The 57,083-nt window shown below is 70.4% G+C and carries 51 protein-coding genes, 2 tRNA genes and 1 pseudogene (1 of these 54 running past the window's edge); 7 read left to right on the top strand and 47 right to left on the bottom strand.

All coding sequences use genetic code 11. From position 1 onward, the window contains the following. Positions 1–39: 39 nt before the first annotated feature. Positions 40–600, bottom strand: coding sequence for a bifunctional pyr operon transcriptional regulator/uracil phosphoribosyltransferase PyrR (pyrR, locus tag KWI83_RS07600; RefSeq protein ID WP_218513504.1), 561 nt, complete (start codon positions 598–600; stop codon positions 40–42). 276 nt (positions 601–876) lie between these two features. On the opposite strand from pyrR, the gene bldD reads away from it, so the two are divergent. Beyond that, positions 877–1,380: a transcriptional regulator BldD gene (gene bldD, locus KWI83_RS07595; RefSeq protein WP_004990661.1), complete on the top strand. Its 504-nt coding sequence runs from the start codon at positions 877–879 to the stop codon at positions 1,378–1,380. 179 nt (positions 1,381–1,559) lie between these two features. On the opposite strand, the gene nusB is transcribed toward bldD, so the two are convergent. From nusB to KWI83_RS07505, 18 genes are all read right to left on the bottom strand, one after another. Further along, positions 1,560–1,997, bottom strand: a complete 438-nt coding sequence (nusB, locus tag KWI83_RS07590; RefSeq protein WP_218513503.1) for a transcription antitermination factor NusB — start codon at positions 1,995–1,997, stop codon at positions 1,560–1,562. A 2-nt stretch (positions 1,998–1,999) separates the two neighbouring features. Further along, entirely contained in the window at positions 2,000–2,566 is a 567-nt protein-coding gene (efp, locus tag KWI83_RS07585; protein WP_218513502.1) for an elongation factor P, read from the bottom strand. Positions 2,567–2,627: 61 nt separating this feature from the next. Beyond that, positions 2,628–3,734: an aminopeptidase P family protein gene (locus KWI83_RS07580; RefSeq protein WP_218513501.1), complete on the bottom strand. Its 1,107-nt coding sequence runs from the start codon at positions 3,732–3,734 to the stop codon at positions 2,628–2,630. A gap of 660 nt (positions 3,735–4,394) precedes the next feature. After that, positions 4,395–5,255 carry a Pro-rich N-terminal domain-containing protein gene (locus KWI83_RS07575; RefSeq protein ID WP_218513500.1) on the bottom strand — a complete coding sequence of 287 codons (861 nt, stop codon included), beginning with the start codon at positions 5,253–5,255 and terminating at the stop codon, positions 4,395–4,397. Positions 5,256–5,440: 185 nt separating this feature from the next. Further along, positions 5,441–6,532, bottom strand: coding sequence for a 3-dehydroquinate synthase (gene aroB / locus KWI83_RS07570; RefSeq protein WP_218513499.1), 1,092 nt, complete (start codon positions 6,530–6,532; stop codon positions 5,441–5,443). Continuing rightward, complete coding sequence (locus KWI83_RS07565) at positions 6,529–7,044, bottom strand: shikimate kinase (RefSeq protein WP_218513498.1); 516 nt, start codon at positions 7,042–7,044, stop codon at positions 6,529–6,531. The genes aroB and KWI83_RS07565 overlap by 4 nt, the downstream gene beginning before the upstream one ends. After that, positions 7,041–8,225 carry a chorismate synthase gene (gene aroC, locus KWI83_RS07560; protein WP_218513497.1) on the bottom strand — a complete coding sequence of 395 codons (1,185 nt, stop codon included), beginning with the start codon at positions 8,223–8,225 and terminating at the stop codon, positions 7,041–7,043. Before aroC ends, KWI83_RS07565 begins: the two co-directional genes overlap by 4 nt. Before the next feature lie 357 nt (positions 8,226–8,582). Beyond that, positions 8,583–9,422, bottom strand: coding sequence for a shikimate dehydrogenase (locus tag KWI83_RS07555; protein ID WP_218513496.1), 840 nt, complete (start codon positions 9,420–9,422; stop codon positions 8,583–8,585). Next, the gene (mltG, locus tag KWI83_RS07550) at positions 9,403–11,085 is read right to left on the bottom strand and encodes an endolytic transglycosylase MltG (RefSeq protein WP_218513495.1); all 1,683 of its coding nucleotides are present in this window, start codon (positions 11,083–11,085) and stop codon (positions 9,403–9,405) included. The genes KWI83_RS07555 and mltG overlap by 20 nt, the downstream gene beginning before the upstream one ends. Positions 11,086–11,206: 121 nt before the next feature. Beyond that, positions 11,207–11,671: a Holliday junction resolvase RuvX gene (ruvX, locus tag KWI83_RS07545; RefSeq protein ID WP_218513494.1), complete on the bottom strand. Its 465-nt coding sequence runs from the start codon at positions 11,669–11,671 to the stop codon at positions 11,207–11,209. Beyond that, on the bottom strand, positions 11,671–14,343 hold the full coding sequence (gene alaS / locus KWI83_RS07540; RefSeq protein ID WP_218513493.1) for an alanine--tRNA ligase: 2,673 nt from the start codon (positions 14,341–14,343) through the stop codon (positions 11,671–11,673). The genes ruvX and alaS overlap by 1 nt, the downstream gene beginning before the upstream one ends. Continuing rightward, positions 14,343–14,693 carry a hypothetical protein gene (locus KWI83_RS07535; RefSeq protein ID WP_218513492.1) on the bottom strand — a complete coding sequence of 117 codons (351 nt, stop codon included), beginning with the start codon at positions 14,691–14,693 and terminating at the stop codon, positions 14,343–14,345. The genes alaS and KWI83_RS07535 overlap by 1 nt, the downstream gene beginning before the upstream one ends. Positions 14,694–14,701: 8 nt before the next feature. Continuing rightward, on the bottom strand, positions 14,702–15,136 hold the full coding sequence (locus tag KWI83_RS07530) for a DUF948 domain-containing protein (protein WP_218513491.1): 435 nt from the start codon (positions 15,134–15,136) through the stop codon (positions 14,702–14,704). A 272-nt stretch (positions 15,137–15,408) separates the two neighbouring features. Next, positions 15,409–16,023 (bottom strand): 30S ribosomal protein S4, encoded by a 615-nt coding sequence (rpsD, locus tag KWI83_RS07525; protein ID WP_218513490.1) that lies wholly within the window; start codon positions 16,021–16,023, stop codon positions 15,409–15,411. Between the two features lie 345 nt (positions 16,024–16,368). Next, positions 16,369–17,724 (bottom strand): replication-associated recombination protein A, encoded by a 1,356-nt coding sequence (locus KWI83_RS07520; protein WP_218513489.1) that lies wholly within the window; start codon positions 17,722–17,724, stop codon positions 16,369–16,371. A 47-nt stretch (positions 17,725–17,771) separates the two neighbouring features. Beyond that, the gene (locus tag KWI83_RS07515) at positions 17,772–18,428 is read right to left on the bottom strand and encodes a vitamin K epoxide reductase family protein (RefSeq protein WP_218513488.1); all 657 of its coding nucleotides are present in this window, start codon (positions 18,426–18,428) and stop codon (positions 17,772–17,774) included. A 173-nt stretch (positions 18,429–18,601) separates the two neighbouring features. Continuing rightward, entirely contained in the window at positions 18,602–19,864 is a 1,263-nt protein-coding gene (gene hisS / locus KWI83_RS07510) for a histidine--tRNA ligase (protein ID WP_218513487.1), read from the bottom strand. 11 nt (positions 19,865–19,875) lie between these two features. After that, positions 19,876–20,595, bottom strand: a complete 720-nt coding sequence (locus KWI83_RS07505; RefSeq protein ID WP_218513486.1) for an MBL fold metallo-hydrolase — start codon at positions 20,593–20,595, stop codon at positions 19,876–19,878. A 181-nt stretch (positions 20,596–20,776) separates the two neighbouring features. Here KWI83_RS07505 and KWI83_RS07500 point away from each other — a divergent pair, with 181 nt between their 5' ends. Together KWI83_RS07500 and KWI83_RS07495 are read left to right on the top strand one after the other, a co-directional pair. Beyond that, positions 20,777–21,592, top strand: coding sequence for a peptidylprolyl isomerase (locus KWI83_RS07500; RefSeq protein WP_218513485.1), 816 nt, complete (start codon positions 20,777–20,779; stop codon positions 21,590–21,592). Positions 21,593–21,730: 138 nt separating this feature from the next. Next, entirely contained in the window at positions 21,731–22,960 is a 1,230-nt protein-coding gene (locus KWI83_RS07495; RefSeq protein WP_218513484.1) for a DUF349 domain-containing protein, read from the top strand. A 63-nt stretch (positions 22,961–23,023) separates the two neighbouring features. Here KWI83_RS07495 and KWI83_RS07490 read toward each other — a convergent pair whose 3' ends face one another. The 15 genes from KWI83_RS07490 to pgsA all read right to left on the bottom strand — a co-directional run bounded on the left by KWI83_RS07490 (position 23,024) and on the right by pgsA (position 38,531). Then, entirely contained in the window at positions 23,024–25,609 is a 2,586-nt protein-coding gene (locus KWI83_RS07490; RefSeq protein WP_218513483.1) for a bifunctional (p)ppGpp synthetase/guanosine-3',5'-bis(diphosphate) 3'-pyrophosphohydrolase, read from the bottom strand. A 217-nt stretch (positions 25,610–25,826) separates the two neighbouring features. Then, positions 25,827–26,366, bottom strand: a complete 540-nt coding sequence (locus KWI83_RS07485) for an adenine phosphoribosyltransferase (protein ID WP_218513482.1) — start codon at positions 26,364–26,366, stop codon at positions 25,827–25,829. Then, a complete protein-coding gene (secF, locus tag KWI83_RS07480; protein ID WP_218513481.1) occupies positions 26,363–27,478 on the bottom strand; it encodes a protein translocase subunit SecF in 1,116 nt (371 codons plus the stop codon). Before secF ends, KWI83_RS07485 begins: the two co-directional genes overlap by 4 nt. 1 nt (position 27,479) lies before the next feature. Then, positions 27,480–29,249, bottom strand: a complete 1,770-nt coding sequence (secD, locus tag KWI83_RS07475) for a protein translocase subunit SecD (RefSeq protein ID WP_218513480.1) — start codon at positions 29,247–29,249, stop codon at positions 27,480–27,482. Positions 29,250–29,380: 131 nt separating this feature from the next. Continuing rightward, the gene (gene yajC / locus KWI83_RS07470; RefSeq protein WP_308121996.1) at positions 29,381–29,869 is read right to left on the bottom strand and encodes a preprotein translocase subunit YajC; all 489 of its coding nucleotides are present in this window, start codon (positions 29,867–29,869) and stop codon (positions 29,381–29,383) included. 174 nt (positions 29,870–30,043) lie between these two features. Next, the gene (gene ruvB / locus KWI83_RS07465) at positions 30,044–31,114 is read right to left on the bottom strand and encodes a Holliday junction branch migration DNA helicase RuvB (RefSeq protein WP_218513478.1); all 1,071 of its coding nucleotides are present in this window, start codon (positions 31,112–31,114) and stop codon (positions 30,044–30,046) included. 280 nt (positions 31,115–31,394) lie between these two features. Then, entirely contained in the window at positions 31,395–32,000 is a 606-nt protein-coding gene (ruvA, locus tag KWI83_RS07460; protein ID WP_218513477.1) for a Holliday junction branch migration protein RuvA, read from the bottom strand. After that, positions 31,997–32,542 carry a crossover junction endodeoxyribonuclease RuvC gene (gene ruvC / locus KWI83_RS07455; RefSeq protein WP_218513476.1) on the bottom strand — a complete coding sequence of 182 codons (546 nt, stop codon included), beginning with the start codon at positions 32,540–32,542 and terminating at the stop codon, positions 31,997–31,999. Before ruvC ends, ruvA begins: the two co-directional genes overlap by 4 nt. A gap of 127 nt (positions 32,543–32,669) precedes the next feature. Then, complete coding sequence (locus KWI83_RS07450; protein ID WP_218513475.1) at positions 32,670–33,422, bottom strand: YebC/PmpR family DNA-binding transcriptional regulator; 753 nt, start codon at positions 33,420–33,422, stop codon at positions 32,670–32,672. A 49-nt stretch (positions 33,423–33,471) separates the two neighbouring features. Beyond that, entirely contained in the window at positions 33,472–34,083 is a 612-nt protein-coding gene (gene pdxT, locus KWI83_RS07445) for a pyridoxal 5'-phosphate synthase glutaminase subunit PdxT (RefSeq protein ID WP_218513474.1), read from the bottom strand. Between the two features lie 7 nt (positions 34,084–34,090). Next, a complete protein-coding gene (pdxS, locus tag KWI83_RS07440) occupies positions 34,091–35,002 on the bottom strand; it encodes a pyridoxal 5'-phosphate synthase lyase subunit PdxS (protein ID WP_218513473.1) in 912 nt (303 codons plus the stop codon). Between the two features lie 140 nt (positions 35,003–35,142). Further along, positions 35,143–35,685: a hypothetical protein gene (locus KWI83_RS07435; protein ID WP_218513472.1), complete on the bottom strand. Its 543-nt coding sequence runs from the start codon at positions 35,683–35,685 to the stop codon at positions 35,143–35,145. Between the two features lie 40 nt (positions 35,686–35,725). After that, entirely contained in the window at positions 35,726–36,889 is a 1,164-nt protein-coding gene (locus KWI83_RS07430; protein ID WP_218513471.1) for a glycosyltransferase family 4 protein, read from the bottom strand. Further along, the gene (locus tag KWI83_RS07425) at positions 36,886–37,794 is read right to left on the bottom strand and encodes a phosphatidylinositol mannoside acyltransferase (protein ID WP_218513470.1); all 909 of its coding nucleotides are present in this window, start codon (positions 37,792–37,794) and stop codon (positions 36,886–36,888) included. The genes KWI83_RS07430 and KWI83_RS07425 overlap by 4 nt, the downstream gene beginning before the upstream one ends. Next, on the bottom strand, positions 37,791–38,531 hold the full coding sequence (gene pgsA, locus KWI83_RS07420; RefSeq protein ID WP_218513469.1) for a phosphatidylinositol phosphate synthase: 741 nt from the start codon (positions 38,529–38,531) through the stop codon (positions 37,791–37,793). The genes KWI83_RS07425 and pgsA overlap by 4 nt, the downstream gene beginning before the upstream one ends. Before the next feature lie 215 nt (positions 38,532–38,746). Between pgsA and KWI83_RS07415 the strand changes: the two genes are divergently transcribed. Further along, on the top strand, positions 38,747–40,945 hold the full coding sequence (locus tag KWI83_RS07415; protein ID WP_218513468.1) for an elongation factor G-like protein EF-G2: 2,199 nt from the start codon (positions 38,747–38,749) through the stop codon (positions 40,943–40,945). A 216-nt stretch (positions 40,946–41,161) separates the two neighbouring features. Further along, a complete protein-coding gene (locus KWI83_RS07410; protein WP_218513467.1) occupies positions 41,162–42,823 on the top strand; it encodes a hypothetical protein in 1,662 nt (553 codons plus the stop codon). A gap of 39 nt (positions 42,824–42,862) precedes the next feature. On the opposite strand, the gene KWI83_RS07405 is transcribed toward KWI83_RS07410, so the two are convergent. Beyond that, entirely contained in the window at positions 42,863–43,411 is a 549-nt protein-coding gene (locus KWI83_RS07405; RefSeq protein ID WP_218513466.1) for an HIT domain-containing protein, read from the bottom strand. Positions 43,412–43,489: 78 nt separating this feature from the next. Here KWI83_RS07405 and KWI83_RS07400 point away from each other — a divergent pair. Next, a pseudogene (locus KWI83_RS07400) lies at positions 43,490–44,147 on the top strand (potassium channel family protein). Between the two features lie 32 nt (positions 44,148–44,179). Here KWI83_RS07400 and thrS read toward each other — a convergent pair. The 3 genes from thrS to KWI83_RS07385 form a co-directional block, all read right to left on the bottom strand. Next, positions 44,180–46,156 (bottom strand): threonine--tRNA ligase, encoded by a 1,977-nt coding sequence (gene thrS / locus KWI83_RS07395; protein WP_218513465.1) that lies wholly within the window; start codon positions 46,154–46,156, stop codon positions 44,180–44,182. Between the two features lie 99 nt (positions 46,157–46,255). Next, positions 46,256–47,473 carry a hypothetical protein gene (locus KWI83_RS07390; protein ID WP_218513464.1) on the bottom strand — a complete coding sequence of 406 codons (1,218 nt, stop codon included), beginning with the start codon at positions 47,471–47,473 and terminating at the stop codon, positions 46,256–46,258. Next, complete coding sequence (locus tag KWI83_RS07385) at positions 47,470–48,036, bottom strand: DUF4365 domain-containing protein (RefSeq protein ID WP_218513463.1); 567 nt, start codon at positions 48,034–48,036, stop codon at positions 47,470–47,472. The genes KWI83_RS07390 and KWI83_RS07385 overlap by 4 nt, the downstream gene beginning before the upstream one ends. 190 nt (positions 48,037–48,226) lie before the next feature. Between KWI83_RS07385 and KWI83_RS07380 the strand changes: the two genes are divergently transcribed. Further along, positions 48,227–48,952, top strand: coding sequence for a 3'-5' exonuclease (locus KWI83_RS07380; RefSeq protein WP_218513462.1), 726 nt, complete (start codon positions 48,227–48,229; stop codon positions 48,950–48,952). Between the two features lie 46 nt (positions 48,953–48,998). On the opposite strand, the gene KWI83_RS07375 is transcribed toward KWI83_RS07380, so the two are convergent. The 9 genes from KWI83_RS07375 to KWI83_RS07335 all read right to left on the bottom strand — a co-directional run. Beyond that, positions 48,999–49,070 (bottom strand) — tRNA-Val (locus KWI83_RS07375). A 39-nt stretch (positions 49,071–49,109) separates the two neighbouring features. Beyond that, the gene (locus KWI83_RS07370) at positions 49,110–49,568 is read right to left on the bottom strand and encodes an SRPBCC family protein (RefSeq protein ID WP_218513461.1); all 459 of its coding nucleotides are present in this window, start codon (positions 49,566–49,568) and stop codon (positions 49,110–49,112) included. A gap of 143 nt (positions 49,569–49,711) precedes the next feature. Further along, the gene (locus KWI83_RS07365; protein ID WP_218513460.1) at positions 49,712–52,456 is read right to left on the bottom strand and encodes a Tat pathway signal sequence domain protein; all 2,745 of its coding nucleotides are present in this window, start codon (positions 52,454–52,456) and stop codon (positions 49,712–49,714) included. Positions 52,457–52,551: 95 nt separating this feature from the next. Next, positions 52,552–53,142 (bottom strand): hypothetical protein, encoded by a 591-nt coding sequence (locus KWI83_RS07360; RefSeq protein ID WP_218513459.1) that lies wholly within the window; start codon positions 53,140–53,142, stop codon positions 52,552–52,554. Positions 53,143–53,149: 7 nt separating this feature from the next. Continuing rightward, complete coding sequence (locus tag KWI83_RS07355; RefSeq protein WP_218513458.1) at positions 53,150–54,025, bottom strand: carbohydrate ABC transporter permease; 876 nt, start codon at positions 54,023–54,025, stop codon at positions 53,150–53,152. Beyond that, on the bottom strand, positions 54,022–54,993 hold the full coding sequence (locus KWI83_RS07350) for a carbohydrate ABC transporter permease (protein WP_218513457.1): 972 nt from the start codon (positions 54,991–54,993) through the stop codon (positions 54,022–54,024). Before KWI83_RS07350 ends, KWI83_RS07355 begins: the two co-directional genes overlap by 4 nt. Beyond that, the gene (locus KWI83_RS07345) at positions 54,993–56,279 is read right to left on the bottom strand and encodes an ABC transporter substrate-binding protein (protein ID WP_218513456.1); all 1,287 of its coding nucleotides are present in this window, start codon (positions 56,277–56,279) and stop codon (positions 54,993–54,995) included. The genes KWI83_RS07350 and KWI83_RS07345 overlap by 1 nt, the downstream gene beginning before the upstream one ends. 390 nt (positions 56,280–56,669) lie before the next feature. Then, a tRNA-Val gene (locus KWI83_RS07340) sits at positions 56,670–56,741 on the bottom strand. A 76-nt stretch (positions 56,742–56,817) separates the two neighbouring features. Beyond that, a protein-coding gene (locus KWI83_RS07335; protein ID WP_218513455.1) for a TIGR02611 family protein crosses the window boundary here: on the bottom strand, positions 56,818–57,083 show its 3' portion. The gene runs 187 nt beyond the window's last position; the window shows 266 of its 453 coding nt (coding positions 188–453); its start codon lies beyond the right edge, outside the window; the stop codon is at positions 56,818–56,820.

Here is a 57,083-nt window from a genome sequence, read left to right as displayed (position 1 = left end):
CTGAGCGGGTGCACGGCAGCAGCCGTACGCCTCGGGTTGCTACTGGGCGGTCTGCTTCACACCGAGCAACACGGTGTCGCGACCGTCCTCCTCGGCGAGCTGGACCTTGACCGTCTCCCGCAGCGACGTGGGGAGGTTCTTGCCGACGTAGTCGGCGCGGATGGGCAGTTCGCGGTGGCCGCGGTCGACGAGGACCGCGAGCTGGACCGCGCGCGGGCGCCCGATGTCGTTCAGGGCGTCGAGGGCGGCGCGGATGGTGCGGCCGGAGAAGAGGACGTCGTCGACGAGGACGACGAGCCTGCCGTCGATGCCGTCACCGGGGATGTCGGTGCGGGCCAGCGCACGTGGCGGGTGCATGCGCAGGTCGTCGCGGTACATCGTGATGTCCAGCGAACCGCACGGGACTTTGCGCTCGGTGATCTGTTCGAGCTTGGCGGCGAGCCGCTGGGCGAGGAAGACGCCTCGGGTCGGAATGCCGAGGAGCACCACGTCGTCGGCGCCCTTGGCGCGCTCGACGATCTCGTGGGCGATGCGGGTCAGCACCCGCGCGATGTCGGGCCCTTCGAGCACGGGCCTGGCATCGGACGCTTGCGTGTCCATACGAAACGGACCTCCTTCTCCGCCTCACGGGACGGACCTTAAAGGACGTCGGGATTGCGCCATCCACCGTAGCAGGCCGCGGCGACACACCAGATCACCCCCCTCGGGGCCACTGGATCACCCGCTCGGCGTAGTCGGCCGCCGATACCACGGAAGAGTCGGTGCGGACCATTCGGCTTGACGCAGGAGAGTAACGCTGCGTAACCTCACAGTGAGTTACCAGCCGCGCGGCATGGAACCACTCCAGTCGCGTCGACACAGTGTCCGGGGAGCCATATGTCCAGCGAATACGCCAAACAGCTCGGGGCCAAGCTCCGGGCCATCCGCACCCAGCAGGGCCTTTCCCTCCACGGTGTCGAGGAGAAGTCCCAGGGACGCTGGAAGGCGGTCGTGGTCGGGTCGTACGAGCGCGGCGACCGCGCGGTGACCGTGCAGCGCCTTGCCGAGCTGGCGGATTTCTACGGCGTTCCCGTGCAGGAGCTCCTTCCGGGCACCACTCCGGGCGGCGCCGCCGAGCCGCCGCCGAAGCTGGTCCTGGACCTGGAGCGGCTGGCCACGGTGCCGGCCGAGAAGGCGGGCCCCCTGCAGCGGTATGCGGCGACGATCCAGTCCCAGCGCGGTGACTACAACGGCAAGGTGCTCTCGATCCGCCAGGACGACCTGCGCACCCTCGCCGTCATCTACGACCAGTCGCCCTCGGTCCTCACCGAGCAGCTGATCAGCTGGGGTGTGCTGGACGCGGACGCGCGCCGCGCGGTGGCCTCGCACGAGGAGAGCTGAGCACTCCGCCGCTTCAGCAGAAACGTGCCGCCGGGGTGGCCGGAACTTCACGGTTCCGGCCACCCCGGCGGCTTTCTGAGCGCCTCGGGCGCCGCGGACGTATCCATGGAAGCCCTGGCGAAGCCAGAACGCCGGAGGGCCGCAGCGTGCGTTGCGGCCCTCCGGCGTTCTCGGGTGTCTCAGTCCTCGGTGGTGCGGCGCAGCGAGGGCTTGAGGTCCTTCAGCCGGCCGAGCAGACCGTTGACGAACGACGGCGACTCGTCCGTGGAGAACTCCTTCGCCAGCTGCACCATCTCGTCCAGCACGACGGCGTCCGGTGTCTCGTCGACCCAGATCAGCTCGTACGCGCCGAGACGCAGGATGTTGCGGTCCACGACCGGCATCCGGTCGAGCGTCCAACCGACCGAGTACTGGGAGATCAGCTCGTCGATCCGGGTCGCGTGCTCCGCGTAGCCCTCGACCAGCTGCATCGTGTACTCGCTCACCGGCGGCTGCCGGGTGTCGGTCCGCGAGAGCCGGATCCAGTCCGCGAGGACGGTCAGGACGTCGGCGCCGCGCTGGTCGCCCTCGAAGAGGATCTGGAAGGCGCGCTTGCGGGCCGTGTTACGGGCAGCCACGGTTAGCTGCTCACCCGGCCGAGGTAGTCGCTGGTGCGCGTGTCGACCTTGATCTTCTCACCGGTGGTGATGAAGAGCGGGACCTGGATCTGGTGACCGGTCTCCAGGACGGCGGGCTTGGTGCCACCGGTGGAGCGGTCGCCCTGGACGCCGGGCTCGGTCTCGGCGATGGTCAGCTCGACGGCGGCGGGCAGCTCGACGAAGAGCACCTCGCCCTCGTGCTGGGCGACGGTGGCCTCGAAGCCCTCGACAAGGAAGTTGGCGGCGTCGCCGACGACCTTGCGGTCGATGTGCAGCTGGTCGTAGGTCTCCATGTCCATGAAGACGAAGTAGTCGCCGTCCATGTAGGAGAACTGCATGTCGCGCTTGTCTACGGTGGCCGTCTCGACCTTGACGCCGGCGTTGAAGGTCTTGTCGACGACCTTGCCGGAGAGCACGTTCTTGAGCTTGGTGCGCACGAAGGCCGGGCCCTTGCCGGGCTTGACGTGCTGGAACTCGACGACGGACCAGAGCTGGCCGCCTTCGAGCTTGAGCACCATGCCGTTCTTGAGGTCGTTCGTGGAAGCCACGGTTGCTTCAATCTCCTGGACTTACGTGGACGACCCCGGGGCAGGCGCGACAGCTGCGAGGCTACAGCGCGAGCAGCTCCTTGGTCGTGATGGTGAGTAGCTCGGGTCCGCCGTCCGCCTCGGGGCGTACGACGAGCGTGTCATCGATCCGGACGCCGCCCCGGCCCGGGAGGTGGACCCCCGGTTCGACGGTGACCGGCACGCAAGCGTCCAGTTTACCCATGGCCGTGGGGCCCAGCTGAGGGTCCTCGTCGATTTCCAGTCCCACACCGTGGCCGATGAGCGCCGGCAGGCCCTCTCCGTATCCGGCGGAGTCCAGCACCTGGCGTGCGGCGCGGTCCACGTCACGGTAGGCGGCGCCGGGGGCGAGCATCTCACGGCCGGCCCGCTGGGCGGCGAAGACCAGGTCGTACAGCTCGATCTGCCAGTCCGCGGGGGAGGTGCCGATCACGAAGGTACGGCCGATCTCGCAGCGGTAGCCGCGGTAAGTGGCGCCCAGGCAGACAGAGAGGAAGTCGCCCTCCTCGACGCGGCGGTCGGTGGGGCGGTGGCCTCGTCTGCCGGCGTTCGCGCCGGTGGCGACGGAGGTGGGGAAGGCGGGGCCGTCGGCGCCGTGGTCCACGAGGCGGCGTTCGAGTTCGAGGGCGAGGTGGCGTTCGGTGCGGCCCACGAGGATGGACTCCAGGAGTTCACCGAGGGCCTGGTCGGCGATTTCGGCGCCGATGCGGAGGCAGGAGATCTCCTCCTCGTCCTTGACGACTCTGAGCTGCTCGACCGCGTTGCCGAGGTCGGCGAGGCGGAGGATGGGGGCGACCGAGCCGATGGCTCGGTGGCGGGCGACGGTGAGGTGGTGTTCCTCGACGGCGAGGGAGTCGGCGCCCTGGGCCGTGGCGAGGTCGGCGGCGGCGACCGCGGGGTCGCCGCCGGGGGTGGGGAGGCTGTGCAGACGCAGGGTCTCGTCGGGGCGGCCCTCGGTGGGGCGGTCGTCCGGTGGACCGGCGCAGACCAGCAGGTCCTCGCGCTTGCCCAGCAGCAGTACGGCACCGGAGGGGGCCGCGCCCGCGAGGTAGCGCACGTTGGCGGGCCGGGAGACCAGCGCCGCCGCACTGCCGCCCGCGTTGCAGCGCTCCCGTAGCCGGGTTCGGCGGGTCGCGTACACCTCTGACATGTGCCGAGCGTACGAGGGGTGGGCGAATTGTGCCGGTTGGGAGGGCCGAGTGGGCGTTGCCTCCGGCGGTGGGGCGGAACATGTGAGGCTGAGTTGGCCTCTGGGGGCTTCTGAGGCCGAGTGGGGTGGTGCGTCTTCGTTTTGTCGTGGGTCGGGGTCGCGGTGGGTACGGCCAGCCCGCGCGGGCCTCCGGCGGTGGGGTCGCGCCCTTGCCAACGCGCGAGGACTGGGGTCGCGGTGGTACGGCGAGCCCAAATGGGCCTCCGGCAGTCGAGCCGCGCACCCCAGGTTCGTGGCGGCGTCGGCGTCGCGGTGCTACGGCCAGCCCGCGCGGGCCTCCGGCGGTCGAGCCGTGCGCCTGCCGTTGCGCGGTGGGGCGGGGTCGTACGGGGAGCCCGCCGCGGGTCGTGCCCCTCTGGCTGTTGCCACAAGTGGACGTGCGTTGGGACCAGCTGAGCGGCGGGCTGCGCCGCACCCCCAGGCCCGCTCCTGTGCGTGGGCGGCTGCGGGTGCGTTGTGGCGTAGCGGCTCAGCGGGGCGGCCCCGGTACCGTCAGCGCGCGGCACGACCGGCCCGTCCGCCCAGCCGCGGGCAGCCGTGCCACTGGTCGGCACGGCGCGGGCCGTCGCAGCGGGCCCCGTCAGCTGCAGTGCCCGGCGTCTACCACTTCGGTGGGCTTGCTATCGAGCGGGCCAGGACCTCGTCGAGGACGCGTGCCGTGCCGGGGACGTCGAGTTGGGAGTTGTCGATGATGGGGAGACCCGAGCCGTACCAGCCGGCCATGCGGCCGTGGATGCGGGCCACCTCCTCGTCGGTGAGGCGGCGGTTGCCCGTGCGTTCGGCGTTGCGTTCCAGGACGATGTCGAGGCCGGGGAGGAGGACGACGGGCAGCAGGCCCGGGCCCACGTGGCGTTTCCAGCCGCCCAGGCCCACGACGGGGCGGTCGGGGAAGACCGCGTCGTCGAGGATGCACGAGATGCCGTTGGCCAGGAAGTTGCGCGCGGCGAAGCCGCAGGTGCGGCGGGCCAGGCGGTACTGGGCCTCGGAGTTGTCGTTCCAGCCCGACTGCGGGTCGGCGAACCCCGAGCGGACCCATTCGCGTACGTCGTCGAGGCTGATGTGGGCCGTGGGCACCCTGCGGTGGTCCGCCCAGTACTTCGCCACGCTGGTCTTGCCCGCGCCCGCCGGGCCGATGAGCAGCACCGCGAGGGTGGTGGTCGCCGGGTCGGGGGCGGTGGTGGTGGCGGGTGCGGGAGGCATCGTCACCGGGCCGCCGGGAGGCAGTTGCACGTGCCCTGTCGTGTCCGGGGGCGGCGGGGGTGCCATCGGGGGGTGCTGCGGGGCTCCGGTGAAGCCGGGGGGTGGTGGGGGCACGGGGGCGGAGCCCTGCGGCACGGGCGGGGGTCCCTGGTGGTGGTGGGGACCGGGACCCGGGTGGTGTGCGGCCGGCGACCAACCGGCGGCCGGTCCGTGCCCCGGCTGGTGGGGCGGCGGCAGCGGAGACCCCACTGCGTGCTGCATCCGGTGCCACTCCGTCTCGTACAGGCAACTGGCGCTGGCGGCGGGGGCGAACCCCACGCGCTACCGAACGGTACCGTCCCCCGCCGCTGTTTGGTGAACGGCGGGGGACGGCCCGAAGTGCCCGCGCGGCAAGGAGAATCGGGCGGAAGGGGCCCCCGCGGGACGTACCGGGCCCCGGCCCGGACCTACTGCCCTACCTCGCCGTACGCCGCCAGCAGCATCGCCGGGTCCGGTCCCTCCAGCACCGTCGGCTTGGCCAGGCCGTCCAGGACGATGAAGCGCAGCATGTCGCCGCGGGACTTCTTGTCGACCTTCATCGTCTGCAGCAGCTTGGGCCACTGGTCGTAGCGGTAGTGCAGCGGCAGCCCGACCGCTTCCAGGATCGTGCGGTGCCGGTCGGCCGTGGCGTCGTCCAAGCGGCCCGCCAGGCGGCCGAGTTCGGCGGCGAAGTGCATGCCGACGGCGACCGCGGCCCCGTGCCGCCACTTGTAGCGCTCGTTCTTCTCGATGGCGTGGCCGAGGGTGTGGCCGTAGTTGAGGATCTCCCGCAGGCCCGACTCCTTCAGGTCGGAGGAGACCACCTCGGCCTTGACGCGGATGGAGCGCTCGATGAGTTCGGCCGTGTGCGGGCCCGCCGGGGTGCGCGCGGCCTGCGGGTCGGACTCGATGAGCTCCAGGATCGTCGGGTCGGCGATGAAGCCGGCCTTGATGACCTCGGCCAGTCCGGAGACGTAGTCGTTCACCGGGAGGGAGTCCAGCGCCGCGAGGTCGCACAGGACGCCCGCGGGCGGGTGGAAGGCGCCCACCAGGTTCTTGCCCTCGGCCGTGTTGATGCCGGTCTTGCCGCCGACGGCCGCGTCGACCATGGCCAGCACGGTGGTGGGGATCGCGATCCAGCGCACCCCGCGCAGCCAGGTCGCGGCCACGAAGCCCGCGAGGTCGGTGGTCGCGCCGCCGCCGACGCCGACCACGACGTCGGTGCGGGTGAAGCCGGACTGCCCCAGGGCCTTCCAGCAGTACGCGGCGACCTCGGCCGTCTTGGCCTCCTCGGCGTTGGGCACCTGGATGGCGACCGCCTCGTAGCCCTGCTCGGCCAGGTCGGCGCGGAGTGCCTCGCCGGTCTCGGCGAGTGCCTCGGGGTGGATGACGGCGACCCGCTTGGCCTTGTCGCCCACCAGACCGCCGAGTTCGCCGAGCAGTTGACGGCCGACCAGGACCTCGTACGGCTCACTGCCCGCGGTGCCGCCGACCTGGATCCGCGTCACTGACTCGCTCATGCTTCCTTCAACTCCAGGGCGTTCAGCACCTCTTGGGTGACCTCTTCGGGCGTACGGTCGTCGGTGGCCACGACCGAGCGTGCCACCTCCTCGTACAGATGCCGTCGGGCCTCCATCAGCTCCCGCCACTGCTTGCGCGGGTTGATGGCCAGCAGCGGCCGGGCGGTGTTCAGCCCGGTGCGCCGGGCCGCCTCGTCGACGTCCATGGACAGGTACACGACGTGGTGCCCGGCGAGCAGCTCACGGGTTCCGGCGTCGAGGATCGCGCCGCCGCCCAGCGCCAGCACCCCGGTGTGCTCGGCCAGCGCCGTGTGCACCGCCTGCTTCTCCAGCGCGCGGAAGGCGGGCTCGCCGTCCTCGACGAAGATGTCGGCGATGGTGCGGCCCTGCTCGGCCACGATGTCCTCGTCGGTGTCCCGGAAGCCGACGCCGAGCCGCTCGGCGAGCAACTGGCCGACGGTGGACTTGCCGACCCCCATCGGGCCGACCAGCACGACCAGGGGCCCGCTCATCGGATCGCCAGGTTGTCGAGGTAGGACCGCACGTTGCGGGCGGTCTCGGTCACGCTGTCGCCGCCGAACTTCTCCGCGACCGCGTCCGCGAGGACCAGCGCGACCATCGCCTCGGCGACGATGCCGGCCGCCGGGACCGCGCACACATCCGAGCGCTGGTGGTGGGCCGGGGTCGCCTCGCCGGTGACCACGTCGACCGTCTTCAGGGCGCGCGGCACGGTCGCGATCGGCTTCATCGCGGCCCGCACCCGCAGCAGCTCACCGGTGGTCAGCCCGCCCTCGGTGCCGCCGGAGCGGCCGGTGGCGCGCCGGATGCCCTCGTCCGTGCTGACGATCTCGTCGTGGGCCTTCGAGCCCGGCACCCGGGCCAGCTCGAAGCCGTCGCCGACCTCCACGCCCTTGATCGCCTGGATGCCCATCAGGGCGGCCGCCAGCCGGGCGTCCAGCCGACGGTCCCAGTGCACGTGCGAGCCGAGCCCGACCGGCACGCCGTACGCGAGCACCTCGACGACACCGCCGAGCGTGTCGCCGTCCTTGTGGGCCTGGTCGATCTCCGCGACCATCGCCTTCGACGCGTCGGCGTCCAGGCAGCGCACGGGGTCGGCGTCGAGCTTCTCGACGTCGGCCGGGGTCGGGTAGAGGCCGTACGGGGCCTTCGCCGCCGCGAGCTCCACGACATGGCTGACGATCTCGATGCCGGCGGTCTCCTTCAGGTACGACCGCGCCACCGCGCCCAGTGCCACCCGGGCCGCGGTCTCCCGCGCCGACGCCCGCTCCAGCACCGGGCGGGCCTCGTCGAAGCCGTACTTCTGCATCCCCGCGAGGTCGGCGTGACCAGGGCGCGGGCGGGTCAGCGGCGCGTTGCGGGCCAGTTCGGCCAGCTCGGCCGGGTCCACGGGGTCGGCCGCCATGACCTTCTCCCACTTCGGCCACTCCGTGTTGCCGACCATGATCGCGACCGGCGAACCGAGGGTCAGCCCGTGCCGGACGCCACCGAGGAAGGTGACCTCGTCCTGCTCGAACTTCATGCGCGCACCGCGTCCATAGCCGAGCCGCCGCCTCGCCAGGTGGTCCGCCACCATCTGCGTGGTGATCGGCACGCCGGCGGGGAGGCCCTCCAGCGTCGCGACGAGTGCGGGACCGTGGGACTCCCCCGCGGTCAGCCAGCGCAACCTGCTCAACGGTGCTCCTCTGTGCTCGCGCCCGGTACTGACCTGCGTACGCGTCTGCTCGCGTATCGCGGTGGCGCGACCGGGGTGCGCGGCCCTGGCCCGCCATGTTCGATCCTCCCATGTCGCGGCCCCGGGCCAGGCCGCCGGTCCAGCAGGCGGACGCGAATATGTCAGGAAAAGGCCGTAGGCACGTCGGCGGACCGGGAACTCCGCCCTGGGCCCTGTCGTCGAACTCCCGCCTGCACGGCGACGCCTGGCACGCACGCTCGCCGCGTTGCCGAACCGCCCACGTGCACGCTCGAACGGGCTTCGCCCGGCTCACGCGGGGCCGCCAGCCGCGTCCCCAACCTCAACACGGCAATACACCTAGCGACCGGAGAGAGCGTGCTCGCCGGCTTTGCGCATCGCGTCCAGCGGCGCGGGCGCCCGGCCCGTCATCTGCTCCACCTGGAGCACCGCCTGGTGCACCAGCAGGTCGAGCCCGCTGACGACGGCCCCGCCGTACGCCGACCAGCGCGCCGCCAGCATGGTCGGCCACGGGTCGTACAGCACGTCGAACAGCGTCGCGGGCCGCTCCGGCACGGCGGAGGCGAGCGCGTCGGTCGTACCGGCCGGGGTGGTGGCGACGACCAGCGGGCGGCGCAGGGCCTCGGCCGCGTCCGCCCAGTCGGCGATCCGTACCTCGACCTGAAGCCGCTCGCCCCACTGACGCATCTCGGCGGCCCGGGCCGCGCTGCGGACGTACACCACGATCTCGCCGGTGCAGATCCGGGCCAGCGCGGCGAGCGCCGAGGACGCGGTGGCGCCGGCGCCGAGGATCGCGGCCGAGTCGGCCTGCTCGATGCCGTGCTCGCGCAGGGCCGCGACCATGCCCGGGATGTCGGTGTTGTCGCCGACGCGCCGGCCGTCGTCGGTGCAGACCACCGTGTTGACCGCCTCCACCGAGGCGGCGGTGTCGCTGATCTCGTCCAGCAGCGGGATCACGGCCCGCTTCAGCGGCATGGTCAGCGACAGCCCGGCCCACTCGGGGCCGAGCTGCGCGAAGAAGCCCGGCAGCCCCTCCTCGTCGACCTCGAAGCGGTCGTACCGCCAGCCCGTCAGCCCCAGCTCCCGGTACGCCGCCCGGTGCAGCACCGGGGACAGCGAGTGGGCGATGGGCGAACCGAGCACGGCGGCCCGGCGGGCGTCAGTTGCCCGTGCTCTCATTGAACTTGTCCTTGAGCTCCAGGAATTCGTCGTGCGTGCGAGCGAACTCGGTCCTGTTGCGGCCGTCGGTCGCCACGAAGTACAGCCAGCCCTCGTCGGTCGGGTTCAGCGCCGCCTTCAGCGCCTCCGCACCCGGGTTGCCGATCGGTCCGGGCGGCAGCCCCTTCTGGGTGTACGTGTTGTACGGGTCCTGGTTGCTGTTGATCTCGTCTTCACTGATGTGGATGTTGCTCTCGCCCTTCAGGTAGTTGAAGGTCGAGTCGAACTGGAGCAGCTGGTAGGTCTCCGTGTTGTCGGGCGAGAGGCGGTTGTAGATCACCTCGGCCATCTTGCGGAAGTCGTCCTCCGTCTTGCCCTCGGCCTGGACGAGGCTGGCGACCGTGATGACCTGCAGCGGGTTCTTCAGGTTCAGGGCCTTGGCCTTGGCGTCGAGGTCGTACTGGCCGTACTGCCTGTTGGCCTGCGCGACCATTTCCCTGAGGACCGCCTCGGGCTTCATGCCCTTGGCCGCGGGATAGGTGCCCGGGAAGAGGAATCCTTCCAGCGGGTCCTTGATGTCGCCGTTGTTGTTCGCCCAACTGGGCAGACCGAGGCTCTTGTACTGCTTCTCGGCGACGTCCCTGGTGGTGCCTGACTCCAGGCCGAGCTTCTCGTCGATCTTGTTGTAGACGGCCACGTTGCGCTGGCCCGGGGTCACCATGACGTTGTTCTGGCTCTTCGGGTCGAGCATCATCTCGATGGCGCTCTCGGCGGACATCTGCTTGTTCAGCAGATAGGCACCGGCCTGGATCGTGTCCCCGTCGGGGTTCTGCGACTGCGCGGCCACGAACGCGTCGACGCTCTTGACGACACCGGCCGCCTTCAACCGACGGCCGATCTCGGCTCCGCTCGCGCCCTTGGGGACCTCGACGGTCACCTGCTCGCTCGTGCCGTCGCCCGCGTAGTCCGGGGCCGCGCCGAAACGATCCTGGTAGAACTGGTAGCCGAAGTAGGTCACACCGGCCAGGCCGCCGCCGAAGACCAGGGCCACCACGAGGCAGGCGCATCCGTTGCGGCTCTTCTTGCCCTTGCCGCCGCGGCCCCGCCGCTCGCCGCGTCCGCGCCGGTCGCCCGGCTCGTCGTCGTCATCGCCCTCGCCCTCGCCCTCGCCCGAGAAGAAGGCGTGCTCGCCCTGGTCGGGGCCGGGATCCCAGTCGGTCCTGGGCTCGGGCTCGGCGCGCCGACGGCTGGGCGGCTCGGGCGGCGGATAGGCGTCGGGCGTGCCGTAGAGGTCGGGCTGTTCCCCGCCGAAGGCAGCCGTCTGCTCCGGGTACGGGTCCGTCGGGTCGCCGCTGTACGGCAGGTGCGGCTGGATGCCGGTGGCCCAGGTGCCGCTGTCGTACTGCTGCTGGGTGTCGTACGACTGCTGCGCCTGACCGGCGTACTGCTGCTGGTCGTACTGCTGCTGGTACTGCTGCTGCGCCTGACCGTATCCGGGCTGCTCGCCGGTGCCCCAGTCGCCGTACTGCGGCTGCTGCGGCTGCTCTGGATAGTGCTGCGGCTGGCCGCCGTAGGGGGACTGCGGGCCCGTCGGGGCCTGCTGTCCTCCCCATCCGCCGTCCCCGTACAACGGGTCCTCCGGATGCCACGGTTCGGAGCCTTGGCCCCGGCCATACTCAGTCATCGATCCCCTAGAGCCGCGAGGCGGCGGTCGCGTGGCCTCCGGCTCGGCTCCCGTCCCGCCTCTTGCTGTGCGGCGGCTGTTCGAACGCCGCCGCATCGCGCGGAACGTTACCGTATCGCGATCAGATGACCACTTCGACGCCCTCGCCGGGTGCTTTACCTGACACCCGTTCGGATTCCAGTGCCTGCTGCAGGATGATCACAGCGGCGGCCTGATCGATGACCGAGCGGCCCTTCCTGGTTTTCATCCCGGAGGCGCGAAGGCTCTGTCCGGCGGACACCGTCGTCATCCGCTCGTCCACGAGCCGGACCGGGACCGGGGCGATGCCCTTGGCCAGCTCCTGGGCGAAGCCGCGGACCTTGACCGCGGCCGGGCCCTCGCCCCCCTTGAGGGAGCGAGGGAGACCGACGACGACCTCGATCGGCTCGTACTCCTCGACGAGTTGCCGCAGACGACGGTGAGCTGCGGGAATGTCCCGCCCGGGGACCGTCTCGACGGGCGTGGCGAGGATCCCGTCGGGGTCGCACGAGGCGACCCCGATGCGGGCGTCCCCGACGTCGATCGCCAGTCGACGGCCGCGCCGCATCACTTGGCCGTTTCCGCCACGAGCCGCTCGACGGCGTCGACGGCCTCGCCGATGGCGGCCGGGTTCTGGCCCCCGCCCTGGGCGACGTCCGGCTTGCCGCCACCGCCGCCGCCGAGCGTCTTGGCGGCCGTGCGGACGAGATCACCGGCCTTCAGGCCGCGCTCGCGGGCGGCCTCGTTGGTGGCGATGACCGTCAGCGGCTTGCCGCCCACCGTGGTGAACAGCGCCACCACGGCGGCCCGGCCGCCCTGGATACGGCCACGCACGTCGAGCACCAGCTTGCGCAGGTCGTCGGCGGTGGTGCCGTCCGGGACCTGGCCGGTGACGAGCGCCACACCGCGTACGTCCTTGGCGGACTCGGCGAGGCCGGCGGCGGCCTGGAGCACCTTCTCGGCGCGGAACTTCTCGATCTCCTTCTCGGCGTCCTTCAGCTTGCCGAGCATGGCGGAGACCTTCTCCGGCAGCTCCTCCGGGCGGCCCTTGAGCAGCTCGGTGAGCTGGTTGACGACCGTGTGCTCGCGGGCGAGGAAGTTGTAGGCGTCCACGCCGACCAGGGCCTCGATGCGGCGGACACCCGAGCCGATGGACGACTCGCCGAGCAGCTTCACCAGGCCCAGCTGGGCGGTGTTGTGCACGTGCGTGCCGCCGCACAGCTCCTTGGAGAAGTCGCCGATGGTCACCACCCGCACCCGCTCGCCGTACTTCTCGCCGAACTCGGCGATGGCGCCCTGCTTCCTGGCCTCGTCGATGCCCATGACCTCGGCGTGCACGTCCAGGTCGCGGGCGAGCACCTCGTTGATCTTCTGCTCGACGTCGGTCATCACGGCCGTCGGGACGGCGGACGGGGAGCCGAAGTCGAAGCGGAAGCGACCGGGCTGGTTCTCGGAACCGGCCTGGGCGGCCGTCGGACCGAGGGCGTCGCGCAGGGCCTGGTGGGTGAGGTGGGTGGCCGAGTGGGCGCGGGCGATGGCCGTGCGGCGGCGGGCGTCGATCGAGGCGTGGGCCTTGGCGCCCACGGTGACCTCGCCGACCTGGACGACACCCTTGTGGACGTACACGCCCGGCACCGGCTTCTGGCAGTCGCGCACCTCGATCACGGCACCGGAGTCGACCTTGATCCGGCCGGTGTCGCCGATCTGGCCGCCGCCCTCGGCGTAGAAGGGGGTGCGGTCGAGGACGATCTCGACCTCGTCGCCCTCGGTGGCGGCCGGGGAGGAGACGCCGTCGACGAGGATGCCGACGATCGTCGACTCGCCCTCGGTGTCGGTGTAGCCGATGAACTCGGTCTCGCCGGCGGAGTCGGCGATCTCGCGGTAGGCGCCCATGTCGGCGTGGCCGGTCTTCTTGGCCTGGGCGTCGGCCTTGGCGCGCTCCCGCTGCTCCTTCATCAGGCGGCGGAAGCCGTCCTCGTCCACGGACAGGCCCTGCTCGGCGGCCATCTCCAGGGTGAGGTCAATCGGGAAGCCCCAGGTGTCGTGGAGCAGGAAGGCCTTGTCGCCCGGCAGGACGGTGGAACCGGCGGCCTTGGTGTCGGCCACGGCCGTGTCGAGGATGTTGGTGCCGGCCTTGAGCGTCTTGAGGAAGGCGTTCTCCTCGGCGAGGGCGACCTTCTCGATGCGCTCGCGGTCGGTGATGAGCTCGGGGTACTGCTGGCCCATCATGCCGATGACGACGTCGATGAGGTCCTTGACGACCGGGCCGGTGGCGCCGAGGAGGCGCATGTTGCGGATGGCGCGGCGCATGATGCGGCGCAGCACGTAGCCGCGGCCCTCGTTGCCGGGGGTGACGCCGTCGCCGATGAGCATGGTGGCGGTGCGCATGTGGTCGGTGACCACGCGCAGGGAGACGTCCGAGTCGTGGGCGTCGCCGTAGGCCACGCCGGTCAGCTCGGTGGCCTTGTTGATGACGGCCATGGAGGTGTCGATCTCGTACATGTTCTGCACGCCCTGCAGAATCATGGCGAGCCGCTCCAGGCCGAGGCCCGTGTCGATGTTCTTGCTCGGCAGGTCGCCGAGGATCTCGAAGTTGTCCTTGCCGGTGCCCTCGCCGCGCTCGTACTGCATGAAGACGAGGTTCCAGATCTCCACGTACCGCTCGTCGTTGACGGCGGGGCCGCCCTCGACGCCGAACTCGGGGCCGCGGTCGTAGTTGATCTCGGAGCAGGGGCCGCACGGGCCGGGGACGCCCATGGACCAGAAGTTGTCCTTCATGCCCAGGCGCTGGATGCGCTCCATGGGCACACCGACGACCTCGTGCCAGATGCGCTCGGCCTCGTCGTCGTCCTTGTAGACGGTGATCCACAGGCGCTCGGGGTCGAGGCCGTAACCGCCCTTGTCCTGGGGCGTGGTGAGCAGCTCCCAGGCGAGCTTGATGGCGCCTTCCTTGAAGTAGTCGCCGAAGGAGAAGTTGCCGCACATCTGGAAGAACGTGCCGTGCCGGGTGGTCTTGCCGACCTCCTCGATGTCCGGCGTGCGCACGCACTTCTGCACGCTGGTGGCGCGCGGGAAGGGCGGCTTGACCTCGCCCAGGAAGTAGGGCTTGAAGGGCACCATGCCGGCCGGGACGAGGAGCAGAGTCGGGTCGTCCGCGATGAGCGACGCCGAAGGGACGACGGTGTGCCCGCGCTCCTCGAAGAAGCTCAGCCAGCGACGGCGGATCTCAGCCGACTCCATCAGTGGTCCTCATTCCGGTTGTACGAGTACGTCGTGTTGTCGATGACGTACGTCTTCGGCTTGTTGCGGTTCTCGATCGCGGGGTAGCGCCGCGTGGGAGGCAGTTCCGGGTCCGCGTGCAGGCCCAGCGCGTCCTGGAGTTCGGCCTCCCGCTGGGCCATGTTGGCGCGGACGTCGAGGGCGAAGCCCACCGCCCGGTCCTTGAGCCGGTGGCCCGCCTCGATCGCCTTGTTCGCGGCCGTGGCGGCGAGGCTCTCGGGGGTCAGCTGCTTCAGCTTGCGGTTGACCTTGGTGGTGGCCCACACCCCGGCGGCGACGCCTGTGGTGAACCAGAACGTACGGCGGAACATCGCTGGTCTCAGTCCTTCTTCCGCTTGACCCGCCGCGCGCCCGGGACGGTCCGGCCCACGATCACGGTACGCCTCGACGACTTCGCGGGCACGTCCTCCCCGCGGCCGCCGAGCGCGCGGCGCACTCCGTATCCGAAGGCGGCGACCTTGACCAGCGGGCCGCCGAAGGTGGAGGCGACGGTGGTGGACAGCGCGGACGCGTTCGACGTGACCTCCTGGACGTCCGAGGCGATGGCGTCGACCCGGTCGATCTGGGTCTGCGCGGAGCGCACCGCCGCGGAGGCGTCCGCCAGCAGCGGGACGGCCTGGTCGGTCACGTCCGCCACCAGCTTGGTGGTCGCCCTGAGCGTCTGGGCCAGCCTCGCCAGGGCCACGGCGAGGAAGGAGACCAGGATCGCCCAGAAGACGGCCACCAGGATCCCGGCCACCTCTCCACCGGACACTGCGCACCCGCTCCCTAAACATGCCTGAACATCGAAAAAGTCGTGCACCGAGCCTATCGCGCCGGGACTTGCGCTCCGTACCGGATTACGGCGCGGTCGGGGCGGAGTTGCGGGCAGCGAGTGTACGCAGTGAACACGGCCAGGTACGTTCCGTGCGCCGCGCCGCAGGGGGTGGTGTGCGGGACGCGGCGCACATGCGGAAGCCCGCCGCCTCGCCCGCCCGGAAGGGCGGGGAGACGACGGGCCGATGCGCTGGTGGTGCTACGTCCGGGTCAGCGGGCGTAGTACTCGACGACGAGCTGCTCGTCGCAGATCACCGGGATCTCCTTGCGGTTCGGCTCGCGGTCCAGGCGGAATGCCAGGGCCTTGAGGTTCACCTGGAGGTAGCGCGGGGTCTCACCGTCGGGGGCGAAGCCACCCTCGCGGGCGACCTGGAACAGCGTCTTGTCACGGCTGCGCTCGCGCACCATCACGACGTCGTCCGGGCGGACGCGGAAGGACGGCTTGTCGACCTTCTGGCCGTTGACCTCGATGTGACCGTGGACGACCATCTGGCGGGCCTGGTAGATCGTGCGGGCGATGCCCGAACGCAGGACCAGAGCGTCGAGACGCTTCTCAAGCTCGATGATCAGGGCCTCACCGGTCTTGCCCTGCACCTTGGAGGCACGCTCGTAGGCGCGGACGAGCTGGCGCTCGGACACGTCGTACTGCGCGCGCAGACGCTGCTTCTCCAGCAGACGGACCTTGTAGTCCGAGTTCTGCTTGCGGCCGCGGCCGTGCTCACCGGGCGGGTACGGACGGGCCTCGAAGTACTTGACGGCCTTGGGGGTCAGCGCGATGCCGAGGGCACGCGACTTCTTGACCTTGGGGCGGGACTGGTTCGCCATGGAACCGAACACCTCGTGTTTCTGTGCGAATACGGCTTCACCAGGGTTAGGGGAGGTCGCATCCGCAGCCGGGGAAACCCTGCGGGTCCGATGACGGACCTGCCGGGCAGCCGCTCCCCTGGTCTGGGCACATACGTGCAGCACGCGAGTGGCCCACCGACCGCTCCCGGGGCTTCCGGGGTGGTGGTGGGCTGCCCGCGACACCGTTCGCCGGTGCGCGACGCTCCTGGAGATCCCTGCCCGGGGGCCGGGTTCTCCGGCTGGATGTCCCGCTCTGGTGGTGCCGGCTCCTCTTTCGAGGCATCCGGACACGGGACGCAGCGCTTCGAGCCAGTCTACAGGTGTTCAGGACCGCCTACGACCGAGGTGTTTCCTGGTCCACTCGACGGCGTCCGCGTACCGCGCCTCCGCGCCGTGCCGGGTCGGGGCGTAGTACTCCCGGTCCTTGAGGGCGTCCGGCGCGTACTGCTGCTCGGCGATGCCCTCGGGCAGGTCGTGCGGGTAGACGTACCCCTGCCCGTGGCCGAGCTTGCCCGCGCCCTTGTAGTGGGAGTCGCGCAGATGCGCGGGCACCGGCCCCGCCAGCCCCTTGCGTACGTCGTCCAGGGCCGCGCCGATCGCGGTCGTCGCGGCGTTGGACTTGGGCGCCAGGGCGAGGGCGATCGTGGCGTGGCTGAGGGTGAGGGCGGCCTCGGGGAAGCCGATCATGGCGACGGCCTGGGCGGCCGCCACGGCTGTCGGCAGGGCGGTGGGGTCGGCGAGGCCGATGTCCTCGCTGGCGGAGATCATCAGGCGGCGGGCGATGAAGCGGGGGTCCTCGCCAGCCTCGATCATCCGGGCCAGATAGTGCAGGGCGGCGTCGACGTCGGAGCCGCGGATCGACTTGATCAGGGCGCTGGCCACGTCGTAGTGCTGGTCGCCGTCGCGGTCGTACTTCACGGCGGCGCGGTCGACGGTCTCCTCCAGGGTCTGGAGCCCGATCTCGGTCTCGCCCTTGTCGAGCGCGGCACCGGCGGCCGCCTCCAGGGCGGTCAGGGCGCGGCGGGCGTCGCCGCCGGCGATCCGCAGCAGGTGGGCCTCGGTGTCCTCGGGGAGGGTGACGGCGCTGCCCAGGCCGCGCTCGTCGGTGAGGGCGCGCTGGAGCAGGCCGCGTACGTCGTCGTCGGTGAGGGGTTCGAGGGTCAGCAGCAGGGAGCGGGACAGCAGGGGGGAGATCACCGAGAAGTACGGGTTCTCGGTCGTCGCCGCGATCAGCGTCACCCAGCGGTTCTCGACGGCGGGCAGGAGGGAGTCCTGCTGGGCCTTGCTGAAGCGGTGGATCTCGTCGAGGAAGAGGACGGTCTCCTTGCCGAAGCCGCCGGTGGCGCGGCGGGCGCCGTCGATGACCGCGCGGACCTCCTTGACACCGGCGGTGATCGCGGACAGCTCCACGAACCGCTTGTTGGTCGCCTTGGAGACGACGTACGCGAGGGTCGTCTTGCCGGTGCCGGGCGGGCCCCACAGGATCACCGAGGACGGGCCCGCCGGTCCCCCGGCGCCCTCGCCGACCAGTCGGCGCAGGGGTGAGCCGGGCTTGAGCAGGTGCTGCTGGCCCACGACCTCGTCGAGGGTGCGTGGGCGCATCCGCACCGCCAGGGGACTCGCGGTCGGGTCCTTCTCCTGGCGTTCTTCTGCGGCGGCGGTGAACAGGTCGGGCTCCACGCAGAAAACCCTAAATCACGGCACTGACAATGCCGCCGGGCGTGGGCTCAGGCCCAGAGCTGGCTGCCCCAGCGGGTCAGGATCAGCATGACGATGATGCCGACGTGCGTGACCGGCAGCACCCAGGTGAACTCGGCGAAGAACCGCTTCAGGCCGTCCGGCGCGGGCAGGAGGCCGTTGCGGATGTTGAACGAGGTCACGTACCAGAACATGACGATCGTGGCGACCCAGGCCAGCGAGCACCACAGGCACAGCGCGTTGATCCGGTACAGCGACTGGAACATCAGCCAGGTGCAGAAGACGACGCCGAAGAGGGTGCCGGCGTTGAAGGTGAGCCAGTACCAGCGCGGGAAGCGGGCCCGGCCGAGCAGGCTCATGCCGACACAGATCACGATGCCGTAGGTGACCAGGCCGAGCATCGGGTTGGGGAATCCGAAGACGGAGGCCTGGGGGCTCTCCATGACGCTGCCGCAGGAGACGATCGGGTTGAGGCTGCAGCTCGGTGTGAACGTCTCGCCCCGGGCCTTGGCTTCGAGGATCTTGAACTTGTCGAGCGTGATGACCCACGCGGCGAGCAGTCCTGCCGCGCCCGTGATCACCAACAGCAGGGCGAGGGCCCGGCTGCCGCCGACCGTGCTCGGCTCGGCGGCCGCGCTCCGCGGCTCGGGCTCCGTGGAGACGTCGTTGACTGTCGTCTTGCTCATCACGCCGATTCCGTCACTTGAGGGGAGGCCTACTTCCGGCAGGCGACATTGTGCCGCACGCGCCCGTAAGTCCACCGTTGCACACAAGGACGCGTATGGCCCGCCGATCGGTTCCGGACATGTGTGAGGGCGCCAGGTGCCCCGCAGGACCTCCGGCGCCCTCATGGACGTGATCAGCCCAGCCGGGCTTCCAGTTCGGCGACGATCTCGTTGACGCCGACGGCCGTCTGCTCGCCGGACTCCATGTCCTTGAGCTGGACCACGCCCTCGGCGAGATCGCGTTCGCCGGCCACGATCGTGTAGCGGGCTCCGCTGCGGTTGGCGTTCTTCATGGCGCCCTTGAGGCCCTTGGCGCCGTAGGAGAAGTCGGCGGCGACGCCGACCTTGCGCAGCTCGGTGACCTTGGCGAACAGCACCCGGCGGGCCTCCTCGCCGAGCGGCACCGCGAACACGCTGGTGGCGGCGGGGAGTTCCAGGTCGACGCCCTCCGCCTCCAGGGCGAGCACCGTGCGGTCGACGCCGAGGGCCCAGCCGACGGACGGCAGCGCGGGGCCGCCGATCATCTCCGACAGGCCGTCGTAGCGGCCGCCGCCGCCCACCGCGGACTGCGAGCCGAGACCGTCGTGGACGAACTCGAAGGTGGTCCGCGTGTAGTAGTCCAGGCCGCGCACCAGCTTCGGGTCGTTCTCGAAGGCGACGCCCGCCTCCGTGATCAGCTCGCGGACCTCCTCGTGGTACGCCTTGCAGGCGTCGCAGAGGTAGTCGCGGAGCAGTGGGGCGCCCGTCAGCTGCTTCTGGACCGACTCGCGCTTGTCGTCGAGGACGCGCAGCGGGTTGATCTCCGCCCGGCGCAGGGTGTCCTCGTCGAGGTCCAGGCCCCTCAGGAAGTCCTGGAGGGCGGCCCGGTAGACGGGACGGCACTCCTTGTCGCCCAGGCTGTTGAGCAGGATCCGGAAGTTGCTCAGGCCCAGCGAGCGGTACGCCTGGTCGGCCAGGATGATCAACTCGGCGTCGAGGGCGGGGTCCTCCGCGCCGATGGCCTCGGCGCCGACCTGGGAGAAGTGGCGGTAACGGCCCTTCTGGGGGCGCTCGTAGCGGTAGTACGAGCCCGAGTACCAGAGCTTGACCGGCAGGTTGCCCGCCTTGTGCAGGTTGGCCTCCAGCGCGGCGCGCAGCACGGACGCCGTGCCCTCGGGGCGCAGGGCGAGCTTGTCGCCGCCCTTGGTCTCGAAGGCGTACATCTCCTTGGTGACGATGTCGGTGGACTCGCCGACGCCACGCGCGAACAGTTCGACGTTCTCGAAGCCGGGCGTCTCGATGTAGCCGTAGCCGGAGTTGCGCAGCGGGGCCGCGATCGCCTCACGGACGGCCAGGTACTTGGCGCTGTCCGGTGGGATCAGGTCGTACGTGCCCTTGGGGGCCTTGAAGGTGCTCACGGAAGTTCTCGTCACATTCCTCGTCGGGGAGCGTCGGCGTGCGCGCTGTGATCTCGGCGGCCTGCGGCCACTTGCCGCAGATACGGGTTGGTGGCGCGCTCCTGGCCGATGGTGGTCTGGGGGCCGTGGCCGGACAGCACCACGGTCGAGTCGTCGAGCGGCAGGCACACGCGGGCCAGCGAGTCGAGCATCTCGGCCATGTCACCGCCGGGCAGGTCGGTGCGTCCGATGGAGCCGGCGAAGAGCAGATCGCCCGAGAAGAACACGGACGGGATGTCCGCGGTCTCGGGCATCCGGAAGGTCACCGACCCCTTGGTATGGCCGGGCGCGTGCGCGACGGAGAACTCCAGACCGGCCAGCTCCAGCCTGGCGCCGTCGGACAGTTCCTTGACGTCGTCCGGCTCCCCCACGGTGAGCTCGCCCAGGAGCGGCATCCCGATGGACCGGCCGAGGGCCTTCGCGGGGTCGCTCAGCATGTACCGGTCCTCGGGGTGGATCCAGGCCGGTACGTCGTGCGCTCCGCAGACCGGGACGACCGAGGCCACGTGGTCGATGTGGCCGTGGGTGAGGACGACGGCGACGGGCTTGAGCCGATGCTTCTTCAGCGCTTCCTCGACTCCTGGGGCCGCCTGGTGGCCCGGGTCGATGATCACGCACTCCTCACCGGCGGCGGGGGCGACGAGATAACAGTTCGTCCCCCAGGCCCCGGCGGGGAACCCGGCAATGAGCACGATCGTCCTTCGTTTGTGTCGATACGGGCGGCCTCGGCGACGGCTGCGCCTGACGTCAAGAGCCTACCGGCGCTGCCGATTCCTCAGCGAACCCATATACGGTACGGGGCACACGCAGGCGGTCGGCACACAGCACGCACGCGTACCGGTCGACGTACGAGACGCATGAGGAGTAAATCCGGTGGTCAGCCAGGAACAGCGGCGGCGGCAGCTCGCCCGGGAGAAGTTCTTGCGGCAGCAGCAGCGGCGCACCGACGCCCGGCGCAAGGCGCGCATGCGCAACGCCGTGATCGCTTCGGCGCTCGGCGTGGTCCTGATCGGCAGCCTCGCGCTGTACACGACCGGCGTACTCAAGGACGACGACAAGACCAACGCGGGCGCCGAGGTCACGCAGAGCGCCTCGCCGTCCAAGGCGCCGGACCCGTGCGACAAGCCGGCCGCCGGCAAGGTCAAGTCGGAGACCTGGAAGAAGGAGCCGGCGATGACCATCGACAAGTCGGCCGACTACACGATGAAGCTGGCGACGACCTGCGGTGACATAGACATCGCGCTGAAGGCGTCGGCAGCCCCGCACACGGTGAACTCGTTCAACTTCCTGGCCGGCAAGGGCTACTTCGACCACACCACGTGCCACCGGCTGACCACCAACGGCATCTACGTGCTCCAGTGCGGCGACCCGACGGGCAGCGGCAGCGGCGGTCCCGGGTACACGATTCCGGACGAGAACCTGAAGGACAAGAGCCTCAAGGACAACATCTACCCCGCGGGCACCGTCGCGATGGCGAACACCGGTCAGCCGGGCTCCGGCGGCAGCCAGTTCTTCCTCGTCTACCAGGACAGTCAGCTGCCGCCCAGCTACACACCGTTCGGTACCGTTTCCGAGGCCGGTATGACGGTTCTGAAGAAGATCGCCGACGCGGGTGAGAGCACGGGCGCCGGTGACGGGGCACCCAACGCGACGGTCGTGATCAACAAGGCAACCGTCACGAAATCCTGACCGCCCAACTGCGAAATTTCGGTCGCGCGGGATGCGGACAGGCAACCCGCCGGTCGCCTATGTTGGCCGTGACGAAACTGTGGACGATGCCCGGGGGAGCTTGACGGCCCCCCGCAGGCATCATGTGGAGGAGGCGCTGTGAGCAGCGACCCGTGGGGCCGCGTCGACGAGACGGGGACCGTGTACGTGCGTACGGCCGACGGCGAGAAGGTCGTCGGTTCCTGGCAGGCCGGCTCCCCCGAGGAAGCGTTGGCCTATTTCGAGCGCAAGTACGAGGGCCTGGTTGTCGAGATCGGCCTCCTCGAGAAGCGAGTGCAGACCACCGACCTGTCGGCGAAGGACGCGATGGCGGCCATCGACCATCTGCGCGAGCAGGTCGACGCGCACCACGCCGTCGGCGATCTGGACGCGCTGCGGGCCCGGCTGGACAAGCTCGTCCAGACCGTCGAGGCGCGCCGCGAGGAGCGCAAGGCCCAGCGGGCACGGCAGACCGACGAGGCCCGGCACGCCAAGGAGGCGCTGGTCGCCGAGGCGGAGCAGCTGGCCCAGTCCGACCAGTGGCGGGCGGCCGGCGAGCGGCTGCGGGCCCTGGTGGACACCTGGAAGGGGCTGCCGCGGCTGGACCGCAAGTCGGACGACGAGCTCTGGCACCGCTTCTCACACGCCCGATCGGCGTTCTCCAAGCGCCGCAAGGCGCACTTCGCGCAGCTGGACGCGCAGCGCGAGGAGGCCCGCAAGACCAAGGAGCGGCTGGTCGCCGAGGCCGAGGAGCTGTCGAGCTCGACGGACTGGGGTCCGACGGCCGCGCGCTACCGCGAGCTGATGGCGGAGTGGAAGGCCGCGGGGCGCGCCCAGCGCGAGCACGAGGACGATCTGTGGAACCGCTTCCGCGGCGCCCAGGACGTCTTCTTCGCCGCCCGCAGCTCGGTCTTCGCCGAGCGGGACGCGGAGCAGGCGGAGAACCTCAAGCTCAAGGAGGAGCTGGCCGAGGAGGCCGAGAAGATCCTCCCCGTGACCGACCTGAAGGCCGCGCGGGCCGCCTTCCGCACGATCAACGAGCGCTGGGAGGCCATCGGCCATGTGCCGCGCGACGCCCGGCCGAAGGTCGAGGGCCGGATGCACGCCGTGGAGCGGGCCATCCAGGAGGCCGAGGAGACCGAGTGGCGCCGGACGAACCCGGAGGCACGCGCGCGTGCCGAGGGTCTGACCGGCCAGCTCCAGGCCGCGGTCGACAAGCTCAAGAAGCAGATCGAGCAGGCGCGCGCCCAGGGCAACAACGCCAAGGCCGACAAGCTCGAAAAGGAGCTGGAGGGCCGCCAGGCGCTGCTGGACCAGGCTCTGAAGGGTCTGCAGGAGTTCGGCGGCTGAGGTCGCGCAGGTGAGAGGGGCCCGTACCTCGCGAGGTACGGGCCCTTCTCGTCGTATGCGGTCCTACGACCGGCTGCGCGCCGACGTCACCCGGTACACGTCGTAGACGCCCTCGACACCCCGGACCGCCTTCAGGACGTGGCCGAGATGCTTCGGGTCGCCCATCTCGAAGGTGAAGCGGGAGGTGGCGACGCGGTCGCGGGAGGTCTGGACGGCCGCGGAGAGGATGTTGACGTGCTGGTCGGACAGCACGCGCGTGACGTCCGACAGCAGCCGGGAGCGGTCCAGGGCCTCGACCTGGATGGCGACCAGGAAGACCGAGGACTGGGTGGGCGCCCACTCGACGTCGAGGATGCGCTCGGGCTCGCGGGACAGTGACTCCACGTTCACACAGTCGCTGCGGTGAACCGATACGCCGCTACCGCGTGTGACGAAACCGATGATCGGGTCGCCGGGGACGGGCGTGCAGCAGCGGGCCAGCTTGACCCACACGTCCTCGACGCCCTTGACGACCACGCCCGGGTCGGCGCTGGTGCGGCGTTTGCGGCCGCGTCCGCGCGACGGCGGCACGCTCTCGTCGATCTCCTCGGTGGCCGCCTCCTCGCCGCCGAAGGCCTGGACGAGCTTCTGCACGACGTTCTGCGCGGAGACATGCCCCTCGCCGATCGCCGCGTACAGCGCGGAGATGTCCGGGTAGCGCATCTCGTGCGCGAGCGTGACGAGGGAGTCGCCGGTGAGGATGCGCTGGATCGGCAGGTTCTGCTTGCGCATGGCGCGGACGATGGCGTCCTTGCCCTGCTCGATCGCCTCGTCCCGGCGCTCCTTGGAGAACCACGCCCGGATCTTGTTGCGGGCGCGCGGCGACTTCACAAAGCCGAGCCAGTCGCGGGAGGGGCCCGCGCCGGGCGCCTTGGAGGTGAAGACCTCCACCAGGTCGCCGTTGTCCAGGGTGGATTCGAGCGGTACGAGCCGGCCGTTGACCCGCGCCCCTATGGTGCGGTGACCGACCTCGGTGTGGACGGCGTACGCGAAGTCCACGGGAGTGGCACCCGCCGGGAGCGCGATGACGTCGCCCTTGGGGGTGAAGACGAAGACCTCGTTGCGGGAGAGGTCGAAGCGCAGCGACTCCAGGAACTCGCTGGGGTCCTCGGTCTCCTTCTGCCAGTCCAGGAGCTGCCGCAGCCACGCCATGTCGTTGATGGCGGCCGCGTCCTTTCCGGCCTTGCCGGCCGGTGCCTTCGGCGCGTCGGTGCGGACCTTGGAGGCGCCGGCGACGGCCTCCTGCTTGTACTTCCAGTGCGCGGCGATGCCGTACTCGGCGCGGCGGTGCATGTCGAACGTACGGATCTGGAGTTCGACCGGCTTGCCGTTGGGGCCGATCACCGTCGTGTGCAGCGACTGGTACATGTTGAACTTGGGCATCGCGATGTAGTCCTTGAACCGGCCGGGGACCGGATTCCATCGCGCGTGCACGGTGCCGAGGGCGGCGTAACAGTCGCGTACGGTGTCGACGAGTACCCGAATGCCCACCAGGTCGTAGATCTCCGCGAAGTCACGGCCGCGGACGATCATCTTCTGGTAAACGCTGTAGTAGTGCTTCGGGCGGCCGGTGACCGTCGCCTTGATGCGGGCGGCACGCAGGTCCTGCTGGACCTCGTCGGTCACTATGGCCAGATACTCGTCACGCTTCGGTGCCCGCTCGGCCACCAGTCGTACGATCTCGTCGTACATCTTGGGGTAGAGGATCGCGAAGGCGAGGTCCTCCAGTTCCCACTTGATGGTGTTCATGCCGAGGCGGTGGGCGAGCGGCGCGTAGATCTCCAGGGTCTCGCGCGCCTTCTTCTCCTGCTTCTCACGCTTGAGGTAGCGCATGGTGCGCATGTTGTGCAGGCGGTCGGCGAGCTTGATGACCAGGACGCGCGGGTCCTTGGCCATGGCGACGACCATCTTGCGCACGGTCTCGGCCTGCGCGGCCTCGCCGAACTTGACCTTGTCCAGCTTGGTGACGCCGTCGACCAGCAGGGCGACCACGTCGCCGAAGTCGCGGCGCAGGTCCTCCAGGCCGTACTCGGTGTCCTCGACGGTGTCGTGCAGCAGGCCCGCCATCAGGGTGGCCGGATCCATGCCCAGCTCGGCGAGGATCGTGGTCACCGCGAGGGGGTGCGTGATGTACGGGTCGCCGCTCTTGCGCTTCTGGCCGCGGTGCCAGCGCTCGGCGACCTGGTACGCCTTCTCGATCTGGCGCAGCGTCGACGTCTCGATCTTGGGGTCGTTGCTGCGGACTATCCGCAGCAGGGGCTCCAGGACCGGGTTGTACGGGTTGGCGCGCTGGACGCCGAGGCGGGCCAGGCGGGCGCGGACGCGGTTGGAGGAGCCGGAGCGGGGCGTCTGGGGCGTCGCGGCGGGCCGGATCGGGGGCTTGGGCGCGATGGGGGTCCCCCCTGGACCGGAGCTTGTCGAAGGCCCTTGGGGGAGCTCGGGAGGGGTCGGCTTGGGACGCGACTGCTCGGCGGCGTTCGCGACGGGAGCGGACTGGGCGTGCTCGACCGACCCGCGCGTGTCGTTCTTGGCGTGCTGCGCGGGCTTTGCCGCGGGGTCCGAGGCGCGCTCGGGCTTGGCGGCGGTCAGGTGCTGGGCCTCGTCTGGCAAGAGGGCTCCTCGTGCGCGATCCGGGTCCCCCGGTCAGGCTCCGGAGACCCCATGGTAGCGATCCTGAGCTCCAGGATCGCCTTCAGGCCGAAGTGAGGGCCGTCTACCCGAGCAACGCCTGAGACGGCCACCGGATTCCTCGGCCCCACCCGTATGCGAAGCAGCGGAGGCGCCCCTGCGGTGGTGAGGGGCGCCTCCACAGGCAGGATGCTGTCCGTCAGACCGTGAGCAGGGCCTCCAGCGGGGCCCCGGCCAGAGCCGGTTCCAGGCGGGTACGGCCGTTCAGGAAGGCGAGTTCCATCAGCACGGCCAGGCCTGCGATCTCGGCGCCGGCCCGGCGGATGAGCTCCAGGGAGGCCTCCGCCGTGCCGCCGGTGGCGAGGACGTCGTCGACGACCAGGACACGGTCGCGCTCGGTGAGGTCCTCGGCGTGCACCTCGATCTCCGCCGAGCCGTACTCCAGGTCGTACGCCTGGCGCAGCGTCGCTCCGGGGAGCTTGCCCGCCTTGCGCACGGGGACGAAGCCGACGCCGGCCCGCACGGCGACCGGGGCGCCGAGGATGAAGCCGCGGGCCTCCAGGCCGACGACCTTCGTGGCGCCGGTGTGCTCCACGGTCTCGGCCAGCGCGTCCGTCAGCGCGGTGAACGCCGCGGGGTCCGCCAGGAGCGGGGTGATGTCCTTGAACATCACGCCCGGCTCGGGGTAGTCAGCCACGTCACGGATACGGCTGAGCAGCAGCTCCCTGATGTCGGTCATCGGCGCTTCCCCGAGGGTCGGCCGCGGCCGCGCGTGCGGGACGCGGGCTGGTTGCGCGGCCCGACGACTGCGGGAGCGGCGTCCTCCGGCTCGTCGGCGAGCGGCTCGCCCACGCCGTCGACGGCCATCGTCTCGCCCTGGTCGGCGCTCTGGGCCCGCTTGGCGAGGACCCGCTTCCTCAGCGCCTTCAACTGCGGCTCGCGCTCCTTGAGGTCGGCGACGAGCGGCGTGGCGATGAAGATCGAGGAGTACGCACCCGCGGCGAGGCCGACGAACAGCGACAGCGAGATGTCGTTGAGCATGCCGGCGCCGAGCACACCGCCACCGATGAACAGCAGGCCCGCCACCGGCAGCAGCGCGACCACCGTGGTGTTGACCGAGCGGACCAGCGTGCTGTTGATGGAGCGGTTGGCGATGTCGCTGTAGGTCCAGCGGGTCTGCTTGGTGATGTCCTTGGTCTGTTCCTTGAGGCTGTCGAAGACGACGACCGTGTCGTACAGCGAGTAACCGAGGATCGTCAGCAGACCGATCACCGTGCCCGGTGTGACTTCGAAGCCCACGAGGGCGTAGATGCCGACCGTGATGGTGATGTCGTGGATCAGGGCGACGAACGCGGCGATCGCCATACGCCATTCGAAGGCGATCGCCAGATAGATCACGACAAGGACCAGGAAGATCCCAAGACCCTGCCAGGCCTTGTTGGCGATCTGCTCGCCCCAGCTGGGGCCGACCAGTTCGGCGTTGATCTTCTCGGCGTCGACCTTCATGTCCTCGGCCAGCGCCGCGTTGATCCGGTCCGCCTGGCCCGTGTCGATGCCCGCGATCTGGATGCGGAGGCTGCCGTTGCCGAGCTGCTGGACGATCGCGTCGTGCCCGGAGGCCTCCTCCGCGTACTCCTCGGCCTGGGAGACCGAGACGGACGTCTTCGGGGTGGTGAAGACGGCACCGCCCTGGAACTCGATGCCCATGTGCAGGCCGCGCACCGCCAGGCCGACGATGGCCGTGATGGTGATCAGGATGGAGATGCCGTACCAGATCTTGCGGTTCTTGACGAAGTCGTAGCCGACCTCGCCGTGGTGCAGTCGGGCGCCGAGCTTGCCGAGCTTCGACATCTCACGCCTCCTTCGTTTCGACGGGGGCGACGGGACGGCGGGTGCGGCGCAGCGGCGGCTTGGCACCCAGGCTCTTCGGGTCGAGGCCGGACCACTTGTGGCCGCTCGCGAAGAAGTCGCGGCGGGACATCAGGGTCAGCAGCGGCTTGGTGAAGAGGAACACCACGACCACGTCGAGCAGGGTGGTCAGGCCGAGCGTGAAGGCGAAGCCCTGGACCTTGCCGACGGTGACGATGAAGAGCACCGCGGCGGCGAGGAACGAAACGAAGTCGGAGACCAGGATGGTGCGCCGGGCGCGCGGCCAGGCCCGCTCGACGGCGGGGCGCAGCGAGCGGCCCTCGCGGATCTCGTCCCGGACCCGTTCGAAGTACACGATGAACGAGTCCGCCGTGATGCCGATGGCGACGATGGCACCGCAGACGGCCGGCAGGTTCAGCGCGAAGCCGATGGCCGGGCCGAGCAGCGACATGATCGTGTACGTGAGGGCGGCGGAGACGAGCAGCGACAGGATCGCGATGAACGACAGGCCGCGGTAGTAGACCAGCAGGTAGAGCACGACCAGGGCGAGACCGATGGCGCCCGCGATCAGACCGGCCTGCAGCTGGTCGCCGCCGAGCGCCGCGGTCACCGTGGTGACGCTCTCCTCGCGGAAGGTCAGCGGCAGGGCGCCGTACGACAGCATGTTGGCGAGGCCCTGGGCCTCCTCCTGCGTGAAGCTGCCGGAGATCTCGGCGTTGCCGCCGGTGATCGACTGGTTGACGTAGGGGCTGGAGACGACCTCGCCGTCGAGGACGATGCCGAACTGGTTCTGCGGGGACGGGTTCTGCGCGAGCTTGCCGGTGATGTCGGCGAACTTCTTGCCACCGGCGTCGGTGAAGTCCATCTGGACCTTCCAGCCGGCGCCGCTCTGGGTGTCGTAGACGGCCTGGGCGTCGTCGACGTCGGTGCCGTCGACGGCGGCCGGGCCGAGCAGGTACTTGTACCAGACGCCCTGGATCTGGCCGCAGCCCACGGTGGAGTCGGTCGGCTTGGCGCCCTCACCGGTGGTGGCGCGGACGTCCTGCTTGCTGCAGTCCAGCGCCGCGTACTCCGCCTGGAGCTTGCTGTCGGCGTCGCCGGTGGCGCCGCCGGTGGCCGACGGGGAGGGGCTGGGAGAGCCGGAGCCGGTCGCCGAGGGGGTGGGGTCGTCCTTCAGGGCGTCCGTGACGGCACGGCCCTGGGTGGTGGCGGTGGCCGAGGGGGTGGCGCTCTGGCTCGCGGAGTCCGAGGCGGAGGGGCTCGCCGAGCCGGTGGCCTTGTCCTTGTCGCCGGAGGGGGCGCTGGAGGAGGCGCTGGGCGAGGGGTTCGGCGTGGCGCTGCCGGCGGAGGGCTCGGTGGCCAGGACCGGGCGGAAGTAGAGCTTGGCGGTGGTGCCGACCTGTTCCCGGGCCTGCTGTGAGTTGGTGCCCTTGGGAATGTTGACGATGATGTTGCGATCGCCCTGCGTCTGGACCTCGGCCTCCGAGACACCCAGACCGTTGACGCGGCGCTCCATGATGTCGACCGCGGTCTTCATGTTGGTCGGGTTGATCGCGGCCTCGTTGCCGTCCTCGGGAACAGCCCCGAGCGTGATGCTCGTACCACCGGCCAGGTCGATGCCGAGACGCGGAGTGGTGTGTCCGGAGGCGAACATTCCCCCGGTGAGCGCCACGATGGCGATCAGAATCAGGACCAGCGAGCGCCATGGCTTGCTCTGAGCGCTCGCGCTCCGGCCCTTTTTAGGTGCTGCCACCTTCTCGTACTCCCTCTCGGGCCGCCTCACTCCGGGTCAGCGGGCGGGCGGCCATGACATGGTGTCGGGATCCCGTGCGGGATGCGCCCGTCCCGGGCACGCGAGCCCGGCCCGCGCGCACCGGGACATGACTACTTCGCCTCGGCGTCACCGTCGGTCTTCTTCGGCTCCTCGCCCTTCCTCGCCTCGGCGGCGGCGGGCTCCTCGTCCGCGTCCTTCTTGCCGAGGTCGACGGACTTCTCGTCGGAGGGGGCGGCGTCGACGGGCTCGTCGGTCTCGGTGAGGGAGGAGGCGTCGTCGGGGACGGTGTCCGCGTCGGCCTTCAGGTCGTGCTCGATGCCGTGCACGATGCGGTTGTACTCGTCGTCGGAGAGCACCGCGCCGATGGAGTTCTTGGCGAAGAGCAGCTCGACGCCCGGGCCGGCGTCGAGGAGGACCGTGTCCTCGTTGACCTCCTTGACCGTTGCGTACATGCCCCCGATGGTGCGGACTCCGGAACCGGGCTGCATCTGGTTCCGCATGTCGACGGCGGCCTGCTGCTTCTTCTTGGCCGAGCGGGTCATCAGGATCATGGCCCCGATGAGCACGATGAACGGGAGGAGGGTCACGAGGCTATTCACGGGACGGTTTCCTTCGCACGACCGCGCAGGTGGGCGGCCTGTTGGATGGGGGTATGTCAGCCGCCGAGGAAGGCGGCATCGGCGGAGTCTAAGCGAGTCCGCGCGCATGGAACAACGCTCAGCATGGCACCCGGGTTCCTGGTCCGGCCAATGCCCTCGCCGTCATGCCTGCCGTCACGTCCCGAACAGGTCCTGTTGTCCGTTTCCCGCGGCGGCCGAGCGGGGCGGGGTGAGGCCGAGATGCGCCCAGGCGGCGGGCGTGGCGACCCGGCCGCGCGGGGTGCGGGCGAGCAGGCCCTCCCGTACGAGGAACGGCTCGGCGACCTCTTCCACCGTTTCGCGCTCCTCCCCCACCGCCACGGCGAGTGTGGACAGACCGACCGGTCCGCCGCCGAAGAGCTTCAGCAGCGCTTCGAGCACGCCGCGGTCGAGGCGGTCCAGGCCACGGGCGTCGACCTCGTAGACCTTGAGCGCCGCCGCCGCGATGTCGCGCGTGATGAACCCGTCCGCCTTGACCTGCGCATAGTCCCGGACGCGGCGCAGCAGCCGGTTGGCGATCCGGGGCGTGCCCCGGGAGCGACCGGCGATCTCGGCGGCTCCGTCGGTGTCGATCTCGACGTCGAGCAGGTTCGCCGAGCGGTGGATGACGCGCTCCAGCTCGGCGGGCTCGTAGAACTCCATGTGCGCGGTGAAGCCGAAGCGGTCGCGCAGCGGGGGCGGCAGCAGGCCCGCGCGCGTGGTGGCGCCGACCAGGGTGAACGGGGGCAGCTCCAGGGGGATGGCGGTGGCGCCGGGGCCCTTGCCGACGATGACGTCGACGCGGAAGTCCTCCATCGCCATGTACAGCATCTCCTCGGCGGGCCGGGACATGCGGTGGATCTCGTCGAGGAAGAGGACCTCGCCCTCCTGGAGGGAGGAGAGGATCGCGGCGAGATCGCCCGCGTGCTGGATGGCGGGGCCGGACGTGATGCGGATCGGGGCGCCCATCTCGGCCGCGATGATCATGGAGAGGGTGGTCTTGCCGAGGCCGGGGGCGCCGGAGAGCAGCACGTGGTCGGCGGTGGCGCCCCGCGCGCGTGCGGCGCGCAGGACGAGGTCGAGTTGCTCGCGGACCTTCTCCTGGCCGATGAACTCGCCCAGGTCCTTGGGCCGCAGCGCGGCCTCGACGGCCTGGTCCTCACGGTCGGCGGACGCACCGACGAGCCGCTCGGGGGCGGGGGTGTCGGTCGAGTCGTCCCAGTTCATGGAGTGTGCCTCGGGGGTTGCGGTCGGATGGGTCGTCGGGGGCGGTTTCAGGCCGTTTTCGCGGTCGTGGGCCCGTTTCCGCGTTGCGGGCCGTTTCCGCGGTCGCGGCCATTTCCGCGATCGCGGGCCATTTCCGCGGTCGCGGGCCGTTTCAGCCTTGCGGGCCCGATTTCAGCGTCGCAGGCCATTCAGCGTCGCAGGCCGATTCAGCGTTGCAGGCCGCTTCAGCGTCGCACGCCATTTCAGCGTTGCAGGCCGCTTCAGACGCGGGCCCGCCGCTTCAGCGCGCTCTGTTCAGCGTCTGCAGGGCCGCCTTCAGCAACTGGCCCACCTGGGGCGTGCCCCCGGCGGCCTCGGCCTGGGGCGCGACCGCGGTGACCGCCTCGTCGGCCTCGCGGGTGGCGTATCCCAGGCCGATCAGGGCGGCGTGCAACTGGTCGCGCCAGCCGGTGCTGACCGGTGCGCCGACCGCGGGGGCGCCGATCGGCTCGCCCAGCCGGTCCTTCAGCTCCAGCAGCAGCTTCTGCGCGCCCTTCTTGCCGATGCCGGGGACGGCGGTGAGCGCCTTCTCGTCGCCCGTCGCGACGGCGCGACGCAGCGCGTCCGGGGGGTGCACGGCGAGCATGGCCTGGGCGAGCCGGGGGCCGACCCCGCTCGCGGTCTGGAGCAGCTCGAAGACCTGCCGCTCGTCGTCGTCCGCGAAGCCGTACAGCGTCAGGGAGTCCTCCCGTACGACGAGGGAGGTGGCGAGCTTGGCGGGGCGGCCGACACGGAGCGTCGAGAGCGTGTTGGGCGTGCACTGGACGGCCATGCCGACACCGCCGACCTCGACCACCGCGGCGTCGGGAGCGAGTGCGGCGACCGTGCCGCTGACGAAGGCGATCATGCCGTACGGCCTTTCGATGCGGTTGCTTGTGCGGTGTGCAGGGCGACGGCCTGCCGGAGGCGGTTCTGGGCGGGGGCGCGCCAGATGTGGCAGATGGCGAGCGCGAGGGCGTCGGCGGCGTCGGCCGGTTTCGGCGGTGCGTCTAGCCGCAGCAGCCGGGTGACCATGGCGCCGACCTGTGCTTTGTCGGCGCGTCCGGTGCCGGTGACGGCGGCCTTGACCTCGCTGGGGGTGTGCAGGGCGACGGGGATGCCACGGCGGGCCGCGCAGAGCATGGCGACGGCGCTGGCCTGGGCCGTGCCCATCACCGTACGGACGTTGTGCTGGCTGAACACCCGCTCCACGGCGACGGATTCGGGCCGGTGCTCGTCGAGCCACTGCTCGATGCCCTGCTCGATCGCGACCAGGCGGCGGCCGAGGTCCGTGTCGACGGGCGTACGGACGACGCCGACGCCGAGCATCGTGAGCGGCCGCCCGGGAACCCCCTCGACGACACCGACGCCGCACCGGGTCAGCCCTGGGTCCACCCCCAGTACGCGCACGCGCCCCTCCCTTCGATCGCCTGTTTGTGCAGGCTATCGGGTGCCACCGACAACGCCCCGTACAACGCCCGGCAAAGCGACGGGCCGACGGGGTGTCCCGTCGGCCCGTGGCGCTCGTGCGAGGGCGTTACGCCCCGACCTTCTCCATGATCTCGTCGCTCACGTCGAAGTTGGCGAAGACGTTCTGCACGTCGTCGCTGTCCTCCAACGCGTCGATCAGCTTGAAGATCTTCTTCGCGCCCTCCTCGTCCAGTTCGACCTGGACGGACGGCACGAAGTTGGCCTCGGCGGAGTCGTAGTCGATGCCGGCGTCCTGCAGGGCCGTGCGGACCGCGACCAGGTCGGTGGCCTCGCTGATGACCTCGAAGTTCTCGCCGAGGTCGTTGACCTCTTCGGCACCCGCGTCCAGGACGGCCATGAGGACCTCGTCCTCGGTCAGCTCGCCCTTGGGGACGATGACGACGCCCTTGCGGTTGAACAGGTACGACACCGAGCCCGGGTCGGCCATGGAGCCGCCGTTGCGGGTCATGGCGACGCGGACCTCGGAGGCGGCGCGGTTGCGGTTGTCGGTGAGGCACTCGATGAGCACCGCGACGCCGTTCGGGCCGTAGCCCTCGTACATGATCGTCTCGTAGTCGGCGCCGCCGGCCTCCAGGCCCGCGCCGCGCTTGACGGCGGAGTCGATGTTCTTGTTCGGGACCGAGCTCTTCTTGGCCTTCTGGATGGCGTCGTAGAGGGTCGGGTTACCGTCGGGGTCGGCGCCGCCCATGCGGGCCGCGACCTCGATGTTCTTGATCAGCTTCGCGAAGAGCTTGCCGCGCTTGGCATCGATCACGGCCTTCTTGTGCTTCGTCGTGGCCCATTTAGAGTGGCCGGACATCTGCCTGTCTCCTTCGCGTAACCCATCTCTGCAACGAACGCCAGAGATCCTACAAGGACTCGGCTGTCCGGTTCGCGCGCACTATGTCCACGAACAGGCTGTGCACGCGGTGGTCGCCGGTCAGTTCCGGGTGGAACGACGTGGCGAGCGCGTTGCCCTGGCGGACCGCGACGATGTGGCCGTCGTGCTCGGCGAGCACCTCGGCCCGGGCGCCGACGGACTCGACCCAGGGGGCGCGGATGAAGACGCCTTCCACGGGGTCGCCCGTGATGCCCTTGACGTCGACCGCCGCCTCGAAGGACTCGTTCTGCCGCCCGAAGGCGTTGCGGCGCACGATCATGTCGATGCCGCCGACGGTCTCCTGGCCCGAGCGCGGGTCGAGGATCTTGTCGGCGAGCATGATCATGCCCGCGCAGGTGCCGTAGACGGGCATACCGTCCCGCACGCGCGCGCGGAGGGGCTCCATCACGCCGAACAGGATGGCCAGCTTGGAGATGGTGGTGGACTCGCCGCCGGGGATGACGAGGCCGTCGACCTCGGCGAGTTCCTCGGGGCGCCGCACCGGCCTGGCCACGGCGTCGGCCGCGGCCAGGGCAATGAGGTGCTCCCGTACGTCGCCCTGGAGGGCCAGGACGCCAATGACAGGGGCTTCGTTGCTCATGGCGTGATTACCAGCCGCGGTTGGCGTAGCGCTCGGTCTCGGGGAGGGTGTCGCAGTTGATGCCGACCATGGCCTCGCCGAGGTTGCGGGACGCGTCGGCGATGATCTTCGGGTCGTCGTAGAAGGTGGTGGCCTTCACGATGGCGGCGGCGCGCTTGGCCGGATCGCCGGACTTGAAGATGCCGGAGCCGACGAAGACGCCCTCGGCGCCGAGCTGGCGCATCAGGGCGGCGTCGGCGGGGGTGGCCACGCCACCGGCGGAGAACAGCACGACCGGCAGCTTGCCCAGTTCGGCGACCTCCTTGACCAGCTCGTACGGGGCGCGCAGCTCCTTGGCGGCGGCGTACAGCTCGTGGTTGTCGTAGCCGCGCAGGCGGGCGATCTCGTTCTTGATCTGGCGCAGGTGGCGGACGGCCTCGACGACGTTGCCGGTGCCCGCCTCGCCCTTGGAGCGGATCATGGCCGCGCCCTCGGCGATCCGGCGCAGGGCCTCACCGAGGTTGGTGGCACCGCAGACGAACGGGGTGGTGAAGGCCCACTTGTCGGAGTGGTTGACCTCGTCGGCGGGGGTGAGGACCTCGGACTCGTCGATGTAGTCGACGCCGAGCGACTGCAGGACCTGGGCCTCGACGAAGTGGCCGATGCGGGACTTGGCCATGACCGGGATCGACACGGCGTTGATGATGCCCTCGATCATGTCCGGGTCGGACATCCGGGCCACGCCGCCGTCCTTGCGGATGTCGGCCGGGACCCGCTCCAGGGCCATGACGGCGACGGCGCCCGCGTCCTCGGCGATCTTCGCCTGCTCCGGCGTGACGACGTCCATGATCACGCCACCCTTGAGCTGCTCGGCCATGCCGCGCTTCACGCGGGCGGTGCCGGTCTCGGGGGCCTGGTTCTCGGAGAGCGTGCTGGACACGGGTGACCTCGCTGAAGTGAAAGAGGGTTTCTGCAAACACCGAGGAAACGTGAGGTGTGCAGGCCACAGCAAGGGCCAATGTGAAGCCGGTGGATCGTTTTTCCGGTACGGCGGGCCAGACAGCTCTGTGAGTACGGCGGCTACGCGGCCCGGTCCACCAGGGCCGTCGGCGGCTCGTCGTCCATCTCGAAGGCCAGCGGGAAGGGGGCGTGACCGGCCAGCCGGAACCAGCGCACCTTGCGGTGTTCGCGCAGCCTGCGGGCCGCCCCCACCGCGTCGTTGTGGAAGCGCCGGGCCATCGGCACCCGGCGGACCGCCTCGGTCAGCTCCCGGGCCGCCGCCTCTCCCCCGGGCGCCTCCCGGACCGCCTCGACCTGCTGCGGGTCGGCGAACACCGCGCGCAGGGCCTGGCTCAGCTCGCTCTCGGCGACCTCCCGCTGCTCCTCCTCGGCCTGCCGGGCGGCGTGGGCCGCCTCGTACAGGACGATCGAGGCGGCCGGGTCGAGCACCCCGGAGGTGGCCAGTTCCTGCGCCACGGAGGCGCGGCGCAGCAGCTGGGCGTCCAGGGCGGCACGAGTGGCGTCGATCCGGACGTGCAGCCGGTCCAGTCGGCCCGCCGTCCAGCTCAGGTACACGCCGATGGCGATGAGGGCGACGAGGATCCAGATGAGGGTTGCGGTCACGGGCGGCAAGGCTACCGGGGTGTCACTCGGGTGGGATCAGTCAGTCGCGGGCCAGTCCGAACCGGCCCCACAGTCCGACGGAACGGTCGTCGGCAGCGACCGCTGTGGTGCCGTCCGTCACCGTCTCGTAGACCGACAGGATGTCCGCGCCGACGGTCGACCAGTCGAACCGGCGGACGTGCGCGCTGCCCCGCTCGCGCAGCTCCTCCCGGCGCTTGGGATCGCCCAGCAGCCGCAGCGCCGCCTCGGCCAGCGCGTCCGCGTCCTCGTTGGCGAACAGCTCCCCCGCCGCGCCGTGGTCGAGGACCTGGGCGAAGGCGTCCAGGTCGGAGGCGAGCACGGGCGCGCCCGCCGACATCGCCTCCACCAGGATGATCCCGAAGCTCTCGCCGCCGGTGTTGGGCGCCACGTACAGGTCGACGCTGCGCAGGAAGCGGGCCTTGTCCTCGTCGCTGACCATGCCGAGGAACTCCACCCGGGAGCGCAGCTCGGCGGGCAGCGACTCCACCGCCTGCCGCTCGTCGCCGCGGCCCGCGACCAGCAGCCGTGTCCGCGGCCGCTCGGCGAGGATCCTGGGCAGCGCCCGCATCAGCACCGGCAGGCCCTTGCGGGGCTCGTCGATGCGGCCGACGAAGCCGATGGTGTCCCCGTGCCAGGCGGGGTTGGGCTCGGCCTTGGCGAAGAAGTCGACGTCGACGCCGTTGGGGATCACCACGGCGTCCCCGCCGAGGTGTTCGACCAGTGTGCGGCGGGCGTACTCGCTGACCGCGATCCGGGCGCTGATCTTCTCCAGCGCCGCCTGCAGGATCGCGTACGCGGCGATCATCGCGCGCGAGCGGGGGTTGGAGGTGTGGAAGGTGGCGACGATCGGACCCTGCGCGGCCCAGCAGGTCAGCAGGCCCAGCGACGGGGACGCCGGTTCATGGATGTGGATCACGTCGAAGGCGCCGTCGTGCAGCCAGCGGCGTACCCGTGCGGCCGACAGGAAGCCGAAGTTGAGCCGGGCCACCGAGCCGTTGTAGGGCACCGGGACCGCGCGGCCGGCCGAGACGACGTACGGCGGGAGCGGGGTGTCGTCGTCGGCGGGGGCGAGGACGGACACCTCGTGCCCGAGGCGGATGAAGTACTCGGCCAGGTCCCGGATGTGGAATTGGACGCCCCCTGGCACGTCCCAGGAGTACGGGCAGACGATGCCGATCCTCACGGAGTCCCCTTCGCGGGGTCGAGGTCCTCGAGCCACAACCGCTGCAGCATGTGCCAGTCCTCCGGATGGTCGGCGATCCCCGAGGCGAAGGCGTCCGCCAGCGCCTGTGTCATGACAGACGTCTTCTCGGCCCGGGTACCTGACTGAGGTACCTCGATCGGGGGATGCACGCGGCCCCGCATGACGGGTGAGTCGTCGTACCAGAGCGTCGCCGGCAGCAGCAGGGCGCCGGTCTGCTGGGCCAGCAGGGCCGGTCCGGCCGGCATCCGCGCGGTGTCGCCGAAGAACTGCACCTCGACGCCGGAGGCGGACAGATCCCGGTCGGCGACCAGGCAGACCAGGCCGCCGTCACGCAGCCGCCGGGCCAGGGTGCCGAAGGCGGAGCCGCCGTTGTGCGGCAGGACCTCCATGCCGAGGCCCGCGCGGTAGGCGACGAAACGGTCGTACAGCGTCTCCGGCTTCAGGCGCTCGGCGACCGTGGTGAAGGGGATGCCCAGCTCGGTGGTGGCCCAGGCGCCGGCCAGGTCCCAGTTGGCCAGGTGCGGAAGCGCCAGTACCACGCCCTTGCCGGAGGCCAGGCCGTCGGTCAGGAAGTGCAGGTCCTTGGGGTCGAAGCCGCTCTTGACGCGTTCGGCGCTCCAGGCCGGGAGCCGGAAGGACTCCATCCAGTAGCGCAGGTACGAGCGCATGCCCGCGCGCGTGAGCTCGGCCAGGCGCTCCGGGGTGGCGTCGGGCACCACGCGCGCGTAGTTGCTCTCCAGCCGCCGTACGCCCTTGCCGCGCTGTTTCCAGGCCACGTCGGCCACGGTGTTCCCGAGCCGTGCGGCCACCGGCTCGGGGAGCTTCTTCACCGTGCTCCAGCCCAGGCCGTACAGGGCGTCCGTCAGCGTGTCCCGAGCGCTCATTTCGCCGTCTCCCTCCCCTGAGAGGCATTGTCGGCGTTCTCGCGCTCCGCCGCCTCCGCCTCGGCGGACTCCCGGCGGACCGTGACGACCCGCTGGATCAGCGTGATCAGGCTGCCCACGGCGACCAGCCACAGGGCGATCGGCAGCAGCACGTCGATGCCTGGCACGCCGAACGCGTGCAGGCCCGCGAGCCCGGCCGCGACCAGCGAGATCACCAGGCGCTCGGCGCGCTCGACCAGCCCGTTCACGGCGACCGGCAGGCCGATCGACTCGCCGCGCGCCTTGGTGTACGACACCACCTGGCCGCTGACCAGGCAGAAGATCGAGACGGCGCACAGGACGAGGTCGTCGCCGCCACCGGCGTACCACAGGGCGAAGCCGCCGAAGATGGCGCCGTCGGCGACCCGGTCCAGGGTGGAGTCCAGGAAGGCGCCCCAGCGGCTGGAGCGGCCCAGCTGGCGGGCCATGTTGCCGTCGACGAGATCGGAGAAGACGAACAGCGTGATGACGACCGTGCCCCAGAAGAACTCGCCCCGGGGGTAGAAGGCCAGTGCGCCCCCCATCACGCCTGCGGTGCCGATCAGCGTGACCGTGTCGGGGCTCACGCCCCGGCGGATCAGAAACGCGGCGAACGGTGTGAGGACACGCGTGAAGAATGCACGCGCGTACTTGTTCAGCATGGCCTTCCCGAGGGTCGCTGGCGCCGCGCGGCCCCTGCTGGCCGTCGGCTGGCCCATCGTAGCCACGCGCGCGTGCGGGTGACCGCCCGGCACCCGCGGCTCCTCGGGCGGTCCGCAACCGACGCCGGTTGGCGCCTTCGCGTCCTTTGTATGGACGCACCGTGACGAGAGTGGAAAGCTCGAAGAATCGCGGGCGTCGCCGGAGCCGCCCAGCACGCGGGTCCCGCGTGTCCGCGCCCACAGTGACCTCACCGTGCACGGGAGGCAGGATCATGGGCGACAAGGCCAACGCACACCCCGGAGCCGCCGGCAGGGCAGTGGCGGCCGACCACCCCACGTCCGTACGGAATGTGGTGCTGGTCGGCCACTCCGGAGCGGGCAAGACCACATTGGTAGAAGCCCTCGCACTGACCGCTGGGGCGGTGAACCGGGCGGGCCGCGTGGAGGACGGCGGCACCGTCTCCGACTACGACGAGATCGAGCACCGGCAGCAGCGCTCGGTGCAGCTCTCCCTGGTGCCGGTCGAGTGGAACGGCATCAAGGTCAACCTTCTCGACACCCCCGGATACGCCGACTTCGTCGGGGAACTGCGGGCCGGTCTGCGAGCGGCGGACGCGGCCCTTTTCGTCGTCTCGGCCTCGGACGGGGTGGACGGCTCGACCCGCATGGTGTGGGAGGAGTGCGCGGCCGTCGGCATGCCGCGCGCCATCGTCGTCACGCACCTGGAGGCCGCCCGCGCGGACTTCGAGGAGATGACGCGGATCTGCGCGGACGCCTTCGGAGCCGACGACCCCGACGCCGTACTGCCGCTCTACCTGCCGCTGCGCGGCCCGCAGGCACCGGACGGGCACGCGCCCGTGACCGGGCTGATCGGGCTGCTGACGCAGCAGCTGTTCGACTACTCGACCGGCGAGCGCAAGGAGTCCGAGCCGGGCGAGGACCAGCTGCCGCTGATCGAGGAGGCCCGCAACCGGCTGATCGAGGGGATCATCTCGGAGAGCGAGGACGAGACCCTCATGGACCGCTACCTCGGCGGTGAGCGGATCGACGTCAAGACGCTCGTGGAGGACCTGGAGCGGGCTGTCGCGCGCGGGACGTTCTTCCCCGTCCTGGCCGCCGCGCCCGCCGCCGACGGCGCCCGGCAGGGCCTCGGCACGGTCGAGCTGCTGGAGCTGATCACCGGCGGGTTCCCGACCCCGCTGGAGCACGACCAGCCCCGGGTCACCACCATCGACGGCAGGCCGCGCGAGCTGAAGCCCTGCGACCCCGACGGGCCGCTGGTCGCGGAGGTCGTGCGGACCTCGTCCGACCCGTACGTCGGCCGCGTCTCGCTCGTACGCGTCTTCTCCGGGACCCTGCGCCCGGACGTGACCGTGCACGTCTCCGGGCACGGACTGTCCGACCGGGGCCACGAGGACCACGACGTCGACGAACGCGTCGGCGCCCTGTCCACGCCGTTCGGCAAACAGCAGCGCCCGGTGTCGCACTGCGTCGCCGGTGATCTCGCCTGCGTGGCGAAGCTGAACCGCGCGGAGACCGGCGACACCCTCTCCGCCAAGGACGACCCGCTCCTGATGGAGCCCTGGGACATGCCCGACCCGCTGCTGCCGCTCGCCATCCAGGCGCACAGCAAACCGGACGAGGACAAGCTCTCCCAGGGCCTGGCCCGGCTGGTCGCCGAGGACCCGACCATGCGGCTGGAACAGAACCAGGACACCCACCAGGTGGTCCTGTGGTGCCTGGGCGAGGCCCACGCGGACGTCGCCCTGGAACGGCTGCGCAGCCGGTACGGCGTCCAGGTCGACGTCGTACCGCACAAGGTCTCCCTGCGGGAGACGTTCGCGCACAAGTCGGCGGGACGCGGGCGGCACGTCAAGCAGTCCGGCGGGCACGGGCAGTACGCCATCTGCGAGATCGAGGTGGAGCCGCTGCCCGGCGGCTCGGGCATCGAGTTCGTCGACAAGGTCGTCGGCGGCGCGGTGCCACGGCAGTTCATCCCGTCGGTGGAGAAGGGCGTCCGCGCGCAGGCCGCCAAGGGCGTCGCCGCGGGATACCCGCTCGTCGACGTACGGGTCACGCTGCTGGACGGCAAGGCGCACTCCGTGGACTCCTCGGACGCCGCGTTCCAGACGGCGGGCGCGCTCGCGCTGCGGGAGGCCGCGGCCGACGCGAGGATCCATCTGCTGGAGCCGGTGGCCGAGGTGAGCGTGCTGGTCGGCGACGACTACGTGGGCGCCGTGATGAGCGACCTGTCCGGGCGGCGCGGCCGGGTGCTGGGCACCGAGCAGACGGCCGGCGGGCGCACTGTCGTACGCGCCGAGGTGCCCGAGATCGAGATCGGGCGGTACGCCGTCGATCTGCGCTCGCTGTCGCACGGGACCGCGCGGTTCAGCCGGCGCTACGCGCGGCACGAGCCGATGCCCCCTCAAGTCGCCGAGCGGGTGCGGAAACAGGAGCAGGAAGCGTCCTAGGAGGCGCGCAAGAGGCGTGCGTGGCCGCGCGGTTGCGATCGGGCGCACGCGCGCGGCCTGTACGAGGCGGTTGTCTCCGGGTCGGCGGGCGGCTTCGGCCGTCCGCCGACGCATGTCGGTGCCTGCGGATACGCTGATGACCTGATCAACAGGTGTGCGGAGCACGGAAGTCGGGAAGAGCCGCAGGAGCGACAGTGGCGGCGATCGGGGGCGGGAATGACCGTTGACAGCGGTTACGCGGACATCTTCGGGCCGCAGGTGCCGCGCACGGGCGACGAGGGACAGACGGCGACGTTCGCGCTGGCCTCGGCGGCCTACCGGGACAACGAGGTCGAGGAGATACTCAAGGCGAACAGCGAGTGGCACGAGTCGACCGTGAAGCCGGGCCAGAAGTGGGCGAGGATCTTCCGGCCCAACCTCGGTGAGGCGTTCTCCCGGGCGGTGGTCGACCGTATGCTCGGCGCCGGCCGGGCACCGCTGATCCAGTCCTTCGGTGCGGAGCCCCAGGTCGTCGTCGAGCACTGTCTCGCGGCCAACCGCATCCGCCGGGAGCGCGACAATCTGCTCACGATCGTCATGGTCCTGTGCGGTCTGCTCTTCCTGCCCGGGCTGCTGGTCTGGCTGCTGGTCTTCACCCTGCGCACGACCATCGCCCGGCGCGAGGACAGACGGGCCTCGACGCTCGCGACCACGCTGCTCGTCGCGGTGGGCGCGCTGGCGGTGATCTTCCTGATCCGGATGCCGTTCACCGGCTTCTGGGCCTGGTACGCGCGCGCGGCGGTGGTCATGCCGGTGATCGGCTGGTTCTGGGCCAAGCTGATCTGCGAGCGCACCGCGAAGGACCTGCGGGAGCGCTGGGACAGCCTGCTCGCGGGCAGCAGCGTCGGCGCGAAGGTGCCCGAGGCGGTGCCGAGCAACCCCGGCGAGACCGCCGCCGAGCAGCTGCGCCAGGCCCTCGCCCGGCTCAGCGCCGAGCAGCAGTCCAACTCCGTCTTCTACGCCGGGCCCAAGGGCATACTCGGCATGGGCACCCGCTGGGGCAGCTGGCAGCTCGCGGAGGACCTCGCCCGGGCCGATCCCGACCGGGAGATCCACCCGTTCCGCAGCTGGGACGTCATACGGTCCATCCACGACCAGTTGCGCATGCTGGAGCGCGGCCCGCTGAACACGGGCGGCTTCCCCAAGCCCTCGATACGGCACTGGATCGTGACGCCCATCGGCGAGAACGCGAAGGAGGTGTCCCGGCCGGAGGGCACGGACGTCGAGGCGTACCAGGTCAAGTCGCACGCCATACAGGACATCTGCAACAAGCAGCAGTTCGGCAGCGGCGACCGGCACTACCTGGGCGTGCAGTGGACGCTCTGGGACGGTCAGCTCGTGATCACCATGCTGATCACCGTGACCGTGCTCTACGAGACGCTGCGCATCGAGGTCACCGGCCACGCCCTGGGTCCCGTGCACCCGCTCTTCACCACCAAGCCGGCGGCGAAGGAGAAGTCGGTGCAGAAGTCCCTGAAGCGGTGGGAGACACGGACGGTGAAGCTGCCGCTGGTCGACGCCGACGAGGTGGTACGGCTGGCCGCCCGGGCCCCGCTGACCTGGTACCCGCCGCTGCTGAACTGGCTCGGCGGCTCGCTGGCCCTGCCCGAGCCGTTCGGCCTGCGGCACGCCTGGGCCGCCAAGCCGTGGCGGCACCGGTTCATGGCCGACGACGCGCTGCGCGCCGCCACGCCGGTGCTCCGGGTGGTCCACTCGGCGGCGATCCGGGTGCTTCAGGAGAACGGCGTGGACACCGAGAAGTTCGGTACGCGCTCGGCGTTCCTCAGCACGGCGGTGCAGGACCCCACGCCGCGCAAGGCGGATCTGTACGACGCGTAGGCCCACGGCTGCGGGCGGTGCGGCGGGAACGCCGCACCGTCACGCCGTCGGCCAGGCGTCCGCCAGCATCTTCCGCGTGTCGGCCAGCAGCTGCGGCAGCACGCGCGTGTGCCCCACCACCGGCATGAAGTTCGTGTCGCCGCCCCAGCGGGGGACGATGTGCTGGTGCAGATGCGCGGCGATGCCCGCGCCGGCGACCGAGCCCTGGTTCATGCCGATGTTGAAGCCCTGGGCGCCCGACGCGGTCCGCAGGGCCGTCATCGCCTGCTTGGTCAGCCCGGCCAGCTCCGCGGTCTCGGGCTCGGTGAGGTCGGTGTAGTCGGCGACATGGCGGTAGGGCACGACCATGAGGTGGCCGCCGTTGTACGGGTACAGGTTCAGCACCGCGTACACCTGCGCACCGCGCTGGACGATCAGTCCGTCCTCGTCGGACTTCGCCGGGATCGAGCAGAAGGGGCAGCCGTCGTCGGCCCCCGGACCGGTCGGCTTGTTCTCGCCCTGGATGTATGCCATCCGGTGGGGCGTCCACAGGCGCTGGAACGCGTCCTGCGTCCCCACTCCGATCTGCTGCTCCGGCTCACTCGTCATGCTAGGCAGCATATGGCTTCGCCCGTTCGCGGCGTGTCGCCGGGGCTCGCCGAAACCACCCGGGGCCAAGCTGGGCCGATGGACGACGACAGCCTCCAGGCCCGCTCGGAGCGCCGCACCGAGCTGCCCCTCGGCCTCGCGTCACTGCTCTGCCTCGCCGCCTACGCGATCCTCGTCCTGGCCCACCGGCTGCCCACCGTCGGGTGGGACGTCTGCCTCGTCGTGATGCTCACAGCCTGGGCACTCTTCGCCGCCGACTACGCGGTGCGCCGGCGGCTCAGCGGGCGGGGCCTGAGTTTCGTATCCGACGCACTGGCTGGACACGGTGGTGGTCCTGTTGCCGCTGATGCCGCCGGTGCGGGTCGTCAAGCTGTACGAGACCGTACGGCGGCGGCGCGGCGAGGCGCGGCTCACGCTGTACGCCCGCGTGATCGTCTATGCGGGGCTGAGCGTCTGACTGCTCGGCTTCACCGGTGCGCTCTCCGTCTACGACCATGAGCGGGGGGCGCCCGGCGCGACCATGCGGACCTTCGGGGACGCCGTGTGGTGGACGTGCTCGACCCTCGCGACCGTCGGCTACGGCGACATCGCCCCGGTGACGCCGATGGGCCGGCTCATCGCCGTCGGGATCATGGCGTGCGGGCTGGCGCTGCTGGGCACGGTCGCCGGGTCGTTCTCGTCGTGGCTGATCCAGGTGCTCTCCCGCGAGGACAGCGAAATGCCTCCGGGAAGCTGAACAGAACATCCCGGAGGCCTTTCACCTACGCGTCAGACCTGCACCCGCTCCTCGACGACCTTCGCGATCTTGGCGATGGCCTCGTCGAACGGGATGCCGTTCTCCTGCGAGCCGTCCCGGTAGCGGAAGGACACCGAGCCGTTGGACATGTCCTCGTCGCCCGCGATGACCATGAACGGGACCTTCTGCTTCTGGGCGTTGCGGATCTTCTTCTGCATCCGGTCGGAGGACGAGTCGACCTCGACCCGCAGGCCCTTCCTCTTCGCCGCCGCGGCGAACTTCTCCAGGTAGTCGACGTGCGCGTCGCCGATCGGGATGCCGATCGCCTGGACCGGCGCCAGCCACGCCGGGAAGGCGCCCGCGTAGTGCTCCAGCAGCACCGCGAAGAACCGCTCGATCGACCCGAACAGCGCGCGGTGGATCATCACCGGCCGCTGCTTGGAGCCGTCCGCGGCGGTGTACTCCAGGTCGAACCGCTCCGGCAGGTTGAAGTCGAGCTGGATCGTCGACATCTGCCAGGTACGGCCGATGGCGTCCTTGGTCTGGACGGAGATCTTCGGCCCGTAGAAGGCGGCGCCGCCCGGGTCCGGGACCAGCGGAAGCCCCTGCTTCTCGGCAACCTGGCGCAGCGTCTCGGTGGCCTCCTCCCAGGCCTCGTCCGAGCCGACGAACTTCTCCGGGTCCTTGGTGGACAGCTCCAGGTAGAAGTCGGTCAGGCCGTAGTCGCGCAGCAGACCGAGGACGAAGGTGAGCGTCTTGTCCAGCTCCTCGGACATCTGCTCACGCGTGCAGTAGATGTGCGCGTCGTCCTGGGTGAAGCCACGCGCGCGGGTCAGGCCGTGCACGACGCCCGACTTCTCGTACCGGTACACGGTCCCGAACTCGAACAGCCGCAGCGGCAGTTCACGGTAGGACCGGCCGCGCGCGTCGAAGATCAGGTTGTGCATCGGGCAGTTCATGGGCTTGAGGTAGTAGTCCACGCCCTCGTCGAGCTGCATGGGCGGGTACATGCCCTCGGCGTACCAGTCCAGGTGGCCCGACGTCTCGAAGAGCTTCCCCTTCGTCGCGTGCGGGGTGTAGACGAACTCGTAGCCCTCCTCCTCGTGGCGGCGCCGCGAGTAGTCCTCCATGACCCGGCGGATGATGCCGCCCTTGGGGTGGAAGACGGCGAGGCCGGAGCCGATCTGCTCCGGGATGGAGAACAGGTCCAGCTCGCTGCCCAGCTTGCGGTGGTCGCGCTTCTCGGCCTCGGCGAGGAAGTCCAGGTACGCCTTCAGCTCGTCCTTGGACGGCCAGGCGGTGCCGTAGATGCGCTGGAGCATCGGGTTCTTCTCGCTGCCGCGCCAGTAGGCGGCCGCGTTGCGCATCAGTTTGAACGCCGGGATGAGCCGGGTGGACGGCAGGTGCGGACCCCGGCAGAGGTCCTTCCAGCACAGCTCGCCGGTCTTGGCGTCCAGGTTGTCGTAGATCGTCAGCTCGCCGGCGCCGACCTCGACGTCCGCGCCGTCCTCGGACGAGGCCGAGCCCTTGAGGCCGATCAGCTCCAGCTTGTACGGCTCGTTCGCCAGCTCCTCGCGGGCGGCCTCGTCGGTCACCACGCGGCGGGCGAACTTCTGCCCCCGCTTCTGGATCTCCTGCATCTTCTTCTCGATGGCCCTGAGATCCTCGGGCGTGAACGGCTTGTCGACGTCGAAGTCGTAGTAGAAGCCGTCCTTGACCGGCGGGCCGATGCCCAGCTTGGCCTCGGGGAAGAGCTCCTGCACGGCCTGCGCCATGACGTGCGCGGTGGAGTGGCGCAGGATGTTCAGGCCGTCCTCGGAGGAGATCTCGACGCCCTCGACCTCGTCGCCGTCGGCGAGCTCGTGGGCGAGGTCCTTCAGCTCACCGCCGACGCGCGCGGCGATGACCGAGCGCTCGCCGGCGAAGAGGTCGGCGGCCGTGGTGCCCGTCGTCACCGTGCGCTCTTCCCGCTCGGAATCGCGTTGGATGATCACACGGACGTCTGACACCGGTCTCTCCTGACTGAAGGTGGATGCGGCGCCATACCGAGAGCGCGCGCATTAAGGGATCGTACCGACCCCGGACCACCCCAGGCGAAATCGGACCCCTCAGTCCTCCCCGCTGCACGCCTCCTCGAAGAAGTCGAGGTTTTCCTGCAACGACTTCATCAGCTGGTCCCGCTCCGCGTCGTCCACCTGCACCGGTACGACCCCGGAGGCGCCCGTCAGCCGCCGGAAGCCGCCCCGGCTCTCCAGCCGCCCGTGCACCCGCACCGGCAGCCCGACGAGGTGGGCCTGCCCGGCGATCCGGTAGTCCTCCTCGTCCAGGGTGAGCCGGACGTGCGGTATCTCGGCCCCGGCCAGCACGCGCAGCCGTACGGCCCCCTCGCCGCGCCGCTCCGACCTGCGCATCCGGACCACCTCGCCGGTGATGCGCACCGGCACGGACGGCTCCTCGCGCAGATAGCGGGCCCCGGCCTCGCGCAGGACGGGCAGATCGCCCGGCGAGAACTCGACCGCCTCGTCGGGTGCGGCGCCGCCCTCGGGCGGACCGGCGGCGGGCGCCCACCCGACGGCGATGCGCGCGCCCTCCGTACCCCGCACCAGGGAGATGAGGGCCTCGGTCAGCTCGCGGCTGACGCCCGCTTCCACGGCCCCGTCGAAGGCGTCCATGCCGCCGGTGGCGCGCTGGTAGTCGATGGCCTCGCGGACTGCGTACAGGGCCTGGTGGAGGCGGACGGCGAGCGGGCGGGCCGGGTCGACGGGCACGAAGGCGGTCAGGCCGCGGCCGCCGGTCGCGGCGCCGACCAGGACGCTCTGCAGCATCACGGCGGCGGCGCGCTTGTGCCGGGCGCCGTAGTAGCCCGCACGCGCGCGTGTGGCGAGCGCCCCGGCGAGCAGCATCTGCCGGGCGGCGGTGCGCAGCTGTTCCTCGACGGTCCAGGACGCCGCCCCGCCCGGTCCGCTGGGCACGTCCCGCCACCAGCGGATCTCGTCGCTGGGCACGCTCAGCCCGACCAGCACCTCGCGCGCGGACGGTGTGGCGCTGCGGGAGAGGGCGACGAGCGCCTCGCCGAGCAGGTCGTCGCTGTCGGGGAAGGCCCGGCTCTCCGGCACGAGCAGGCTGGTGCCGTTCGCCCCGGGCCCGGGCGGGGTCCAGCGGCCGTAGCGTCCGGCGGCGCCGCCGCGGCGCTGCCAGCCGTGCCGGTGCAGCAGCGCGCCGAGCACGGCGGGGTCGACCCGGCCGGGCTCGGGCGGCTGGTTCCAGGGGGCTTCCGGGTGCGGCCGTACGGGCTTGAGGGGCTCGTCGAGCGGGCGGTGCGTCATGGTCTGCCTCCCGTCCCGACCCGCGTCATGATCTCGCACAGCGCCCGGTCGTCGAAGATGCGTGCGGTCGGTATACGGACGTTGGTCCGGTGCCGGCCGGTGATGGGGTGACCGGCGAGGTTGACCCAGTAGCAGCAGTGCCTGAGGTCGAGCCGGTCGTGGCTGGCGCGCAGCCAGTCGTCCTGCGACCGCGGGACGAGCATCACGACGAGGATCTTGTGCACCGAGACCGGGGTGCGGGCGAGTTTCGCCAGGTGGTCGTTGTCGAGCGTGAAGGAGAAGAAGCGCCCGGGTGGTTTGGGCGCTCTCTGGTACGTCGCCTTGAGCTGCACCTTGATGGTGACCTCGTCGTCGACCGTGTGCCCGGGCGCGCTGTGGCTGACGTGCCAGTCGATGCCGTTGTCCGGGAAGGGCTGGGAGAGCGAGCAGCCGGCGGCCGCCGCTACGGCGTGCAGATAACCCACCTGCAGTGTCTCCATGCAGGCGGTGGTGGCGAGTGAACCGCGATGGGGGCCCGTGCGTTCGGGCAGCAGCCCGCCCCGCTCGGGCTGCGCTATCGCCATGGCCAACAGCCTTCCAAGCAAAGTGAAATGTCCCCGCGCCGGGGACGCGCACGCGGAACACGCCGCTGAACTGCGCGGACCCGTACTTCTGTTGTCTCCTCCCGGCGTACGGCGCAAACGGCCCGGGTATCACCAAACGGGCAGAAGACGGTGCGTCAGCTGCCGTGGGTGAACGAGGAGTTGTGTACGTATGACGTGCTGGTACGAGGGCCCTCTGGCGGCATTCGACACGGAGACAACGGGCGTGGACGTCGAGACCGACCGGATCGTGTCGGCCGCCCTCGTCGTCCAGGACGCCCCTGGCACGCGGCCCCGGGTGCACCACTGGCTGGTGAACCCGGGTGTGCCCGTGCCCGCCGAGGCGACGGCGGTGCACGGGCTGACGGAGGATCACCTGGCGCGCAACGGCCGCTGGCCCGCGCCGGTGATGCACGAGATAGCCACCGAGCTGGCCGAACAGGCGGGGACCGGGCGGCCGTTGGTGGTGATGAACGCGCCGTTCGACCTGACGCTCCTCGACCGCGAGCTGCGCCGGCATCGCGCCTCGTCGCTGGGCCACTGGTTCGAGTCGGTGCCGCTGCTCGTCCTGGACCCGCGGGTGCTGGACAAGCACCTGGACCGCTACCGCAAGGGCCGCCGTACGCTCACCGACCTCTGCGCGCACTACGGCGTCCCGCTCGACGGCGCGCATGACGCGGCCGCGGACGCGCTGGCCTCCCTGCACCTCGTACGGGCCATAGGGCGTCGGTTCGCGTCCCGGCTGGAGCGCCTCTCCCCCGCCGAGCTGCACACCCTGCAGGCGGTGTGGCACGCGGCGCAGGCACGCGGCCTGCAGGCGTGGTTCGCGCGCAGTGGCAGCGAGGAGGCGGTGGACCCGGCGTGGCCGCTGCGTCCGGGGCTGCCGACGGCGGCGTAGAGGGTGCAAAAAAGCCGGTCCGCTGCGGCGGACCGGCCTTTCCCGGTGGGCGATACTGGGTTCGAACCAGTGACCTCTTCGGTGTGAACGAAGCGCTCTCCCACTGAGCTAATCGCCCGGGAACGCACTGAACAATACAGGTGCCCCGGCGCTTCCTTCAAACCGCTTCGGACAGACGCCCCAGGTACGCCAGCAGGCCCCGCCGCCCGGCCCGCATCATCAGCCAGTGGTTGGCCCGGAAGACCGGCCGCCCGGGTACGGCGAACCGCCGCAGCAGCGGCTTGTTCACGTCCACCACCTGGTCGTAGCGGGCCAGGCATCCGGTCCCCGCCGGCGTGACCGTCCAGCGCGCCCAGCCCTCGATGTCGCCGGACATCGCGATCTCCAGCACCCCGGCCCGCGGATCCCGCCGCACCTCACGCGCGGTGATGGTCATGTCGTACGGGAGGAGCGACCGGATCCGGATCACGCCGTGGACGCCGCCCCTGGCCTCGACCTCGCGCACCTGTCGCCACCAGCGCGGATACTCCTCGGGCCGCTCCAGCACGCCGTACACGGTGGCGGGCGGGGCGGGCAGGGGCCACAGGCTGCGGAAGCGGTAGTGGGTCCAGTTCATGGGCGCAGTCTGCCCATGGGAGGACAGTTCCGTGCCCGATCCGAGTACGTTCTGAGTACGCGTACTCATGGCGTACGACGTGACCTGGACCACACTCCTGAACGAGCGCCGCCGCCCGTGCGGCGGCGCTCTTCCCGGGCTTCCTAGGAAGGCATCTTGTCGCCCACCAGTGCCAGGTTCTGGATCGCCGCCAGCCCGTACAGCGCTGTGGCGTTGGTGGACACCCAGGCCGCCTCACTGCCCGGGACCAGGGCGGTCGGGCCCTCGATCTTCTTCGTGGACCAGTCCGTGGACTCCTTGTAGTCCCAGGTGTCCCGGCTGTTGTAGAACTGCTGCCACGCGCGGGCCGCCAGCGTGTCGTCGCCGGTCTGGACGGCGGCATAGGCGTCCTGGCGTGAGTGGCCCTGGAACAGGAGCAGGCTGCCGAAGTGGGTGCCGTAGCGCGCGGACTGTTCGGCCCGGCTGGCGTTGTAGTAGCGGCAGTAGTCCAGCCACGCCTCCTTGAACTTCGGCATGTCGACCTGGTCGATCAGCTCGGCGCACAGCTCGACCAGGCCGAACATCGCCGACAGGTGCGACACCCCGACCCTGGGCTCCGCCGCGATGGCGAACTTGCCGGTGTCCAGGTCGTACAGCGCGTTGCCCTGGACGAAGCCGTTGGGCTGGGCGGCGATGGTCTCCATCGTGGACAGCACCCGCGCCTTGGCCTTCTCCCACTTGGGTCCGCGCCGCTCCCACTCGGTGAGCCAGGCGGAGACCAGGCCGCTCCAGTCGGTGCCGAAGCCGATGGACAGGGCGTTGCGGTCGGGGGTGTACGGCTCGGTGCGGATCTTGCGGATGGGGTCGAGGACCAGGAAGGTCTCGTCGGAGTCGACGTTCGCGTGCATGAGGTCGCCGACGCGTTCGTCGGCGGTGAGGAAGTAGTAGTAGCGCCGGTAGGTGGTGTTGGCGATGCGCTGCTGCTTGGCGCTGTCGGCGTAGTGCTGGACGCCGTGACGCGTCCCGAGACCGGCCCACTCGCCGATGTGGTAGACGTCGACCTCGCCGGTGTGCCGGGTCATGGCCTCGGCGAAGCGGAAGATGTCGGCGCGGCCCGAGCGCATGTACGCGAACCACAGCCACAGGTCGGGTGAGAGCTCGGAGTTGTCCCAGGCGTAGCCGCCGACGTCGTAGCACCACTGGTGGCGGGCGGGATCGTACGAGTGCATGATGTCGCCGTAGTCCCAGAAGCCGTACCAACGGCGCATCTCCACCTGGTCCTTGTAGTAGGTGAAGAGGAAGTCGAGGTGGTCCTCGATCTTCGCCTTGGCGGGCGTGGAGCGGTCGGGTTCGGAGAACAGCTTGCCGAAGACGCCCGCGTTGATGAGCTGCCGGGGCGGGGCGGCGAGTTGGGGCGGGGTGCGGACGGCCTCGACCTGCCGGGCCATGTCCTCGGCGCTGGGTGTGGACTCATGGGCCCAGAAGAGGAGTTCGCTGGTGCGGGCGATGCCGTAGGGGGTGCCGAAGCCGGGTTCGTAGTCCTCGTAGGTGATGTTGAGGCCTTCGAGCTGCTCGGGGTAGGTGTCCTGGCCCATGCCGTCGTGGTAGAAGCGCAGGTCCATGGGCTGCGCCTCGGGCGACCAGAGCCAGAGGGTGACCTCGGCCTCGTCGGTGTGGGCGTCGCGGATGTCGAGCTGGGCGGGGAACTTCTCCCAGAAGTCGCGCAGCCCGAAGGCGAACCCGCCGCTCGCGCCACCGACGTATCCGAAGCCGCTGGCCCGCCGGCCGCCGCCCGCTCCGATCCAGCCGTGGCCCTTCTTGGTGCGCTTGCGCACGGTGAAGCCGTCGGCGGACAGCTGCGAGAGGGTGTAGTCGCCCCACTCGGGGATGTACTGCAGGCGGGTCGTCACCCGCTGGTCCCAGGTCGACGGGTCCGGCAGCTTCCTGCCCTCGAACTGGGCCGTCCGCACGGCCGCCCCCGGGTCGCGGCGCAGCCCGGTGACGCCCTTGACCGCCTCGCGCAGCAGGCCGGTGCCCTCGCCGCCGATGCGGATGTGCCGGTCGTAGGCGGCGTCCCGCATCGGCACGGTGAAGCGGACGCCGATGCCGCGGATGAAGTCGCCGCTGGCCTTGCCCGGCTCCTGCTTGCCGTCGTACGTGATGGTGTGCATCATGCGGAAGGATTCGGCGCCCGCGTAGAAGTAGAGGCGGATGGAGAACGGCAGCCAGCTCCGGCCGCCCTTGCGGTGCTTGCCGTCGATCCGGACGACCGCGCGGACGGGCCCGTCCTGCTCGACGGTGACCTCGGAGATGGCGCTGTCGAAGCGCTCGTACTTCACGGTGCCCTGGTCGTCGTCCTCGACCTCGGGCTGGCGGAGCAGCACGAGCCGGCCGTTCTTGGCGATCTCCGTCGAACCGCGGGTGACCGACTTGACGAGGGTGGAGCCGGACTTGCCGATCTTCGCGGTGATGACGCCGGTCGATATGTCGATGGTGCCGCCGCGCTTGTCGACGGTGACCTTGTGGGCGGGTGCGGTGGGCTGCGCGCCGGGGGTGAGGGTGAGCTTGCCCGCGCCGCCGGAACTCACGGCGTGCGCGGTCCACTTGAGGGAGCCGTCCGGCCAGTAGGCGAGCGGCCAGGACTGCACGGGCACAGCCGTGCCGTCCTCGTCGGTGAGCGCGAAGGTCTGGTCCTCCTGGTGGACGCCCTTGGGCCAGGGGACGCCGACGGTGGAGCCGGGGGCGGCGCCGAGGCCGCCGTCCTCCAGCCAGTTCAGGGGCACGGGGTCGTCCGCTCTGGGCGCGGCCGGTGCGGCCTGTGCGGCCGATCCGAGCGCCCAGCTGAACTGCGCGGCGGCTCCGGCGACGGCGGCCGCCTTGAGAACGGACCTGCGGGGGATGGGGGACATGGCCTTTCCTTTCCGTGCGGGAAGCGTTTCGGATGGTCAGGGGCATGACAGGGAGGGTCGCGGCGCCGATGGCGCCGGACCTGGTGCACCGCCGGTCAGCGATGCCGGTACCGCTCCTCCACGGCGACGGCGGCCGCCGCGACGGCCCCCAGGACGGGAACCGCCAGCGGGGGGATGAACCAGCCGGAGCAGGCGACGACCACCAGTCCGCCGACGAGCAGGAAGGACCCGGCGGGGTCCCGGAGGGTCCGCCGCCCGGCGGCGGCGAGCAGCGCACGCCAGGAGGCCCCCGGCGTCCAGACCGCCGCCGCCCGCAACCCGGCGACGACGACCCCGATCAGCGCGCACAGCCCGACGGCCCCGACGAACGGCCCGCCGGGAATCCCGGCCCGCGCGGCCTGTACGTCCACCCAGACCGCGATCGCCGCGGCCCACCCGGCGACCCCGACGAGCCAGCCGCGCCGCACGGCCGCCCGGAAGTCGGCGACGAACTCCCGCCGGCCGCCGCCCTCGTGGGCCGTACGTCGGCGCAGATGCCGGGCACCCGCGGCGAACGCGGCGGGATAGGTGACCACACCCAGGGAGGCGACCGCGATCCACACCCCGGTCAGCAGACACTCGGCGAAGACGGCGAACCGCTCGGCGAAGACGGACTCCCGACGGGCCTTCACACGCGCTTCGGCCATGGCCGCATCAACCCTTCAGACCCGACGTCGCCATGCCGTCGATCAGATAGCGCTGGAAGGCGAGGAAGAAGAGCAGGACGGGCAGCAGGGCGACCAGCGACATCGCGATCATGCCGCCGTAGTTGGCGACACCCTCCTGGTCGCGGAACATCATCATGCCGAGGGACACGGTGTACTTGCCGGGCTCGTTGAGGTAGATCAGCGGGCCCATGAAGTCGTTCCAGGCGTTGATGAAGGTGAAGATGGCGCTGGTGATGAGTGCGGGCCGGCACAGCGGCAGCACGATCGACCAGTAGATCCGCAGGTGCCCGCACCCGTCGATCCGGGCGGCCTCGTCCAGCTCCTTCGGCAGGTTCCGCATGAACTGCACCATGAGGAAGACGAAGAACGCCTCGATGGCCAGGAACTTGCCGATCAGCAGCGGCACATAGGTGTTGATCAGCTCCATCTTCTGGAACATCACGTACTGCGGGATCAGCAGCACGTGATACGGCAGCAGCAGAGTGCCGATCATGAGGGAGAACATCAGGTTCCGCCCGGCGAACCTGATCCGGGCGAAGGCGTAGGCGGTCAGCGAGCAGGAGATCAGGATGCCCGCGACCGACCCCAGGGCGTAGAAGAGGGAGTTCTGGAAGAAGATCGCGATGGAGATGTCGGCGATGCCGTCGGCCAGACCCTTGAAGTTGTCGAGGATGGGACTCGTCGGGAACAGGTCCAGGCTGGCGATGATCTCCCGGCTGGGCTTGAACGAGGCGCCGATGACCCAGATGACCGGATAGAGCACGACCGCCAGGACGAGCAGGGCGCTGAGGTGCCAGACGAGGGAGCCGGTGCGCTTGCGGCCCAGGGAGAGGGATCGGGTCGTGGGCGTGGTGGTGCTCATCGGGCGGCCTCCTCGTAGTGCACCCACCGCTTCTGGGACCAGAAGAGGACCGCCGTCACCAGGGCCACGGCGAGCAGCAGCATCCAGGCCATCGCGGAGGCGAAGCCCATCTGGGCCTCCTTGAAGCCCTTCTGGTACAGGTAACAGGTGTAGACGAGCGTGGCGTCCGCCGGTCCGCAGGTGGCGTTGGAGACGACGTACGCCGAGCCGAAGATCTGGAAGGAGTGGATGGTCTCCAGCAGCACGTTGAAGAACAGCACCGGGGAAATCATCGGGAGCGTGATGCTCCAGAACCGCCTGAGCGGTCCGGCCCCGTCCACCTCTGCGGCCTCGTACAGCTCGCGCGGCACCTGCTTGAGCCCGGCGAGGAAGATGACCATGGGCGCGCCGAACTGCCAGACGGTGAGGGCGACCAGGCAGTAGAGGATCCAGTCCGCGTTGCCGACCCAGCCGCCGACGTCCATGCCGAACAGCGACTGGGTACGGTCCACGATGGCGTCGTCGGAGAACAGCGCCCGCCAGACGAAGCCGACCGAGACGCTCGCGCCGATCAGCGAGGGGGCGTAGAACGCGGCCCGGTAGAAGCCCTGCCCGCGCCGGCTCTGCGCGAGCAGCAGGGCGACGCCCAGCGCCAGCAGCAGTTTCAGCGGTGTGCCGATGACGACGTACTTGGCCGTCACCTCCACCGAATTCTGCCAGCGGGGGTCCTCGAACATCTTGGTAAAGTTGTCGAAGCCGACCCAGTTCGGCGCGGTGAAGAGGTTGTAGTCCGTGAACGCGAAATACAGCGAGGCGACCATCGGCCCCGCGGTCAGCAGCAGAAATCCGGCGATCCACGGGGACATGAACAGGTAGCCGGCGAGATTCTCCCGGCGGCCCCGCCGCTTGGCGTCGCCCGGGGCGTCGGGGCGCTTCTCCGATGCCTGCGGCGGGGAGTCCTTGACGAGCGTCGTCACTGCGGTTCCCATCAGGCGGCGAGGGCGGTCTCGGCCTCGGAGAAGAACTGCTTCACCGCGTCGGAGACCTTCGACTTGCCCAGGCCCACGTCACCCGCGATGCGCAGGAAGGCGGCCTCGACGGTGTCGGCGCCGGCCGGGTGCGGGGTGATGGGCCCGAGTACGCCCGCCTCGGCGACGTCCTTCTCGTACTGGGCGATGGCCTGCTGTGGGGCGTCGGACGGCTGGTAGGCCTCGAACTGCTCGGTGGTCGCCAGGATGCCGCGGTCGTAGCCCATGATCTTGCCGACCTCGGGATCGTGCACCATGAAGTCGATGAACTGCGCGACCTCCTTGGGGTGCTTGGTCCGCGCGGAGGCGCTCAGCATCAGCGAGGAGAGGTACTGGCCGGTCTGCTTGCCGTCGGTCGTGGGGATCGGCGCGAGCCCGTAGGTGCTGTCGCCCTCCGTGGTGTAGCGCACGGTGAAGTTGTCCCAGGTGAACTCGGACGCCCCGTCACCGGAGGCCAGCGCCGACTTGGGCTTGAGCTGCTCGACCTTCTTCGGGTCGGTGATGATCCCGGCCTTGACGCGGTTGTACCCGTCCGTCCACCACTCCGTCAGATCGGCCTCCGTGAAACCGAGTCCGTCCTCGGTGAAGAACGCCTTGCCGTTCTGCCGCAGGTACAGGTCGTACAGGTACATGATGCTGAAGTAGCCGGTGTCGCCCGCGACCTTCTGGGTGTTGCGGATCTTCTCCAGGGCGGCGAAGTACTCGTCCCAGGTCCAGCCCTGCTCGGGCTTGATACCAGCCTTCTCAAAGACCTTCTCGTCGATGACAAGTGACATCGTGTTGGATCCGACCGGAACGCCGAGCAGCTTTCCGTCCACCTCGCCGACCTTCTCGACCCCGGCCCGGAAGTTGTCCATGCTCAGATTTCCGGCGTCCACCTGGGACTTGAGGTCGAGGAGCACGCCCCTCTTGTCGTACTTCCGCAGAAACGCTACGGAGTTCTGGAAAACGTCCGGCGGATTTCCACCGGCCGCCTGGGTCTGGAACTTCTCCCAAAAGGCGACGTAATCCTGGAAGTCGGTCTCCACCTTGATCTTCGGGTACTTCTTCTCGAAGAGCGCGATGGTCTGGTTGATTCTCTTGGTCCGCTCCTCCGCACCCCACCAGGCGTAACGGATCGTGACCGTCCCGTCGCCCGACCCGCTGCCACCCCCTCCGCAGCCGGCGGCCGTCAGCCCCAGCGTAGCCAGCGACACACCGGCCGCCTTGAGTACCGTCCGCCGCTCCATGTTCCCGCCGCCGTGCATCGCAGGGCCCTCCCCAACCGCTCGTGAATCGTTTCAAGTAAGCGCTTGCTGGCACAAGGTACGAAGGGGCCGGTGGTGCGTCAATGATTCGGACAGGAATTTCTTGCGCGCGCGACCGGAGTCCGGGCGGGGCGCGGAAGCCGGGCAGCCAGGGAGACGGGGCGACGCCGCAGGTGAAAGGGGCACGGCCGCCGGGTCGAACGCCGGGCGGGCTGTCGTACCGAGGTGCCGCCCGGCCGGAAGTCGCCGGGGAGGGGGGTGGCCGGTCGACGCGGCAGCGGCCCGCCGGTCGACGGGATGCGGCGGCGACCCACGGTGACGACGACGCCCGGCGGCAGCGGACACGACAAGGGCCCACCTGCTGTCTCGCAGGTGGGCCGCGTCTCCGGGTGGGCGATACTGGGTTCGAACCAGTGACCTCTTCGGTGTGAACGAAGCGCTCTCCCACTGAGCTAATCGCCCGGGCGCAGGAAGAACATTACCCCATGTCAGCGGGTGTGGGAGACCACGGTGGGCCACCGCCGCACCCCGCCACCGATCACTGGTCCTCGATCTTCCACGGCATCGCGAAGCCGAACTTCCAGACGTAGAAGGCGACGATCGCGGCCACGATCACGCAGCCGACCGTCGTCAGGATGATGTTGCGTCGGCGCACCTTCGGGTCGAGGGCGCGCTGCGCCGCCTCGGTGACCTTGCGCTTGGTCCAGCGCAGCACCAGCTGGGCCCAGACGAACTCGGTCGCCCAGATCGCCATGCCGCCGAAGATGATCACCCAGCCCGGACCCGGCAACGGCAGCAGGATGA

Source organism: Streptomyces sp. TRM70350, assembly GCF_019219825.1.
In the GTDB taxonomy this organism is placed as follows: Bacteria; Actinomycetota; Actinomycetes; order Streptomycetales; family Streptomycetaceae; genus Streptomyces.
The sequence above is the reverse complement of the archived record's forward strand: the minus strand, read 5'-3'. Positions and strand labels throughout refer to the sequence as shown.

Coding starts and splice junctions, on each gene's coding strand:
- KWI83_RS07345 (WP_218513456.1), bottom strand. CDS start 56,279: ATGCACGGCGGCGGGAACATGGAGCGGCGGACGGTACTCAAGGCGGCC.
- KWI83_RS07415 (WP_218513468.1), top strand. CDS start 38,747: ATGGGCGACAAGGCCAACGCACACCCCGGAGCCGCCGGCAGGGCAGTG.
- KWI83_RS07355 (WP_218513458.1), bottom strand. CDS start 54,025: ATGAGCACCACCACGCCCACGACCCGATCCCTCTCCCTGGGCCGCAAG.
- KWI83_RS07385 (WP_218513463.1), bottom strand. CDS start 48,036: ATGGCGATAGCGCAGCCCGAGCGGGGCGGGCTGCTGCCCGAACGCACG.
- KWI83_RS07535 (WP_218513492.1), bottom strand. CDS start 14,693: ATGTTCCGCCGTACGTTCTGGTTCACCACAGGCGTCGCCGCCGGGGTG.
- KWI83_RS07405 (WP_218513466.1), bottom strand. CDS start 43,411: ATGACGAGTGAGCCGGAGCAGCAGATCGGAGTGGGGACGCAGGACGCG.
- KWI83_RS07555 (WP_218513496.1), bottom strand. CDS start 9,422: ATGAGAGCACGGGCAACTGACGCCCGCCGGGCCGCCGTGCTCGGTTCG.
- KWI83_RS07580 (WP_218513501.1), bottom strand. CDS start 3,734: ATGTCAGAGGTGTACGCGACCCGCCGAACCCGGCTACGGGAGCGCTGC.
- KWI83_RS07380 (WP_218513462.1), top strand. CDS start 48,227: ATGACGTGCTGGTACGAGGGCCCTCTGGCGGCATTCGACACGGAGACA.
- KWI83_RS07410 (WP_218513467.1), top strand. CDS start 41,162: ATGACCGTTGACAGCGGTTACGCGGACATCTTCGGGCCGCAGGTGCCG.
- KWI83_RS07370 (WP_218513461.1), bottom strand. CDS start 49,568: ATGAACTGGACCCACTACCGCTTCCGCAGCCTGTGGCCCCTGCCCGCC.
- KWI83_RS07365 (WP_218513460.1), bottom strand. CDS start 52,456: ATGTCCCCCATCCCCCGCAGGTCCGTTCTCAAGGCGGCCGCCGTCGCC.
- rpsD (WP_218513490.1), bottom strand. CDS start 16,023: ATGGCGAACCAGTCCCGCCCCAAGGTCAAGAAGTCGCGTGCCCTCGGC.
- KWI83_RS07450 (WP_218513475.1), bottom strand. CDS start 33,422: ATGTCCGGCCACTCTAAATGGGCCACGACGAAGCACAAGAAGGCCGTG.
- KWI83_RS07485 (WP_218513482.1), bottom strand. CDS start 26,366: ATGACCGACATCAGGGAGCTGCTGCTCAGCCGTATCCGTGACGTGGCT.
- ruvB (WP_218513478.1), bottom strand. CDS start 31,114: ATGAACTGGGACGACTCGACCGACACCCCCGCCCCCGAGCGGCTCGTC.
- KWI83_RS07360 (WP_218513459.1), bottom strand. CDS start 53,142: ATGGCCGAAGCGCGTGTGAAGGCCCGTCGGGAGTCCGTCTTCGCCGAG.
- ruvX (WP_218513494.1), bottom strand. CDS start 11,671: ATGCGGCGCGGCCGTCGACTGGCGATCGACGTCGGGGACGCCCGCATC.
- KWI83_RS07575 (WP_218513500.1), bottom strand. CDS start 5,255: ATGCAGCACGCAGTGGGGTCTCCGCTGCCGCCGCCCCACCAGCCGGGG.
- pyrR (WP_218513504.1), bottom strand. CDS start 600: ATGGACACGCAAGCGTCCGATGCCAGGCCCGTGCTCGAAGGGCCCGAC.
- pgsA (WP_218513469.1), bottom strand. CDS start 38,531: ATGGGCCAGCCGACGGCCAGCAGGGGCCGCGCGGCGCCAGCGACCCTC.
- KWI83_RS07390 (WP_218513464.1), bottom strand. CDS start 47,473: ATGACGCACCGCCCGCTCGACGAGCCCCTCAAGCCCGTACGGCCGCAC.
- ruvA (WP_218513477.1), bottom strand. CDS start 32,000: ATGATCGCCTTCGTCAGCGGCACGGTCGCCGCACTCGCTCCCGACGCC.
- KWI83_RS07425 (WP_218513470.1), bottom strand. CDS start 37,794: ATGAGCGCTCGGGACACGCTGACGGACGCCCTGTACGGCCTGGGCTGG.
- alaS (WP_218513493.1), bottom strand. CDS start 14,343: ATGGAGTCGGCTGAGATCCGCCGTCGCTGGCTGAGCTTCTTCGAGGAG.
- KWI83_RS07515 (WP_218513488.1), bottom strand. CDS start 18,428: ATGAGCAAGACGACAGTCAACGACGTCTCCACGGAGCCCGAGCCGCGG.
- KWI83_RS07565 (WP_218513498.1), bottom strand. CDS start 7,044: ATGAGCGGGCCCCTGGTCGTGCTGGTCGGCCCGATGGGGGTCGGCAAG.
- aroB (WP_218513499.1), bottom strand. CDS start 6,532: ATGAGCGAGTCAGTGACGCGGATCCAGGTCGGCGGCACCGCGGGCAGT.
- secF (WP_218513481.1), bottom strand. CDS start 27,478: ATGTCGAAGCTCGGCAAGCTCGGCGCCCGACTGCACCACGGCGAGGTC.
- KWI83_RS07350 (WP_218513457.1), bottom strand. CDS start 54,993: ATGGGAACCGCAGTGACGACGCTCGTCAAGGACTCCCCGCCGCAGGCA.
- mltG (WP_218513495.1), bottom strand. CDS start 11,085: ATGACTGAGTATGGCCGGGGCCAAGGCTCCGAACCGTGGCATCCGGAG.
- bldD (WP_004990661.1), top strand. CDS start 877: ATGTCCAGCGAATACGCCAAACAGCTCGGGGCCAAGCTCCGGGCCATC.
- pdxT (WP_218513474.1), bottom strand. CDS start 34,083: ATGAGCAACGAAGCCCCTGTCATTGGCGTCCTGGCCCTCCAGGGCGAC.